Genomic DNA, 56,507 nt, shown 5'->3' with positions numbered 1-56,507 from the left:
CGTCCGGCCGGTCGACATGGCCTGGTTCTGGAGGGGGCACTCGCCGCCCTTGTCGCACATCGGGCAGTCCAGCGGGTGGTTCATGAGCAGCAGCTCCATCACCCCCTCCTGCGCCTTCTTGGCCACCGGCGAGGTCAGCTGGGTCTTGACCACCATGCCCTCGGCCACCGTCTGGGTGCAGGAGGCGACCGGCTTGCGCTGGCCCTCCACGTCGACCAGACACTGCCGACAGGCACCGGCCGGGGCCAGCAGGGGGTGGTCGCAGAACCGGGGGATCGCGATGCCCATCTGCTCGGCGACCCGGATCAGCAGCGCGCCCTTCGGCGCGGTGACCTCGACCCCGTCGATGGTGAGCGTGACGGTCTCGACCTGCTTCGCAACGTCGGTCATCGGGCTGGCCTCCCACTCGCAAGCTCGTTCCTCGCGCTCATCAGTGGGCCCCCACCAGCGCCTTGTCGGACAGCCTCGGCGCGGTCCGGCCCTCGATGTAGTCGAGGTAGTCCTGCTTGAAGTACTTCAACGAGGAGGTCACCGAACTGGTCGCCCCGTCACCGAGACCGCAGAACGAGCGGCCGAGCACGTTGTCGCAGGTGTCCAGCAACGTGTCGAGATCCTCGTGGGTGCCCTGACCGGCGAGGATCCGCCGGAACACCCGGACCATCCAGTAGTTGCCCTCCCGGCACGGGGTGCACTTGCCGCACGACTCGTGGTGGTAGAACTCCAGCCACCGGTACGTCGCGTAGACGGGGCAGTCCTGGTCGGAGAAGATCTGGGTGGCGGTGGTGCCGAGGATCGACCCCGCCGCGGCGACCCCTTCGAAGTCCATCGGCACGTCCAGGTGCTCGGCGGTGAGCAGCGGGGTGGACGAACCGCCGGGGGTCCAGAACCTCAGGTCGTGCCCCGGCTGCATCCCACCGGCCAGCTCGATCAGCTCGCGCAGGGTGATGCCGAGGCCGCACTCGTACTGGCCGGGGTTGGTGATACGACCGGAGAGCGAATAGATCATCGGGCCGGCGGACTTCTCCGTACCCATCGACTTCCACCAGGCGGCACCGCCGAGCACGATCGGCGGGACGCTGGCGATGGTGCCGACGTTGTTGACCACGGTGGGGCTGGCGTACAGACCGTGGGTGGCCGGGAAGGGCGGACGGAGTCGGGGCTGACCCCGGAAGCCCTCCAGCGAGTCCAGCAGGGCGGTCTCCTCGCCGCAGATGTACGCCCCGGCCCCGGAGTGCACCACCAGGTCCAGGTCGAACCCGGAGCGCAGGATGTCCTTGCCGAGGTAGCCCTTGGCGTACGCCTCCTGGACGGCGCTGCGCAGTCGACGGGCGGCGTGCACCGCCTCACCCCGGATGTAGATGTAGGCCCGGCTGGCCCGGATCGCGTACGAGGCGATGATGACCCCTTCGACCAGCGCGTGCGGGTCGTGGGTCATCAGGGGCAGGTCCTTGCAGGTGCCCGGCTCGCCCTCGTCGGCGTTGACCACGAGGTAGTGCGGCTTGCCGTCGTTCTGCGGGATGAAGCCCCACTTCAGACCGGTGGGGAACCCGGCACCGCCCCGGCCGCGCAGGCCCGAGTCCTTGATCAGCTGGATCAGGTCGTCCGGATGGGCCTTGATCGCCTTGCGCAGGGCGGCGTACCCGTCGAGCTTCTCGTAGGTGCCGATCCGCCAGGCGTCCGGTGCGAGCCAGCGCCGGGTCAGCACCGGAGTGAGCTTGGCGAGCGTCTCCGATCGTGGCGAAGTCACTTCTGGGACCCCCTGTCGCTGCTGGTGGCGGTGCCGGTGGTCGACTCCGCCTCCCTGAGGTTGCGGTCCTGGGCGGTGGCCGTGTCACCGGCCGGCTTGCCGTCCCCGGCGGGAGCGTTCGACGCCGCGCCGGCCGCCTCCGCCTTCTGGGCGTCCCGGGGGGTCGGCGCAGCGCCGTCGACCGGAACCGTGGTGCCGGGTGCGTCCGGGACGGCGGTGCCGGCGGTCGGCTGCCGGGTCTCGGCGGCGCGTACCTCCGGCGACTTGTCGTCCGGGGCCTTCACGTCGGGGGCGGTGCTGGCGGTCGCCTCGGCCGACCGGGCGGGCTTGTCGGCCGCTGCCGGGACCGCCTTCGGCTCGGCGGCCGGGGCCGCCTTGGCCTGGTCGGCGGCCTTGGCCTTCGCCGCCGCCGCGTCGGCCTCCGCCTTGCTCGGGATCGGGGCGTCGCGGTCGAATTCGGGGGCGGAGACCCCGTGCTGCTGCGCCAGGTGCAGACCACGCAGGGTCGGTTCCCCCGGTACGCCGTCGGCGACGGCGCCCTCCCGCTCGTCGGCGAACCCGGCGAGCTGGACCGACATCTCCTTCAGCGTGCAGAGCCGGGCACCCCGGCTCGGCTGGGGACGCCCACCGGAGCGCAGCTCCTCGACCACCCCGAGGGCGGCCTGCGGGTCCACCTGGTCGAAGAAGTCGTAGTTGACGGTCATCACCGGGCCGTAGTCGCAGGCCGCCAGGCACTCGGCGTGCTCAAGGGTGATCTTCCCGTCGGCGGTGGTCTCGTCGTGCCCCACCCCGAGGTGCTCGGTCAGGGTGTCGTAGACCTCCTGACCGCCCAGCACGTTGCACATGGTGTTGGTGCAGACGCTGACCAGGTAGTCACCGGTCGGCCGACGCTTGTACATGGTGTAGAAGGTGGCGACCGCGCCCACCTGGGCCTTGTTCAGCCCGAGCACCTCGGCGCAGAACGCGACGCCGGCCGGGGAGACGTAGCCCTCCTCCGACTGCACGAGGTGCAGCAGCGGCAGCAGCGCCGAGCGGGAACGGTCGGCCGGGTAGCGCGCGATGATCTCCCGCGCCCGGACCCGGGTCTCTTCGGTGAAAACACTCATCGGTCACAACCGCCCATCACGGGGTCCAGCGAGGCGCCACCGGCGATCACGTCGGCGATCAGGCCGCCCTCGGCCATCGCCGGGAGGGCCTGGAGGTTGATGAAGCTCGGCTCCCGGTAGTGCACCCGGTACGGCCGGGTGCCACCGTCGGAGACCGCGTGCACGCCCAGCTCGCCCCGGGGGGACTCGATCCCGACGTACGCCTGCCCCGGCGGAACCCGGAACCCCTCGGTGACCAGCTTGAAGTGGTGGATCAGCGACTCCATCGACTGACCCATGATCTTGGCGACGTGCTCCAGCGAGTTGCCCATGCCGTCGACCCCGATGGCCAGCTGCGCCGGCCAGGCGATCTTCTTGTCGGCGACCATCACCGGGCCGGGCTTGAGCCGGTCGACGGCCTGCTCGACGAGCTTGAGCGACTCCCGCATCTCGGCCATCCGGACCAGGTACCGGCCCCAGACGTCGCCGTCGGTGTGGGTCGGCACGTCGAACTCGTAGTTCTCGTAGCCGCAGTACGGCATCGTCTTGCGCAGGTCCCAGGCGAGACCGGCGGAGCGCAGGACCGGGCCGGTGATGCCCAGCGCCAGGCAGCCGGTGGCGTCCAGGACCCCGACGTTCTGGGTCCGTCCCGTCCAGATCGGCTGACCGGAGAGGAGGTCTTCGTACTCCTTGAGGCGCTTGGGCATCATCGTGAGGAACTCACGGATCTTGACGACCGCCTCGTCCGGCACGTCCTGCGCCACACCGCCTGGGCGGACGTACGCGTGGTTCATCCGCAGGCCGGTGATCATCTCGAAGATGTCGAGGATGTACTCCCGCTCGCGGAAGCCGTACAGCATCATCGAGAGGGCGCCGAGCTCCATGCCCGTGGTGGCCAGCCAGATCAGGTGCGAGGAGATCCGGTTGAGCTCCATCATCAGGACCCGGATCGTGGTGGCCCGCTCGGTGATCTGCTCCTCGATGCCGAGCAGCTTCTCCACCGCCAGGCTGTACGCCGTCTCGTTGAAGATCGGCGCGAGGTAGTCCATCCGGGTCACGAAGGTCGAGCCCTGCACCCAGTTGCGGTATTCGAGGTTCTTCTCGATCCCGGTGTGCAGGTAGCCGACGACGGTACGCGCCTCGCGGACCGTCTCGCCCTCCAGCTCAAGGATGATCCGGAGCACACCGTGGGTCGACGGGTGCTGCGGACCCATGTTGATGACGATCCGGCCCTCGGTGATCGGGTCGACGCCGGCGACCACCTCGTCCCAGTCCCCGCCGGTGACGGTGAAGACCCGTCCCTCGGTCGTCTCGCGCTCGGTGGCGTAGCTCATTGGTACGACCTCCTCCGGTCCGGCGGCGGGATCTCGGCGCCCTTGTACTCGACGGGCACGCCGCCGAGCGGGTAGTCCTTGCGCTGCGGGTGCCCCTCCCAGTCGTCCGGCATGAGGATCCGGGTCAGGGCGGGGTGACCGTCGAAGACGACCCCGAACATGTCGTACGCCTCCCGCTCCTGCCAGTCGGCGGTCGGGTAGACGCTGGTGACGCTCGGGACGTGCGGCGCCTCGGCGCTCACCGCGACCTCCAGCCGGACCCGACGGCGGTACGTCATCGAGGTGAGGTGGTAGACCACGTGCAGCCGCCGGTCGTCAGCCCCCAGGTAGTCCACACCGGACACCGACGAGCACAGCTCGAACCGAAGCGCCATGTCGTCGCGCATCACCTGGCAGACCTCGAGGATCCGCTCCGCCCGCACGTGCAGGGTCAGCTCGCCCCGGTCGACGACCACCTTCTCGATCGCGTCGGCGAAGTGCGGGTACGCCTCTTCCAGCGCGTCGCGGACCTCGTCGAAGTAGCCCCCGTACGGGCGGGGGGCGTCCACGATCGGGTTCTGCGGCCGGACCAGACCACCGAAGCCGGAGGTGTCCCCGCTGCCCTGGATGCCGAACATGCCCTGACCAGCCGGGCTGGACGGAGGGTAGTCGGCCGGTGCGGTGCTGCTCGTCCCGGCCGGGGCCACCGGCACGGGCACGTTCGCCGCACCGGGCCTCTTGTCCTCGGATGCGGTCACCGGGTCGGGCTTCCGTTCGCTCGCCATCGGTTCACTTCCCCTGCGGCCGGAGGTGGTTCTGGGCCTTCATCCAGTTCTCGATCCGCAGCTGCTCCTCGCGCCCCTCACGGACCGCCTTGGTCCACTCGGCGCGCCGGGCCTTGTCGCTGCGGTACGACGACGGCATCGAGCCGTACGGCACGACGGGGATGTCGCCGCGGGCCTGCCGGGCCTCCAGCATCTTGCGACCGTTGGGCCCGAGCGGCTCCTGACCGATCTTCTCGCGGAGCTTGAGGATCGCGTCGATCAGCATCTCCGGCCGGGGCGGACAGCCCGGCAGGTACATGTCGACGGGCACGACGTGGTCGACGCCCTGGACGATCGCGTAGTTGTTGAACATGCCGCCGCTGCTGGCGCAGACGCCCATCGAGAGCACCCACCGGGGCTCTGCCATCTGGTCGTAGATCTGGCGCAGGACCGGGGCCATCTTCTGGCTCACCCGGCCGGCGACGATCATCAGGTCGGCCTGCCGGGGCGAGGCCCGGAAGACCTCCATGCCCCACCGGCCGAGGTCGTAGTGCGGGGCACCGGCGGCCATCATCTCGATGGCGCAGCAGGCCAGGCCGAAGGTGGCCCCCCAGACCGACGACTTGCGGGACCAGTTGACGAGCTTCTCCACCGAGGTGAGCAGAACGCCTGCGGGAAGTTTCTCCTCGATACCCATCTGCGTTCCTCCCTCAGTCCCAGTCCAGGCCGCCGCGCCGCCACTCGTAGGCGTACGCGACGAAGATCGCTCCGATGAAGACGAACATGACCATGAACCCGAACATCGGCAGCATGTCGAAGGAGACCGCCCACGGATAGAGGAAGATCATTTCGACGTCGAAGACGATGAAGAGCATCGCGGTCAGGTAGAACTTGATCGGGAACCGGCTACCCCCGACCGGCTGCGGGCTGGGCTCGATGCCGCACTCGTACGCCTCGAGTTTGGCCTTGTTGAGACGCCGGGGTCCGGCGAGTCGGGCGCCGGCCACGGAGAACAGCGCGAACGCTGCGGCGATGGCGAACAGCCCGATGATGGGTACGTAAGGCGAGAGCGACATGATGTTCTCCTGCTCGTCCTTCCCTGCCCTCGGTGGTTGGCGAAATCACACTATTCACGTCCCGACCGGCGTCCGTCGCCGGGGGTCGACCTCTCAGCCCCGTACGGGGCTGACCCGCAGGTCAGGGCCTACACAGCGGGGGCCGCCTTCGTCATCGCGTTGATGACCCGGTCCATCGCGTCCCCGCCCCGCGGGTCGGTCAGGTTGGCCAGCAGCTTGAGAACGAAGCGCATGAGCAGCGGATGTGGCATTCCGTGTTTGGTCGCCAACCGCATGATCTCCGGCTTGCCGATCAGCTTGACAAAGATCCCACCGAGTCGGTAATAGCCCCCGAACCGGTCCTTGAGCACCTGCGGGTACGCCATCAGCGCCCGCTCCCGCTCCGGACCCGCCGATCGGGCCAGCGCCTGGACCGCGACCTCCGCGGCAAGCTCACCGGACTCCATCGCGTACGCGATGCCTTCGCCGTTGAAGGGGTTGACCATGCCACCGGAGTCACCGACGAGCAGCACGCCCCGGGTGTAGTGCGGAACCCGGTTGAAGCCCATCGGCAGTGCGGCACCGAGGATCGGACCCTCGGCGTTGGCCTCGTCGGCCATCCCCCAGTCCGGCGGGGTGTTCGCCAGCCACTCGGTGAGCAGCCGACGGTAGTTCGTCTTGCCGAAGGCGTTCGACGAGTTCAGGATGCCCAGGCCCACGTTGACCCGGCCGTCACCCAGGCCGAAGATCCAGCCGTACCCGGGGAGGAGCTTCTCGCTGCCCTTGGCCCGCAGTTCGAGCCAGGACTCCAGGTAGTCGTCGTCGTGGCGGGCCGGTGAGCGGTAGTACCGCCGGACCGCGACCCCGAGTGGACGGTCCTCCCGCTTGGCCATCCCGAGGGCGAGCGGGAAGCGCCCGGAGACGCCGTCGGCCGCCACCACCAGGGGCGCCCGGAAGGTGGCGGATTCCTTGCCCGGACCGACCTCGGCCTCGACCCCGACGACGTGGTCGTCCGCGTCGAACACCGGCCCGGTCACGTTGACGCCGGTGCGCAGCTCGGCACCGGCCGCCACCGCCTGGCGGGCCAGCAGGTCGTCGAAGTCCAGTCGGGTGCGGACCAGCCCGTAGTTGGGGTAGCTGGCCAGGTCCGGCCAGTCGAGTTCGAGGCGGACGCCGCCACCGATGACCCGCAGGCCCCGGTTCTGCAGCCAGCCCGCCTCGGGGGACGTGTCCACGCCCATCCGGATCAGCTGCCGGACCGCCCGGGGGGTCAGCCCGTCGCCGCAGACCTTCTCCCGGGGGAACTCGGTCTTCTCCAACAGCAGCACTCGTACGCCGTGCCGGGCCAGGTGGTACGCGGTCGCCGAGCCACCGGGTCCGGCGCCGACGACGATCACGTCGGCATCGTGCTCCACCGCGGTCATCCGCGCCTCCTCCCGTTCGCTCGTGAAATGCTTCACAAGCCGGACGGTGAGGAGTCTATGACCGGCGTAACACGCCAGACGGGTTAGGCAAACCTAAGTTTCCGAGGTGACAGCGGGTTACACCTGTTCGTTTTCCGATTTCTCCCTGATTCCGGTCCGGTTTCCGGTACCGATCTCGACCAACAGTGATCATCGACGATGCGGCCCCGTCCGACGCCCCACCCTCAGTGGTGACCCCCGGTGACCGGGTTCGAGTCGACGTCCCGGCGGATCGCCTCCGGTAGATGTTCGCGCAGACTCCCGCCGGCGGCCCGGTCCAACGCCGCCAGCACCTCGGAGACCACCTGACGGGCAGCCACCGGGTCGGCCCCGGCCAACTCCTTGAGCTGGGCCACCAGCTCGGCGGCATCGTCCTCGGTGGCCGGCTCACCGGCCGACGGGTCTGCTCCGGTCATGCGCGCAGCCTACGGGCGAAATCGACAAAACTCCGGGGTTTCACATTTCGTACCGGGACACCGGAAGACGCCTACCCGTCGGCTGCGACGGACACCGCTCACCGACGGGCGGTGTGCGCCGTCGGCACCGGGCGACCGGTCAGGAACGGGTGGCCCGGTGCAGGGCGACGACGCCCCCGGTGAGGTTGCGCCAGGCGACCCGCTGCCACCCGGACCCCGCGATCCGACCGGCCAGACCGGCCTGGTCCGGCCAGGCCCGGATCGACTCGGCCAGATAGACGTACGCCTCGGGGTTGCTGGACACCGTCCGGGCCACGGTCGGCAACGACCGCATCAGGTACGACAGGTAGACGGTCCGGAACGCCGGATTCACCGGGGTGCTGAACTCGCACACCACCAGCCGACCGCCGGGCCGGGTGACCCGGGCGAACTCCCGCAGGGCCGCCTCGGGGTCGGCCACGTTGCGCAGGGCGAAGGAGATCGTCACCGCGTCGAAGCTGGCGTCCGCGAACGGCAACCGCAGTGCGTCCCCCGCCAGCAACGGCAGCGTGGGACGGGTCCGCCGACCGGCGGCCAGCATGCCGAGGGACAGGTCCAGCCCGACCGCGTACGCCCCGGACTGGGTCAACTCCTCGGTGGAGACTCCGGTCCCCGCCCCGACGTCGAGCACCCGCTCGCCGGGGAGCAGGTCGAGGGCGGCCCGGGTGGCCCGTCGCCAGAACCGGTCCTGACCGAAAGAGAGCACGGTGTTGGTCAGGTCGTACCGCGCCGCCACCCCGTCGAACATGGCGGCGACCTCGTGCGGCTGCTTGTCCAGACCGGCGCGCTGACCCTGCGGCATACCACTCACCCCTCCACTCTGCCAGCCTCCCGCCGACGGCAGGGAAGTGCCCCTCCCATCGCTCTCCGATGTGCAGGGGGACCCTTCCGCTCGGCGGGCGGGGAGCGGACACAGTCGGGGCGGAACGGGTGACCCCGTCCCGCCCCGACTGCGGTGCGTTATGTAAACGGCCCGCGCGGGCCGATGGAGGACGAACCTCGTCAGTTGCTCAGTTGTCGGACTTCTCGTCAGCAGGGGCGACCAGGACCACCCGACGCCGCCGGGACACCAGGAACATCGCCCCGCCCGCGAGCAGGACGGCCACCCCGATACCACCGATCAGACCGGCCTGCGGGCCGGTGACCGGGAGGCCGGGCGGCTCCTCGCCACCGCCACCGTCGCCGCCCCGAGCAGCCACGATGACAGCGTAACTGTCGGTGTTGTCAGAGGCGTCGATGTCCTCGACGTCGGTCAGGACGGTGACGTTCTTCGGCAGGGACTTCGGCTTCGCGGTGGCGGTACGCAGCTCACCGGCGAGCGGCTCCACAGTGACCTCACCCCCGGAGAGGCTGCCGGCCTTCACACCCTTGGCGACGGTGAGCAGGTGGAGGAACCCGTACCCCTCGGCGTCGCCCTCGTCGTCGCTGTGGAACGGGGCCAGCGGCAGATTCCGGTGGGTGCAGACGGCCGAGGTGCGGTCCGCGTCGTACTCGCAGTTCTCGTCGGTCTCGGTGAAGGTGACCCCCTTGGGCAGGGTGACCCTGACCCGGAGTCCGGCGGCCGCCTCGTCACCCTGGTTGAGCCCGAAGTACGTCAGGACGCCGGTCTCACCGGCGTGCAGGTCGCCGAGGACCCGGAGTTCGCCGCCCTTGACCTCCACGGACTGCTTGACGTCGTCGGCCAGGACGAAGAGGTCGGGGCCGCTCTTCTTGGTCAGCTCCAGCTTCGCGGTCCGACGGTTGTTCGACGTGTCGGTGTCGTCCGGCGACGAGATGGTCACCGTGACGGGGGCCGAGTACGCCCCCTTACGCTCGCCGAACTTGAACACCACGATCGGGAGGTCCAGGGTCTCCCCCGGGCCGGGCAACTCGTCGGCGGGCACGGCGCAGGTCCACCGGGCCATCCGTTCCTCGCTGCCCTCGATCTCGCAGTCGGTTCCGGCGGGTGCCGCGAGGACGTACCTGATGTCGACCTTCGACACGTCGATGCTCACGGAGAGGGCGGTCGGGGTGTTCTTCCCCCGATTCGTGATCTTGGCGAAGGCCAGTTTCAGCGGTGCCTCATCCGCCAGCCGGGTGCCGACCACGTCCAGCGAGAGGTCGGTCTCGGTGGAGGCGGCGTACGCCGGGGCGCCGAGCCCGGCAACGATGCCGGCGGCGAGCAGTACGGCAGCACCGAACCGGGCCGGCCGCCGACCACGAAAGATCATCAAGGGTTCTCCCGCAGGATGAAGGGGGTATGAGCGGGCACGCTAGCTCCCGCTCGACACCTTCGCCACCCCGTCCCCGGGCCGCCGACGAGCCGTCTCGACCGATCCCCGCATCCAGGCTGTCCGATATTGACGGAGATGCTGCGGGAAGGCCGTGATGGTTTTCCCCCGAACGGCCACCTCGACCGCCATCTTCGACCGGGCAACCCCGGCCGGTACGCCCGATCAACCGGCCGGTCGGCACCCCACGGCAGTACCCGTACCGAGACGCAACCGCAACCGATCCGTGCCCGGCGGCGGTCAGTTCACCGGGGTCAACGGCAGCGACTTCCCGGCCCCGCCGCCCGGCATGGCGATGGAGGAGAAGTGGGACACCACCCGCTCGTCGACCGGGTCGTCGGCCGGGGTGTGGTGCACCGCCAACCGGTTGTAGAGGGTGTCCCGCTGCGCGGGGACCCGACCCGCGGTACGGATCATGCCGATCAGCTCGTGCAGGTTCGACCGGTGACGGGCACCGGCCGAGGAGATGACGTTCTCCTCCAACATGATCGACCCGAGGTCGTCGACGCCCATGTGGAGGCTGAGCTGACCGACGTCCTTGCCGGTGGTCAGCCAGGACGCCTGCAGGTGCGGGACGGTCTCGAAGAAGAGCCGGGCCACCGCGACCAGCCGTAGGTACTCGAGGGTGGTCGCCTGGGTGCGCCCCTTGAGATGGTTGTTCTCCGGCTGGTACGTCCACGGGATGAACGCCCGGAACCCACCCGTACGGTCCTGGACGTCCCGGATCATCCGCAGGTGCTCGATCCGTTCGGCGTTCGTCTCGCCGGTGCCCATCATCATCGTGGCGGTCGACTCCACGCCCTGCCGGTGGGCCAGCTCCATGACCTCCAGCCACCGCTCGCCGGACTCCTTGAGCGGGGCGATCGCCTTACGCGGACGCTCCGGGAGCATCTCCGCCCCGGCCCCGGCGATCGAGTCCAGCCCGGCGGTCTTGATCCGGGCGATCGCCTCGTCCAGGCTCACTCCGGAGACCTTGGCCATGTGCAGGATCTCGCTCGGCCCGATCGAGTGGATGGCCAACTGCGGGTACGCCTGCTTCACCGAGGAGAACAGCTCCTCGTAGTACTCCACCCCGTAGTCCGGATGGTGCCCGCCCTGGAGCATCACCTGGGTGGCCCCCAGTTCGACGGCCTCCCCGCACCGGCGCAGGATCTCCTCGGTGGGGTGGGTCCACCCCTCCTTGTGCTTCGGGGCACGGTAGAACGCGCAGAACTTGCACGCCGTGACGCAGACGTTCGTGTAGTTGATGTTGCGATCGATCAGGTACGTGACGACGTTGTCCGGGTACCGCCGCCGCCGGACCGCGTCGGCCGCCTCCCCCAACGCGTGGAAGGGCGCCTCGGTGTAGAGCGACAGCGCCTCCTCGGGCGTGATCCGCCCGCCGTCCGCGCCGCGCTGCAGGATGTCGTCGATCTCCCGGCTCCTCGTCACACCAGCGAGCGTACGCCGACCCACCTGGCCCCCCTCACCCACCGGCACTCGACCACCCCCCGCAGCCACCCCCCGACCATGATCGTTCACACCCGACCCACCTGCCCCCAGCCCCCGCCCGACGCCAGCCCCCGCAGCCCCCGTTGATCAAGGGATTTGCGTCATCCTCGACCGCCACCGTGACGCAAACCCCTTGATCGACGCTCTGAGCGGGGAGGGGGTCAGGAGAGGGGGGTGTTTTGGTGGGGGGTGTCGGCAATGAAGGCGGTCCACGAAGTCCGGGCGAACACCAGGATCGGCCCGGACGGGTCCTTCGAGTCCCGCACCCCGACCACCCGCACCCCCTCCGTCACCTCCACGCAATCGCTATCCGAGCCACTACGGGTCGACTTGTGCCAGGTCGCTCGGGCCAGGTCAGAGTTGATCATTCAACGGCTCCCTTCTCGCTCATACTCAGCCGCGACCTGCACCACGAAGTCAATTGATTCGACTGAGTTCAATGCCTTCTCGGCCAGGCTGTCCGCCGCCCGCCGGAAGACCGCGACTTGATCCGCCTCCTCCAGGAACGTTCCGGAGATCTTGTGCTCGAGATGCACGACGGACGGGTGGAAAGGGAAGTCGAACAGGACGAACCCCCCGTCCAGCCCGGTGTGCCCACCGAACGCAAGCGGGACCACTTGCAGCCGCAGGTTCGGCCGGTCAGCCAACGAGACCACGTGCCGGAGCTGGCGGGCCATCACCCTCGGACCACCGAGGGGCCGACGTAGCACCACCTCATCGATGATGAAGTGCAGCTCCGGCGGCACGTCGCGAGCAAGCACTGCCTGTCGCCCGAGCCGGGCAGCGACCCGAGCCTCCGCATCCGCTTTGGCAACACCACATGCCCGCATCAGAGCAGTGGTGTACTCCGGCAGCTGAAACAGCCCCGGGATCAGCAGCGGCTGCCAACTCACGATGCGCGTCGCCTCGGCTTCGAACTTGTTGAAAGTACGAGACCAGGCGGTCAGGCCAGCGCTATGGACCTCCCACCAACCCTTGTCACGCGACCGCTCGGCCATCGTCAGTAGTCGCTCACGTTCCTGACCGACGACACCGTAGACGGCCAGCAGCGCTGCGACCTCTTCCACGCGGACGCCTTGCTGACCAGTCTCGATCCGGGAAAGCTTCGATGACTGCCAGCCGAGCTGGGCAGCGACCGCCGAACCAGTAAGCCGCTGACCTCGCCGCAGCTGCCGCAACTCGCTGCTCAGACCGCGACCCACCACCGTCGGCAAGCTCCGCTTCGGCACCAACCCTCCCTGCTGAGCCCTATTGACACGGTCACCCTACGCGACCATCATAGTTGCAAAATTGCGATCCACCCAAGCAATTTTCACACATGAAGGAGTTGACTTGGACACCTCGAACCTCGCCCCTGCCTCGCCAGCATGGTTGCGGCCGTTTGATCCGGCGGACTCGCCCGGCCCCATCCCGTCGGTCGTCGAGCGGTTTCGACGGCGTGGACGAGGCGAGCCGGAGCCGCCCACCGAGGCCGAACGGGAGGCCGCCAGGTACACGGTGGTGCTGGTGTCACCCGACGCTGCGCAGGCCCTGGGCGACGGGCGGAGCGAGGTCGGGCTCCAGATGTTCCGTGACGAGGAGTGGGACGGCTGTCCGGCGCACCTGGACGAGGCGGTCAAGCTGATCGAGGAGGCCTGCGGCGAGCCAGTCACGCTCACCGAACACCACTCCGACCTCACCTACTGGACCGCCCACCCGCGCCCGACCCTGACCCGGTGATCACCCACCCCAGCAGCCGCCGCTCGGCATGATCGTTTGCAGGTGACCGACTCGACATGCCGACGAAAGCGTAGGTGGGCTGCAAACGATCATGGTTGTGCCGCTCAGGGGTGGGCCTCGACGTGGTCAGGCGTCGTAGTCGATGGTGAGGGTGTCTGTGGTGGGGGTGGACTGGCAGGTCAGGACGTATCCGGCGGCCACCTCGTCCGGTTCCAGGGCGAAGTTGCGGGCCATGGTCACCGCCCCGTCGACCACCTTCGCCCGGCAGGTCGAGCAGACCCCGCCCTTGCAGGCGTACGGCAGTTCGGGGCGGACCTTCAGTGCCGCGTCCAGCACCCGCTCTCCCGCGTCCATGGCGAACCGGGACGACCTACCGTCCAGCACGATGGTCACCTCCGCACCGGCGGCCCGGTCCTCGACCCGGCGTACCGGCTCGGGTGGGGCGTCGACGTGGAACAGTTCGGTGTGTACGGCGGTGTCGGGCACCCCCCGCCCGGCCAGCACCGCCCGGGCGTCGGTGACCATGCCGTACGGGCCGCAGAGGAACCACTCCTCGATGGCGTCGGCGGGGACGACGGTGTCCAGCAGTCGGGTCAGCCGTTCGGCGTCGATCCGGCCGGAGAGCAGAGGTGACTCGCCCAGCTCCCGGGACAGGACGTGCACCAGGTGCAGCCGGGTCGGGTAGCGGTCCTTCAGGTCGGCCAGTTCCTCGGCGAACATCACGGAGTTCGCGGTGCGGTTGCCGTACACCAGGGTGAAGGTGCTGGCCTGCTCGACGGCCAGGGCCGTGGCGACCAGGGCGAGGACAGGGGTGATCCCCGAACCGGCGACGACGGCGCCGTAGCGGCGCACCCGCTCCGGCGCGAAGGCCGAGGTGAAGTGGCCCAGGGGCGGCAGGACCTCGACGGTGTCGCCGGTCCGCAGGGCGCGGCAGGCGAACGCGGAGAACGCGCCCCCGGGAACCTCCCGGACCCCGATCCGCAGCCGTCCGTGCCGGGCCAGCTCCTGGGGGGTCGAGCAGATCGAGTACGACCGGCGCACGTCCACGCCACCAGAGTCCACGGCCACGGCAGCGCCGTCGGCGACCACGGCCACGGCAGCGCCGTCGGCGGCGGCAGCGGCATCGGCGGAGGCGGCGGCGGCGGTGTCAGTCGACCGCCGGACCGTCAGGTGCTGTCCGGCGGAGAACCCGAAGACGGCCCGCAACTCCTCGGGTACGGCGAAGGTGACCGCCACGGCGTCGTCGGTGAGCCGGTCGACGGCGGCCACCGGCAGCGGGTGGAAGACCGGACGGCGGCGGACCGGGCGGGTGATGGTGACAGTCACAGTGCCTTCACATGGTCGAAGGGTTCCCGGCAGGAGCGGCACCGCCACAGCGCCTTGCACGCGGTGGAGCCGAAGCGGCTGACCTGCTCGGAATCCGCCGATCCGCACTGCGGGCAGCGGACGGCGAGGGTCAGCGGCACCGCGCCGGAGGCGGCCGGTGCGGGTGGGGCGATCCCGGCGGCGGCGAGCTTCGCCCGGCCGACCTCGGAGATCCAGTCGGTGCTCCACGCCGGACTGTGCACCGTGTGCACCTCGGCCTCCGGGTGGCCGACGGCGGCGAGCGCGCGACGGATGTCGGCGCGGATCACGTCCATGGCGGGACATCCGGTGTACGTCGGGGTGATGGTGACTGTCACCCGGCCGGTGTCCGGATCTTCCTGCACCGACCGGAGGATGCCGAGGTCGTCGATGGTGACCACGCGGATCTCCGGATCCACCACCGCCGCCACCGCCGCCCTGGGAGCCGAAGCCGCCGCCACCCTGTGAGCCGAAGCCGCCGCCACCCTGGGAGCCGAGGCCGCACCCCTGGGCGCTACCACGATGCCCCCGGATGCGCCCGGTGCAGGACCTGGAACTCGGCGAGGAGGAACCCCAGGTGCTCGGTGTGCACCCCGTCCCGACCTCCGGCGGGTCCCCAGTCGTCGGTCGGACGGGTCAGCGTCGCCTCGGTCAGCACCGGCTCCACGGTGCCCAGCCACTCGTCGCGCAGGGTCGTCGGGACGGCCACCACCCCCTGCTCGTCGAGGCGGGCGGTCACCTCGTCGGCGGCGAACAGCTCACCGGTGTACGGCCAGATCTGGTCCACCGCCGCCTGCATCCGCCGGTGCGACTCGTCGGTGCCGTCCCCGAGCCGCTTCACCCACAGCGTCGCGTGGTCGAGGTGGTAGGCCGACTCCTTGCGGGCCTTCGCCGCGATCGCGGCGAGCCGCTCGTCGCGGGAGGTGACCAGGCGGTCGTACTGGATCCGCTGGTGGGCGGCGAGGAAGAGGAGCTTCGCCATGGTCACCGCGAAGTCGCCGTTGGGCAGCTCGACCAGGAGACAGTTGCGGAACTCCCGGTCGTCACGCAGGTACGCCAACGCGTCCTCGTCCCGACCGGCGCCCTCCAGTTCGCCCGCGTACGTCAGCAGCAGCCGCGCCGCCCCGAGCTGGTCGAGGGCGATGTTGGCCAGCGCGATGTCCTCTTCCATCTCGGGTGCCCGGGTGGTCCACTCGGCCAGCCGTTGGGCGGCGACCAGCGCGTCGTCGCCGAGGCGCAGGACGAACTCGAACAGGTCGCTCACAGGTGCGCCACCCCGTCCGGGACCTCGTAGAAGGTGGGATGCCGGTAGACCTTGTCGGCGGCCGGGTCGAAGAACGCGTCCTTCTCGTCAGGGCTCGACGCGGTGATCGCCGCCGCCGGCACCACCCACAGCGACACCCCCTCCTGGCGGCGGGTGTAGAGGTCCCGGGCGTTGCGCAGGGCAAGTTCGGCGTCGGGGGCGTGCAGACTGCCGACGTGGGTGTGGGACAGCCCGCGCCGGGCTCGGACGAACACCTCCCACAGCGGGGACGGGCTGCCCGCCCGGGGCTGGTCGGAATCGCTCATGCCGCCACCGTCTCCTTCTCCTCGGCGCGCTTGGCGGCGTACGCCGTTGCGGCCTCCCGTACCCAGGCGCCGTCGGCGTGGGCCTGTCGGCGGTGTGCCATCCGCTGTCGGTTGCACGGGCCGTTGCCCTTGATCACCCGCATCAGCTCGTCGTAGTCGGGCTGGGTGTAGTCGTACGCCTGACGCTCGGCGTTCCAGCGCAGGTCGGGGTCGGGGATCCGGACCCCGAGGATCTCCGCCTGCTGGACGCACATGTCCACGAAGCGCTGCCGCAGTTCGTCGTTGGAGAACCGCTTGATCTTCCAGGCCATGGACTGCTCCGAGTGGGTGGAGTCGGAGTCCGGCGGGCCGAACATCGCCAGCGACGGGTACCACCACCTGTCGATCGCGTCCTGGGCCATCGCCCGTTGGGCCGGGGTGCCGTGCGACAGGGTGTGCAGGATCTCGTACCCCTGGCGCTGGTGGAACGACTCCTCCTTGCAGACCCGGATCATGGCCCGGGCGTACGGGCCGTAGGAGCACCGGCACAGGGGCACCTGGTTGACGATCGCCGCCCCGTCGACCAGCCAGCCGATCGCTCCGACGTCCGCCCAGGTCAGGGTGGGGTAGTTGAAGATCGAGCTGTACTTCTGCCGGCCGGCGAGCAGGAGGTCGACCAGCTCGTCCCGGGTGATCCCGAGGGTCTCGGCCGCCGCGTACAGGTAGAGGCCGTGTCCGGCCTCGTCCTGGACCTTCGCCAGCAGGATCGCCTTGCGCTTGAGGGAGGGTGCCCGGCTGATCCAGTTCCCCTCCGGCTGCATCCCGATGATCTCGGAGTGGGCGTGCTGGGCGATCTGCCGGATCAGGGTCCGGCGGTACGCCTCGGGCATCCAGTCCCGGGGTTCGATCTTCTGGTCGGCCTCGATCACACCGGTGAAGTACGCCGACAGGTCGGTGCCGGGTTCCCCGGCCGGTTCCTGACGCTGCCGGGCCGCCGCCTCGCGGAGGGCCGCCTCCGCCGCCTCGACCTCACCGAGCAGGCCACCGCCGGGTGTGTCGTCGCCGGCGAAGTCGTTGCCATACATGCCGACAAGTGTTACAGCTAGCCCCTCAGTGCACCAGAGGGTGTAACAGAATTCCGAGTGGCCCTTGCGTCGCCTGTCGGCTCGTCCGGGCCGTTGTCGGACGTGGACTTCGGTGTGAGGTAGGACACGTCCGGAAGATGAACCCGTCCAAGGGACGCATACCGGGCCGATCTTCCGGCATTCGGGCGCGTCGTGGCCTGCTGCACCCTGGCGTCGGCCTGCACCGGACGTAAACTTTGCCGGTCACACCGAGCAGGGCGATCACGGCCGCCAGGGCGACCCCAGCCTTCCCCCAGCCATCGGCGGCAGACCCTCGTTCGGCTCAACAACCCGGTCTCCCCCGGCCCTGACCTCTGGAGTTCGCCCACTCATGCGATCTCGCGTGATCAAGGTGCTCGCCGTCGTGGCGGTCCTGCTCGGCGGTGTCCTGCTGGTGCCGACCGCATACGCCCGACTCACGAACAGCCCGCCCACCGGCGAGGGCACCGCCGTCGCCTGGACCGCGCCGGAGCCCACCGAGCCACCGCCGCCCACGCTCGCCGACGCACCGGTGTCGGTGAACTTCAAGGGCGACTTCTTCTCCTGGGCGCTGCTCGACCACGCCACCGGGGAGCTCTCCGGGGCGAAGAACATGGCGAAGACCAACTCGACCGAATCCATGATCAAGGCTTGGTTCGCCGCAAACTACCTCCGCGAACTCGGGGACGAACCGATCCCGGGCAGGTTCCGCCGGGACATCGTCACGTCCATCCGGGACAGCAACGACGACGCCGCCAACCGGCTGTACTCCGCAGCCGGTGGGCCGGCCTCCATCCGCCAGATGATCATGGTGTGCGACCTGACCGACACCCGCCCCGGCCGGGTCCCCGGCTACCGGGGCTGGTGGTCCTTCACCGAGATGTCCGCCCGGGACGCGGTCCGGCTCGGTCGGTGCATCGCCGACGGCACCGCCGCCGGGCCGACCCACACCCCGTTCCTGCTCGACGAGATGAGCAAGGTCCGGGGCACCACCGACGACGCCGACCAGCAGCGTCGGGAGGGCGGCGGCCGGTGGGGGATCATCGACGGTCTCCCCGAGGCGATCCTCGACCAGGGACCGGTCGCCATCAAGAACGGCTGGACTCCATTGAACTATGACGGCAACTGGCACGTGAACTGTCTTGCCGTCACTGAGAAGTGGAGCCTCGCCGTGCTGCTGCGTTATCCCATCGCGAGCGGTCTCGACTACGGGGCAGACCTCTGCGCCGCGGTCGCCACCCAACTGGTCAGCCCGCAACCCGGTGCCGCCCTCAAGGTGCCGCAGCAACCGGTGGGCAAGCTCTGATGCCCGGTGACCGCCGTAACCGCCGCCGACCCCGGCGGGACGGGACATCCCCGTTACAACTCGTCGCCATCGCGTCGGTGCTGCTCGGGCTGGTTCTGATCTCGCTGCGGCTGCTGCCCGGCTCCCCGCTGGAGTCCATCGCCGCCGCCCGCTGGGGCGACGTGCCCGACACCACCAGCCGGGGCGGTGAGGCGACGAGCACCGACCGCAGTTCCCGGCCGACCCCGTCGCCCAGCCCCTCGCCCGACCCGCTCCCGTTCGACCTGACCAGCACCAGCATCGACGTCGAGATCGACGGCTGGTACGGCTGGAGCGTCATGGACACCCGCAGCGGCGAGATCATCGGCTCGAAGAACATGGACGAGACGAGCACCACCGCTTCGCTGATCAAGGCCTGGATCGTGGCCGACTACCTCCGCCGCGCCGACGAGGCCGGCGACAAGCCCGGTGACGGGAAGCTCAACGACGCCACGTTGATCATCCGCGACAGCGACAACCTCCGGACCGAGCGGCTCTACACCGAGGTCGGCCGGGCCGCCTCGATCAAGCGGATGATCAAGATCTGCGAGATGACGGACAGCAGCGTGGCCGACGACAAGGGGTGGAGCCGGACGAACCTCTCCCCCCGGGACACCACCCGGCTGGGACAGTGCATCGCCGACGGCCGCGCCGCCGGACCGGAGTGGACCGACTGGCTCCTCAAGGAGATGCGCCTGGTCCGGGGCTCGGGTGACTTCGGCATCCGCAAGGCGTTCTCGGCGAAGGTGGGCAAGACCATCGCCATCAAGAACGGCTGGGTCGACCGGATCGACGAGCAGGAGATCCACGTCAACTGCCTCGCCATCGGCGAGGACTGGACGATGGGCGTGATGCTGCGCTACCCCATCAACCGGGGCTACGAGTACGGCATGGACAACTGCGAGAAGGTCACCGACACCCTCCTACGCCGCCCGTAGGGAAAGGGTCGGCCCCGCAGGCGGGCCACCCACTGCGGCGGGTGGCCCGTGATGCAGGTGGGGGTCAGCCGGTGAAGAAGGCCGGGCCGCCCGCAGGAAGCGGCGGGGCGGCCCCGACGGCCGCCGCCCGACCGGCGAACTCCCGTAGCCCGGCCACCTGCCGCTCGCCCAGCGAGAAGTCCAGGACCCGGAAGTACGAGGCGAGCGTCGCCGCGTCGAACGGCTCCCACCGGGCTGCCGCCTCGGCGACCTGGTCCAGCTCGGCCAGGCAGAGGTCACGCGAGCGCAGGAACGCCTCGTGCACCTCCTTGACCATCCCCGGGTGGGCGGCGGCGAAGTCACGGCGTACGGCCCAGACGGCGAAGACCATCGGCAGCCCGGTCCACTCCTGCCAGGCCTGACCGAGGTCGGTGACCTCCAGCCCGCGCCGGGGTGCCTCGTAGAGGGCTCGGAGCGCCACGTCGCCGATGAGGACCCCCGCGTCGGCCTCCAGCAGCATCTGGGTCAGGTCGGGCGGGCACCGGAAGTACTCGGGGCGTACCCCGTACCGCTCGCCGAGCAGCAGCTGGGCCAGGAGGACGCCGGTCCGTGACGTCGAGCCGAGGGCCACCTTCGCGTCGCCGAGGTCGGCCAGCGGACGGGTGGAGACGATGTTCACCGACAGGACCGGGCCGTCGCTGCCGACCGCCAGCCCCGGCAGGAGCAGCAGCTCGTCGGCGTGCCGCAGGTACTCGACGTGCGAGATCGGCCCGATGTCCAGGTCCCCGGCGACGAGGGCGGCACTGAGCCGGTCCGGGGAGTCCTTGTGCAGGTCGACGTCGATGAGCGCCCCTGACCGCATCAGCCCCCAGTAGATCGGCAGGCAGTTCAGGAACTGGATGTGCCCCACTCGTGGTCGGGCGACGTGCTCAGCCATGCCCCGACCGTATCCCCGCCGTTCACGACCGACTCCGCCGGTGCCGCACCCAGTGGCCGACCCCGCATCCACAGGTCACCCCGGGCGCACCGACGCCGTCACGTCCGGCGACCTCCACCCGGCCCGGCGTCGTCGTGCACTGCGAGTCGTCGACCTCCGCCCGGGCCGTGGACCAGCCACGAAACGGGCCCGTCATTCGGCGCTAACAATTGTCACGGCTCGCGGAAATGGCGTACGAACAAATCGGAAACCTGAGGGGCTCCACAGGGTCGGTGGAAATTGCATCTACACCCCGAGTGAGCTAACGCACACAGCCCGCCGAAGGGGCGTCGGGGCTGGTCGAAGAGATATCGACGTTAATCGAGGGACAAAGGTCCCTTGACACCCGGTCGACCGGTCAGCAGGCTTATGCACATCCCGATGGGAGCGCTTCCACGATTTCGAGGGCGACGGTCGGAGACGTACCAAGGAATTGTTGAACAAGGCCGGGGCAACCACCTGGCGCAAGACCGAAGAACTGTCAGGTGTCCGACACTCCCCCAGGTCAGGGGCGAGCGTACGACCCCTCAGACCCGATGACCTCGGTGTGCGGCGTCGCCTCACCCGCCGCTCACCCCTGCCCGGAAAACAGCACGGAAAGGAAAGAGAATTGACTTCCAGTGTGACCGAGGCGCTCTCGTCAGGATTGAGCGGGTACACCGGCGAGGGAATCTATCTGTACGCCGACGGACAGCAGTACATCGATTGCGCGTCCGGGACCTTCAATCTCTCTCTCGGCTATTCGGCGAAACCGGTGGTCGACGCACTGCACGCTCAACTCGACCGCTGCTCACACCTCTCCTCGGACTTCACCAGGGAGAAGTCCCGGCAGATCTTCGACAAGATGCGCGAATTCCTGCCGGCCCACATCGGGGCGTTCTGGTTCCGGGACATCACCGGATCCGGGGCGAACGAGGGTGCCATCCGGATCGCACAGAAGGCCACCGGCAAGACCGACATCTTCTCGCTGTTCCTGTCCCACCACGGGCAGACCGTCGGGTCGACGGGGGTCTCGGGGAACGCCTTCCGGCACCGCAGCTTCACCCTGCCGTTCGCCAACTCCGTCAAGATCCCGGCTCCGGACTGCGCCAACTGCTTCTACTCCCAGCAGCCCGGACGGTGCGGGATGCTCTGCGCCACCCGGCTGGAGGACTTCGTCGAGTACGCCTCCAGCGGCCAGGTCGCGGCGCTGCTCGTCGAACCGGTCCTCGGCAACGGCGGGAACATCGTGCCGCCGGCCGGATACTTCCGGACGCTCCGGGAGACCTGCGACAGGCTGGGCATCCTGATCATCGCCGACGAGGTGCAGACGGGCTTCGGGCGTACCGGATCGTTCTTCGCCTCCACCGGCTTCGCCCGGGAACTCCGGCCGGACGTGATCACCTTCGCCAAGGGCGCCGGCGGGATCGGCGTACCGGTCGCCGGTGTCCTCATGCGCTCCGAGCTCGACGTCCTCGACCCGTGGGAGCACTCCTCCACCTCCGGGGCGAACCCGCTCTCCCTGGTGGCCCTGGAGGAGACCGTCAGGTACCTGCGCGACCACCGGGTGCTGGAGAACGTGGAGACCGTGTCCGGGCCGCTCCGGCAGGGGCTGACCGACCTGGCGCGGCGCTTCCCCGGGATGTCGAACGTACGGGGCGTCGGCCTGATGCTCGCCTTCGACCTCCCCACCAGCCTGGACGTCCAGTCCTTCATCACCACGGCCCGGGAGCACGGGCTGATCGTGCGCGGCAGCCGGTACGGCTTCGGCCGGACCGTCAAGATCCGCCCCCCACTGATCATCACCCCGGACGAGGTACGGGAACTCCTCGTCCGACTCTGCGACGCACTCCGCGCCTACCACCGGGAAGGCGCCTACGACCGGGAGGGTCAGCCGTGAAGGCACTCACCTACCACTCCGCCTGGGACATCGAGCTGCGCGACCTGCCCGACCTGCACGCCGTCGGCGACGACGACGTGGTGGTCGACATCAGGTTCTGCGGCATCTGCGGCACCGACCTCGGCATCGTCTCCGGCGGATACCCGGTGGCGGTCGGCGGGGTGACCCTCGGCCACGAGGCGAGCGGGATCGTCGCCGAGGTCGGCCCGGCGGTCACCGAGGTCGCCGTCGGAGACCGGGTGGTGATCAACCCGACCCCGTTCTGCGGTCGGTGCCGGATGTGCCGGACCCAGCGGATCAACCACTGCGTGAACAAGCACGGGACGGAGAGCGGGGTCAGCTACGACGGGGCCTTCGCCGACAGGTACCGGACCACGTCGGCGTACGTGCACCGGCTCCCGGACCACGTCTCGCTGAAGGCGGCGGCGCTGGTCGAGCCGCTGAGCTGCGTCCTGGCCGGGGTACGCAAGATCCAACCCCCGTCGTCGGCCGCGTACACGTACGTCTTCGGGGCCGGTCCCCTCGGCCTGCTCTACACCTGGGCGCTGTCGCTGAGGGGGCTGACCCCGGTGGTGGTCGAGCACTCCCCGGCTCGGCTCGCCTTCGCCCGGGACCGGCTCCCCGAGGGGGTACGGGCGTACGCCTCCCTCGCCGAGGCCCGTACCGGGTTCTTCGGGGATCCGGCCGCCCCGCTGGACGTGGTGGTGGACACCACCTCGGTCCTGCTGGAGGAGCTGTTCGACCAGTTGGCCTGCGGCGGGACGTACCTGGGGATCGGGTTGAAGCGGCAGGTGGCAGCGATCGACACCATGCTGCTGGCCGACCGGAGCCTGTCGGTGATCGGCTCGATCGACTCGCTGCACGGCTCCTTCGTGGAGGCGTTCCACCTGGTCACCTCGGGTCGGATCCCGACCGAGCGGCTGGTCAGCCACGTGGTGCCGCTCGCCGACTACCGCAAGGGCTTCGCCGCGCTGGGGTGCGACGTGGACGCCCGCCGGTTCGGCCCGACCGACGAGAGCAGCTGCAAGGTCCTGCTGGCCCCGGGCGGCCTCGATGAGTGATCCGAAGATCAGCGTGGTGGTGCCGTACCGGGACCGGTTGGACAACCTGCGGCTCGCCTTCGCCGCCCTGGCCGACCAGACCCTGCCCACCGACGAGTTCGAGGTGGTGGTCGGTGCCCTGGAACTCAGCGACGGCTACCTCGCCCTGTGCCGGGAGTACGCCGACCGGCTGCACGTCGTCTCGGTGGTGGCGGCGGTCCCGTGGCAGGTCGGCCACGCCCGCAACCTCGCCGTCCGGCAGGCCACCGGGGAGGTCCTGGTGCTGATGGACGTGGACATGGCCCTGCCCCCGGACTGCCTGGCCGAGCTCTACGAACGGCACTTCGGGTACGGGCAGCGGGTGTGCCTGGTCGGGCAGATGCTCGACTACGACAACAACACCGGTGACGTGGTCGAGGTCGACCTGCGCCCCTACGAGCACTACCGGAAGGTCCTCGCCGATCTGGCCGTCGACGGTCCCGGCGCCGTCGACCCCCGGGTCACCGCCCGGCACGTCATCCCCTGGTCGTTCGCCTGGACCGCGCTGGTCGCCCTGCCCCGGGCGCTGGTCACCGCGCACGACCTCACCTTCGACAGGAACTTCCACGGGTACGGGGTGGAGGACCTGGAGTGGGCGTACCGGGTGGCCCGGACCGGGACCCCCATCGTGCTGGGCCGGGACTTCTGGGGTCTGCACCTGCCCCACCTGCGCGACGTCGCGGCGAACAGGCGCACCGAGGGCCCCAACTACCGGTACTTCCTGCGCAAGTGGCCGGCGAACGACGTCGAGCTGGCCTGTGCGGTCGGCGACTTCGAGGCCAACGAGGCGTACCCGGACTTCCGGCGGGCGGTCGAGGCCGCCGCCGCGACGCCGGGCGGATCGCTGGCGGTGGTCCGGGACGGTACGTCGTCGCACCTGGTCCTCGGGGTGCCGGTCGACGCCTCCGGTGCGTGGGACACCGCCGCCGTGGCGGACGTGATCGGGGCCGCCCCACCGGCCGAGGTGCTGCCGATCGCCGGGATCGCCCTGCCGTACGACGACGACAGCTTCGCCCGGTGCACGGTCCTCCCGGCGGCCCGTCGGCTGCCTGGGGCGTACCGGGAGCGGGTGCTCGCCGAGGCGCGGCGGGTGGGTGTCGGTCCTGTCGACCTGGTGGGGGACTGACGTGCCCACCCGGACCGGGCCGACGCCCCGCAGCGACACCGCCGCCCCGGTCACCGACGCCGGATCCGCCGAACTCCTCGCCGTCGCCACCGCCGCGGCCCTGGCCGGCGGTGCCGAGCTGCGGCGACGGGCCGGCCGGACCCGCCTGGTCGGGGTCAAGACCACTGGCACCGACCCGGTGACCGAAGCCGACCTGGCCAGCGAGGCGGCGGTGATCGGCCGGATCGCCGAGGACCGGCCCGACGACGGCGTCCTCGGCGAGGAGGGCGCCGACCGGGCCGGTACGACCGGCCTCCGGTGGGTGGTCGACCCCCTCGACGGCACCGTGAACTACCTGTACGGCCTCCCCGACTTCGCGGTCAGCGTCGCCTGCGAACTGTGGGTCGCCACCGACCCCGGCCACCGGCCCGGCACGTCCGGCGGCCGTTGGTCGGGGGTGGTCGGGGTGGTCCACGACCCGGTACGCGGCGAGACCTTCACCGCCGTACGCGGCGGGGGCGCACACCTCGACGGGTCCCCGCTCACCGTCGCCGACCCGGTCGAGACGGCGCACGCGCTGGTCGCCACCGGGTTCGGCTACTGCGCCTCGTCCCGGGTCCGGCAGGCCGACACGGCGAACCGGGTCGTCCCGGCGGTCCGGGACGTCCGCAGCAACGGCAGCGCCGCCCTCAGCCTGTGCTGGGTCGCCGCCGGCCGCTACGACGCCTTCTACGAGGACGAACTGGCCCACTGGGACTGGGCCGCCGGGGCGCTCGTCGCCCGGGAGGCCGGGGCGCTCGTCACCGGTCTCGGCACCGGGGTCCTGGTGGCCGGTCCCACCCTCCACGAGCGGCTCGGCCGACTCGTGTCCCCCCTACCGTCGCGTCAGGAAGCAGAGACGACACCATGACCTCCTACCGACTCCAGCAGACCACCGACCGGGACCCCTGGTACCTGCCCGTCCTCTTCGTCGCCTTCCTCGTCCTGGCCGCCGTCTTCGCCGTGTGGCGGACCGCCGTCGTGAACTGGGACGTCTGGTACGGCCCGCTCGCCTGGGGGGCGGAGCTGTTCGGCCTGGCCACCTCGGTCATGTTCGTGCTCAGCCTCCGCCGTGCCGTCCGGCCGGTGCCCCGGGTGGTCACCGGGACCACCAGGACCGTCGACATCCTGATCCCCACCCTGAACGAACCGATAGCCGTCCTGGAACCCACTGTCATCGGGGCGACCCGGGTCCGGGGCGTACGCGCGGTCCTGGTCCTCGACGACGCCGCCCGCCCGGAGGTCCGCGACCTGGCCGAACGGTACGGTGCCCGGTACCTGGCCCGGACCGAGCGGGTCGGGGCCAAGGCCGGGAACCTCAACTTCGGGCTCACCGACACCGACGCCGAGTTCGTCGTCACCCTCGACGCCGACCACGTGCCGCTGCCGGAGCTGATCGAGCAGACCGTCGGCTACTTCGACGACCCCGAGGTGGCTGTGGTCCAGTCGCCGCAGTCGTTCTACAACACCGAGTCGTTCACCTTCCGCCGTCGGCGGGGCGACGACGCCGGATGGCACGAGCAGGCGATGTTCTACGGCGGCATCCAGCCCACCAAGAACCGCACCAACAGCGCCATCTACACCGGCACCTCGGCGATGCTGCGGCGCAGCGCACTGGAGACCGTCGGCGGGTTCGCCCCGGACACCCCGACCGAGGACATCCACACCTCCCTGCGGCTGCACACCCGGGGCTGGCGGTCGGTGTACCTGCGCACCCCGCTGGCGTACGGGTTGGAGGTGGAGAACCTCCAGGAGTACTACCGGACCCGACGGCGGTGGGCGTCGGGGAGCCTGCGTCTGCTGCTGCGTCACCCGGACTCCCCCCTGTGGGTACGCGGCCTCACCCTCTCGCAGCGACTCAACTACCTGAGCGCGATGGTCACCCACCTGCAGGGACTGAACCGGGTGCTCTACCTGGTCGCCCCGATCGCTGCGGTGGCGACCGGGGTGGCCCCGGTCAGCGGCCCCTACGCCGTGTACGGATTCGCCTTCCTGGCGTTCATGGTCGTGTCCGTCTGCACCGTCGTCCTCTTCGGACGGGGGCACTACCACCTGGTGCACAGTGAGGCGTTCGGGGTGGCCGACACCCTGCCGATGATCGACGCACTCCGGGACCTGCCGGGTGGGGAACGCGGATTCGGGGTCAGCCGCAAGCGGACCGGCCGGGGCGGCGCATCGGGGCTCACCTGGGCGTACCGGGGGTTCGCGGCGGTCAACCTGGGTGGGCTCGGGCTCGCTCTGGCCCGCCTGGTGCAGGGCGAGCACACGGTCATCGCGGCCTGGTCGGCGGCGTTCCTCGCGCTCGGTTCGGCGTACGCCCTCGCCTTCCTGGTCACCATGGAGCGGTACGAGCGGCGGGCCGGGGTGCCGTCGTACCTCGGGCTCACCGCCGAGGAGTTGTACCAGCACGTCGTCGGACTCTCCACCGGGGACGAGGCCGTCGCGGCGCGTCCCGCCGGGCCGCAGCCCGTACCCACCGCCTGACCGATCGCCCCGGAGGGACCCCTTCCACATCGGAATGCGATAGGAAGGGGTCCTTCCCTTCACCAGTCCTGAGGAGGTGGGGACGATGACAGTCCTCGGTGTCGTCCTACTGCCGCAGTCGCCCCCGGAGCGGATGCGGGCCGTGGTCCGCGCCGCCGACGAGGCGGGGCTCGACGAGTTGTGGCTCTGGGAGGACTGCTTCCTCACCAGCGGGATCAGCAGCGCGGCGGCGGCGTTGGCCTGGACCGACCGGCTGCGGGTGGGCGTCGGCCTGCTGCCCGTACCGCTGCGCAACGTGGCGTTGACGGCGATGGAGACGGCCACCCTCCACCGGCTCTTCCCCGGCCGGGTGCACGTCGGGGTGGGCCACGGGGTGCAGGAGTGGATGGGGCAGGTCGGCGCGCGGGTCGACTCCCCCGTCACCCTCCTGCGGGAGTACGTCACCGCGCTGCGGGCGCTGCTCGCCGGTCGCCGGGTCACCTGCGCCGGCCGGTACGTCGACCTCGACGACGTCGCCCTGGACTGGCCGCCCACCACTGCGGCCCCGATCCGGGTCGGCGCCGTCGGTCCCCGCACGCTGCGCCTGTCCGGGGAGATCGCCGACGGGACGATCCTCACCGGCGGTACCACCCCGGACCAGCTCCGCCGGGCCCGGCGGCTCGTCGACGAGGGGCACGCCGCAGCGGGGCGCACCGACCCGCACCCGATCACCGTCTACCTGCACGCCGCGACCGGCCCGGACGCCGCCGCCCGGATGGAACGCGAAGGCGCCCGCTGGGGGTACGACTCGACTGCCGACGTGACCGTCACCGGCGACGCCGAGCAGATCGCCGCCGGGGTGGCCCGGTGGGCCGAGGCCGGAGCGGACACGGTGGTCCTGCAACCCACCCCCGACGATCCCGACCCGGAGGGTTTCGTCCACTTCACCGCCGCCGAGGTCCGCCCCCTGCTGGGGGAATCCGGTGGAGGTCGCTGACGGAAGACGGTAGGGTTCGCAGCCCACCGAAGCCGGAGTGCGTCATGCCCGCAGCCGACCCGACCCGCACCGCGACCGACCCGCTCGCCGCCGAGCAGGCGCACCTGACCCTGTCCCGGGCCGCCCTGCGGCGGATGCGGGAACGGGCCGAGGCGTTGTACGCCACCGGCGACCGGGTTGCCGGGGACGCGTACACCGCCGAGCAGCTCGGCCGGCACCTGTCCCGGCGGGTCACCGAGCTGGCCGACCACCCGGACGCACCGCTGTTCTTCGGCAAGCTCACCTTCGCCCTGACCCATCCGGAGCACGGGGGTCGGGCGTACCACGTCGGGCGGCGACACGTCACCGACGAGACGGGTGAGCCCCTGGTGCTGGACTGGCGGGCACCGCTGTCCCGGCTGTTCTACCGGGCCGGTGCCCGGGACCCCCGTCAGGTGGCGGTCCGCCGCCGGTTCGGGTTCGACAGGGGGACGCTCACCAGCTTCGAGGACGAGCACCTGGAACGGGGTGAGGAGCTGGGTACGGCCAGCCGGATCCTCACCGGCGAGATCGAGCGTCCCCGGTCGGGGCCGATGCGAGACATCGTCGCCACCATCCAACCCGAGCAGGACGAACTGGTCCGGGCCGACCTGGACACCTCGATCTGTGTGCAGGGCGCCCCGGGCACCGGGAAGACAGCGGTCGGGCTGCACCGGGCCGCGTACCTGCTCTACCTGCACCGGGAGCGGCTGCGCCGTTCGGGTGTGCTCGTGGTCGGGCCGAACCGGGCCTTCCTGGCGTACATCGCCGCCGTCCTGCCCGCCCTCGGCGAGGTGGAGGTCGAGCAGACCACAGTGGACGAACTCGTCGGCCGGATTCCGGTACGCGCCGTGGACCCCCCGGAGGTGGCCGCCCTCAAACACGACGTACGGCTGGCCGAGGTGCTCCGCCGGGCCGTCGACGCGTACGTGACCGGGGCGACCGAGCCGATCGTGGTCTCCGACGGCTCGTACCGGTGGCGGATCGGGGTCGACCCGCTGAACCGGATCGTCGCGCAGACCCGTGCGGAGGGGCTGCCGTACGCGGTGGGCCGGGAGCGGGTCCGGGCCCGGGTGGTGGCTCTGCTGCAACGGCAGGCGGAGGAGCGGCGCGCCGAGTCGCCGAGCGACACCTGGCTGCGTCGGATGGGCCGGGTCGGGCCGGTCGTGGCCTTCCTCGACGCGGCCTGGCCGCCGCTGACCCCGGAGGGGGTGCTGCACCTGCTCCGCACCGACGGGCAGCGGCTGGCGGAGGCCGCCGACGGGGTGCTCACCCTGCAGGAGCAGGAGCTGTTCCGGTCGGGCCGGATCGGGCGGACCCCGAAGGCGACCCGCTGGACCGCCGCCGACGCGGTCCTCGTCGACGAGGTCGCCGGGTTGTTGGAGCGTCCGCCCGGGTTCGGGCACGTCGTGGTCGACGAGGCGCAGGACCTCTCCCCGATGCAGTGCCGGGTGCTCGCCCGGCGCAGCGAGCACGGGTCGGTGACCCTCCTCGGTGACCTGGCCCAGGGGACCGCCCCGTGGGCGGCCACCGACTGGCGGGAGTCCCTGGTCCACCTGGGCAAACCGGACGCGGCGGTGGTGCCGTTGACTGTCGGGTTCCGGGTGCCCGCCGTCGTCGTGGAGTTGGCCAACCGGCTGTTGGCGACGCTCGCCGTCGACGTCCCCCCGGCGGAGTCGTTACGCCGGGACGGGGCGTTGGAGGTGCGTACCGTGGCGGATCCGGTGGCGGCGACGGTGGCGGAGGTCCGGGCGGCGCTGGCGCACGACGGGTCGGTGGGGGTGATAGCCGCGGACGCGACAGTGGACCGGCTCCGGACGGCGTTGGCCGACGCCGGGATCCCCGCCGCGACCGCCGACGAGGTCACCGCCGACTCGCGGGTCACCGTCGTCGGCGCGACAGCCGTCAAGGGCCTGGAGTACGACCACGTGGTGGCAGTGGAACCGGCGGCGATCGTGGCGGCCGAGCCACGCGGGTCGAACCGCCTGTACGTGGTCCTGACCCGGGCGGTCTCCCGACTCACAGTCCTGCACGCCGAGCCGCTGCCCGTCGCCCTGACCGGTGACGGGTGAGCCGTCGGGGTCCGTCGCCCTGACCGGTGACGGGTGAGTCGTCGGTCCGTCACGCGGGGGACCGGTCGGTGCCGTCGGTCCTCCCCGGGAACCATTCCGATGTCGGCATCCAGCGGGATTCGTCACTGGATTCGGGGCCACAGGATGAAGGTGTCTTGTTTCGTCCCCGAGGGAGGGCACATGAACAGATCACGTCGCCGCCTGCTGTCGGCCGCCTGCGGGGCGGTGGTGGCATCGGCCGTCCTGGTCGGCGGAAGTACCCCCGCGCTCGCCGAAGGGCGGCCGGGTCGTCCCCCGGGGATGCCCGCCGACGTCCTCGCCGCCGACCTGGCGAAGGTCACCGAGGCGGGCATGCCGGGGGTGCTGGCCCAGGCCCGGGACGGCCGGGGTGCCTGGAACGGTGCCAGCGGGGTGGCCGACGTGGACACCGGTCGGCCGATGCAGCCGCACATGCGGCACCGGGTCGGCAGCGTCACCAAGACCTTCATGGCGGCCACCGTCCTGCAACTGGTCGGGGAGCGTCGGGTGGCGTTGGACGCGCCGGTCGCCCGGTACCTGCCGGACCTCGCCCCGAGCGGGGTCACCGTACGGATGCTGCTCAACCACACCAGCGGCATCGGCACGTACGACGCTGTCCTCTTCTCGACCCCCGAGGGCGTCGAGGAGCACCGGGACAGCACGTTCAGCCCGCGTCAGCTGGCCCGGATCGGGCTGGACATGCCGCGTACCGGAGCGCCCGGGGAGGGGTTCTCCTACTCCAACACCAACTACGTCCTGGCCGGACTGGTGGTGGAGAAGGTGACCGGCCGGTCCGCCACCGAGGAGATCACCCGGCGGATCATCAAGCCGCTCGGGCTGCGGCACACCGTCTTCCCCGGCACGAAGCCACGGATCACCGGGCCGCACAGTAAGGGCTACCTGCCGTGGCACGAGAGTGTGCTGCGCGACTTCAGCGTCTACAACATGAGTTGGGCGTGGACTGCCGGTGAGCTGGTCTCCACCACCGACGACCTGAACCGGTTCTACCGGGCGCTGCTGTCCGGGAAGGTGCTGGGCGCCAAGGAGCTGCGGGAGATGCAGCGGACCGTGTCGGTCGGTCCGGACCAGATCGTGGACGGGTACGGCCTGGGCATCTACCGGATCAACCTGCCCTGCGGGCCGGCGTGGGGGCACGACGGTGTCGTCTTCGGTTACAGCACAATGTCGTTGCACTCGCCGGACGGGACCCGGCAGGTGACGATCGCCGACAACGTGACCCACTACGGGGTGCCGGGTCAGCCCGACCCGATCCTGGAGGCGAAGCTCGGGTTCGTCGTCACCGCCCTCTGCGGTCCGGCCGCCTCGTCCGGTTCCGCCGAGAAGCTGCGTTCCGCCGCCGCCCCGCTGACGCTGCCCGTCACCGCCCCCGGCACCACCGACCTGATCCGTCCTCTCCCGCCCCGCTGACCTGGCATCGAGTGGGGGGCGGCGTCGACACCCGACGTCGCCCCCCGCTCGTCGTCGACTGGCCCCGCCTCGACTTTGTGGTTTAAAGTAGTTTGCGTGAACACCGACGAGGACCTGCCGCCGAAGGACCCCGCCGACGCCCTGCGCCTCATCGACGAGCAGCGGACCACCGCCGCCCGCCGTCTCGAACCGAATCCCCTGGTCTACTACGTACCCTGGGGTTCGGCCTGGCTGATCGGCTTCGGGCTGCTCTTCCTCCGGTTCCCTCCCACCGACGAGCCCCTCGTCGACATGCCGGGCTGGCTGCCCCTGGCCACGTTGTTCACCCTGCTCGGCACGGCCGGGGTGATCACCGCAGTGGCCGGGATCAGGTCCCAGGGCCACGTCGCCGGATCCTCCGCCCGCCGGGGCGCCTGGTACGGCTGGTCCTGGCCGCTGGCGTTCCTGACCCTGTTCGCGGCCGCCTCCCAGGTCTCCGACACACTCCCGCCGGACCTGACCGGGCTGCTCTGGTCGGCGCTCTCGGTGGGGATCTCCGGAATCCTGCTCATGGCAGGCGGAGCCGTCTTCCTGGACCGGGGGCTCTTCCTCCTCGGTGTCGCAGTCATCGTCGTCAACCTGGTCGGCACCTTCGCCGGCCCCGGCTGGCACTCCCTCGTCGTCGCCGTCGCCGGTGGAGGCGGGATGCTCCTCACCGGGCTGGTGACCTGGCCACGCTGCCGACCCCGGAGCCAGGGCCGGGGCCGGAGGTGACCGAACTCGACCCGGTGATCCACGCCCAGGCCCGCCTCCGGGTGGTCGCCTCCCTCTCCGCCCTCGGCGAGGGCGACCAGGCCGCCTTCCCCTGGCTCCAGGAGATCCTCGGCATGACCGCCGGGAACCTCTCGGTCCACCTGCGCAAGCTGGAGGACGCCGGTTACGTCGCGGTCACCAAGACCCACCGGGGGCGGACCCCCACCACCCTGATCGCCCTCACCCGACGGGGGCAGCTGGCCTTCGAGGAGTACACGGCCGCCATCCACGCCCTGCTCACCCCCACCGACAAGAAGGAGCCGACATGATCCTCGCCCGTGCCGAGCAGGCCACCCGGCGGTACGGCGACGTCCTCGCCCTCGACCGGGTCGACCTCGACGTCCGCGCCGGTGAACTGGTCGGGCTGCTCGGTCCCAACGGGGCGGGCAAGTCGACGCTGCTCAACCTGCTCGTCGGGCTACGCCGACCCAGCTCCGGACGGGTGGAGCTGTTCGGCGGGGACCCGCGTGACCCGGCGTACCGGCGGTCTGTCGGTGCCACCCCGCAGGAGACCGGGCTGCCCGGCACCCTGCGGGTCGGGGAGGTCGTCGAGTTCGTCAGCCGGCACTACCCCGACCCGGTCCCCCGTGACGAACTGCTCGACCGGTTCGGCCTCACCGACCTGGTACGCCGACAGACCGGCGGGCTCTCCGGCGGGCAGCGACGGCGGCTCGCCGTGGCGCTGGCCTTCGTCGGCCGCCCCCGACTGGTCCTGCTCGACGAGCCGACCACCGGACTGGACGTCGAGGCCCGGCACGTCCTGTGGGAGGCCGTCCGGGCCTTCCACGCCGACGGCGGAACGGTGCTGCTCACCAGCCACTACCTGGAGGAGATCGAGGCCCTGGCGCAACGGGTGGTGGTGATCGGGCAGGGCCGGGTGCTCGCCGACGACACCGTCTCGGCCGTCCGGGGCGTGGTGGGCCTGCGCCGGGTCAGCCTCACCGCCGACCGGCTCCCGGAGCTGCCCGGGGTGGCCCGGGTCGAACACGCGCAGGGGCGGGTCCACCTGCTCACCGCCGACGCCGACCAACTGGTCCGCGACCTCGTCACCGCCCACGTCGACTTCCGGGACCTGGAGGTACGCCCCACCTCGCTGGAAGAGGCGTTCCTCGCCATCACCACCGACGGCCGGACCGACACCGACACGCCGACCACCGGGAACCGGACCGACGCCGTGCCCCTCCCCGGGAACCGGACCGACGCCGACGTGCCGACCACCGCCTGAGGAGACAGCCGTGCGACTCGCCCTGGCCCACGCCCGCTACCAGCTCCTGGAACTGTTCCGGACCCCGATCGCCGTGGTGGGCAGCGCCTTCTTCCCCGCCGCCGCGATGATCTTCTTCGTCGTACCGGCCGTCGGCGACGAGCAGGTCGCCGCCACGTACGCCACCGCCGCGATGGTCACCTTCGCCGTGATGAGCGCCAACATCTTCCAGTACGGCATCGGGGTGGCCGAGGACCGCGCCCTGCCCTGGGACCCGTACCTGCGGACCCTGCCCGCCGGATCGGCCCCCCGGTTCGCCGGTCGGGTGCTGGCCGGGCTGGCCATGACCTACCTGTCCCTGATCCCCGTGGTGGTGATCGCGGCGACCCTCACCGAGGCCCGGACGGGCGCGGCCCGACTCGCCCTCGCCGCCGCCGTCGTCGGCCTGGTCTCGGTGCCGTTCACGCTGATGGGGCTGGCCATCGGATACTCGTTGCCGGCCAAGGCGGCGATCGTCGTGGCGCAGGTCGTCTTCTTCCCGCTGGCCTTCGGCGGAGGGCTGCTCTCCGGCCCCGGTCAGGCCCCCGGATTCATCGAGGCGATCGCGCCGTACCTGCCGACCCGGGGGGCCGTCGAACTGATGTGGGCGGCGGTCGGCGACTTCCGACCCGAACCACTCTCGCTGGTCATGCTCGGGGTGTGGATCGTCGCCCTCGGCTCCCTCGCCGGGTGGGCCTACCGACGGGACGAGGGACGCCGGTTCAGCTGAACCGTACGCCCGCCCCCATCTGACCGGTTCGGCTGCGCCGGTCGACGCGACGGTGCCACGATTCGGACAGGGGCGCCCCGTCCGGCGTCACCGAACCGGTACGGCGGAGGGGGCGGGCGTGGCGAACGTACCACCGGGTGTGCCCTGCTGGGCCGACCTGGCCACCGCCGACCTGGCCGCGGCGAAGCGGTTCTACACCGAGCTCTTCGGGTGGACCGGTCGGGTCACCCCCCAGCCGGAGGCGGGCGGGTACACCACCTTCCTCCTGGACGGGCTGGCCGCCGCCGGGGTCGGCCCCCCGGCCACCCCGGAACAGGTGCCGATCTGGTCCACCTACGTCGCCACCGACGACCCGGAGCTGGTCGCCACCCGAGTCGAGGCGGCCGGCGGACAGGTGGTGGTCCCCCCGTTGCAGATCTTCGACCAGGGACGGATGGCGGTCTTCGCCGACCCCGCCGGTGCCACGTTCAGCGTCTGGCAGCCGATGGAGATGCGTGGTGCCGAGGTGTTCAACGCCCCCGGCGCGATGAGCTGGACCGAACTGGTCACCCCCGACCCGGAGGGCGCGAAGACCTTCTACGAGCTGGTCTTCGGCTGGCAGCCGGAGGACCACTCCACCGACCCGGTCACCTACACCGGCTGGCGGTGCGGGGACCAGGTGGTCGCCGGGATGATGCCGCCGATCGGGGACGGGTTCTCCGCCGGACTGCCCGCGTACTGGTCGGTGTACTTCGCGGTGGCCGACGCCGACGCGGCGGCGGTCCGCGCCACCGAACTGGGCGGTGACGTGCTGGTCCCGCCGATGGACGCCCCCGCCGGTCGGACGGCCGCACTCCGCGACCCCCAGGGCGCCCTCTTCTGGATAGTCACCCTCCGCCCCGAAGGAAGGGCCCCTTACTGACGCATACGGTCGAGAGGGGTCCCCTTCTCGCAGTCGAGCCCCGGGGAGGCAGGGGTGCGGCTCGGGTCACTGGTGTCGGCTGTGGCGGCGGCGGACGGGAACGACGACGGGGCCGTGCTCGCCCTGGATCACCCGTACGGTGGCCCGGTAGTGCTCGGTCAGCAGTTCCTCGGTGAGCACCTCCCGGGGTGGGCCGACCGCCACCACCCGCCCCTGCGCCAACAGCACCAGCCGGTCGGCGTACTCACCGGCGAGGGAGAGGTCGTGCATCGTGGCCAGTACGGTGAGCCCGTGCTCGCGCCGGAGCCTGTCGACCAGCTCCAGCACCTCCTGCTGGTGGCCGATGTCCAGGGCGCTCGTCGGCTCGTCGAGCAGCAGGAGGGTGGCGCCCTGGGCCAACGCCCGGGCCAGGAAGACCCGCTGTCGTTCCCCGCCCGAGAGGGTGTCCAACTCCCGGCGCGCGAAGTCGAGCAGGTCGAGTTGGGCGAGGACGTCCCAGGTCGCGGCGAGGTCGGCGGCCGACTCCCGGCCGAGGGCCGGAATGTGCGGGGTCCGGCCGAGCAGGACGTAGTCCAGCACCGCCATGCCGGGGGGTACGGCCGGGGACTGCGCGACGGTGGCCACCGTCCTGGCCCGGTCCCGACGCCGCAACGCCGCGCTGGGCGTACCGAAGAGGGTGACGGTGTCCGCCACGGGCAGGAGGCCGCCGACGGCACGCAACAGGGTGGACTTCCCGGCGCCGTTCGGTCCGATCACGGCGACCCACTCACCGGCCGTCACGGTGAGGTCGACCCCGGACAGGACCGGCACCCCGCCCAGGTCGACCCGCAGGTCCCGGACCTGGACGGCCGGTCCTGCCGGGGTGGGGAGATGTCCGGTGCTCATACCGTCAGCCGCCGACTGGTCCGCAGGACCAGGACGAAGAACGGGCCACCGAGCAGGGCGGTGACCACCCCGATCGGGATCTCCCCGGGCGCGGCGACGGTCCGGGCGACGACGTCGGTCAGGGTGAGGAAGGCCCCGCCGAAGAGCAGCGAGAGTGGGAGGATCACCCGGTAGCTGGATCCGGCGAGCAGCCGGAGGGCGTGCGGGACGATGATCCCGACGAAGCCGATCAGCCCGGCGGCGGCCACCGCCGCGGCGGTGCCGAGGGAGGCGGCGGCGATCAGCAGGTACCGGGACCGCTGCGGGTGCAGCCCGAGGCTGGTCGCCTCGTCGTCGCCGAGGGACAGGACGTCGATCTCCCGCCGGTGCAGGAGCACCACCGCCACGGTGATCACGAAGTACGGCAGGACCATCCGGACGTCGCCCCACCCGGCGGTGGCCAGCCGGCCCAGCAGCCACGAGTAGACCTGCTGGATGCTGTCGGCGTTGCGTTGCAGCAGGTAGGTCTGGCCGGCGGAGAGGAACGCGGAGACCGCCACCCCGGCCAGGATCAGTGTCACCGGTGACCGGTGGCGGCCCTGTGCCGAACCGAGCAGGTACGTCATCAGGACCGCACCGAGCGCCCCGCCGAACGCGGCCAGGGGGACGGTCACCGGCATCGCGCCGATGGCCGCGCCCCCGAGGGCGATGACCGTGGTGACCGCGAGTCCCGCCCCGGCGGCCACCCCCAGCAGGTACGGGTCGGCCAACGGGTTGCGGAACACCCCCTGGTAGCAGCCACCGGCCAGGGCGAGCAGCCCGCCGACGAGCAGACCGAGCACCGCCCGGGGGAGCCGCAGCTCGGTGACGATGGCGATCTCCCGTTCGGAGAGGCCGCTGTCGAGGCGTACTCCGGGGATCAGGTTGAGCAGTTCCGCCGCGACGCTCAGCGGAGGAAGGCTGACCGGGCCGAGGGACACCCCGACGACGAGCGCCACGGCGACGGCCACCAGGCCGGCGACCAGCCAGCCCGGCCGCAACCCGGCCGGCGCGCCGCCGGGTCGGGCGGGCACGCCGGACCGGGTCGTCGCGCCGGGCCGGTGGGTCATGTCGGATCGACTGTCGGGTGAGGCCGGTCGGCCATGTCGGGGCCGAGGGCTGCCGCGTCGGGCCGGTGGGTCATGTCGGGGTCGAGGGTCAGGCCGGGACCTTGGCGACCGCGTCCACGATCGCCCGCAGCAGGTCGACCACGCGCGGACCCCAGCGCGAGGCGACGTCGTCGTCGAGGGCCACGATCTGGTTGTTCTTCACGGCGGTCAGCCCGGACCAGCCGCTACGCTCCTTGACCGTCTCCGCCGACTGCTGGCAGCACTTGGTGTCGGCCAGGAAGATGAAGTCCGGGTCGGCCTGGACGATGACCTCCTGGGACAGCTGCGGGTAGCCGCCCTGCTTGCCGTCCGGGTCCGCGGCGTCGGCGATGTTCTCCAGACCCACCTGGCTGTAGAGCGAGCCGATGAAGGTCTTGCTGGTGGCGGAGTAGAGCTCCGGTCCCAGCTCGTGGAAGTAGGTCAGCTTCTCGGCACGCTGCGGCAGGTCGGCGACCAGCTTGGCGATGTCGTCGCGCATCCGCTTGGTGACGTCGGCGGCGCCGTCGGCGTTGCCGGTGAGGGTCCCGAGGTCGGTGATCTGCTGGTACGAGTCGTCCAGAGTGGTCGCCGCCGGGGCCAGGAAGACCGGGATCTTCAGCGTGGTCAGCTGATCCACGATCTTGTTCATGTCGTTGGAGAGGACCACCAGGTCCGGGTTCTTCCCGGCGATCGCCTCGGCGTTCGGCTGGAAGCCGGACAGGTCGGTCTTCGGTGCCTCGGCCGGGTGGTTCGACTGGTCGTCGACGGCGGTGACCTGGTCACCGGCCCCGATGGCGAAGAGCATCTCGGTGGCGGTCGCGGAGAGCGAGACGATCCGTTCGGGCCGCGCGTCGAGGGTCAGCTCCCCGACGGTCACCGGGTAGGCGGACCCGTTGCCGGGGCTGGGCGCGGTGGTGGGCTCGTCGGAGTTCTGCGCGCAGCCGGCGAGGGCGAGCGCGACGGCCGCGGTCACCGCCGCGAAGATCCGAGGGGTACGTCTGGACATCGGTGGTGCCTCCTGTCGGCCGAGGAGTCTGGTGCTTCGCCGACAGGGCAGAGGGTGGCCGCCGTCCGCGAGGCGCCCTTCCTCGAGAGCGCGGGTCGCGACCGTGCCGTAGGCGACCTGGCTCGTCCCCGCACGCGGTGCGGACGGGGCATCACAGTTGCGGGACAGCTCCGGTTTCGCACCGGCTTCGCTGCGGGACGGTCGCTAGCACCGTAGCGCACCTCCGGCCGACTTCGTTACCGCAGGTGGCACCGGGTGACGTGCGCTGCACCACCCCGAAAGGGTCGGGAGGGGTCCCTCCGATGACGAGGGACCCCTCCTCACTCGGTCAGCAGTACTGGGCCTGCTTGCCGATGGCCCGATACGGGCAGTCGGCGTACTCGCTGATCAACAGGACCGCGGTCCGGTTACGCGAGGTCTGGGCCGGGATCACCTCGTCGGGCGGGTAGAAGCCCCCGCCCCCGGAGCGTCCGGGGTACATCTCGAAGGTGTACGCCCAGATCCCGTGCTGCCCCCACATCCAGTCGATGCTGTCGCCGTCGGTGACGTACAGGTCGCTGGACTGCTGCGGGGTGTACCCGTTCGTGGCGGCCATCTGCTGGCCCAGTGTGGCGAAGGTGTTGTACTGGTCGGCCGTCATCCCGGTGGGGGTGTTCGCGGTCGTCCAGCCGAACGGCCAGAGCACCAGCTCGGAGTAGGTGTGGAAGTCGATGTTGGCCTTGATCTGCTGGACCCCACCGACGACCCGGCTGTTGACGAAGTTGCGCAGCGCTGCGGTCTCCGGCGCGGAGAAGGCCGACGGACCCCGGTAGGTGTCCGAGGCGGGGGAGCCGGACGATCCGCCACAGCAGCCCCACCGGTACGACCAGTTCCGGTTGAGGTCGGTGCCGACGAAGGCCGAGCCACTGTTGGGCTGCCGGTTCTTCCGCCAGGACCGGTACGACCCGGTGGCGATGTCGTACTCGCTGCCGTCGGGGTTGACGGTCGGGACGATCCAGATCTCCCGGGTGTTGACGATGTTGGTGACCCGGGTGTCCGAACCGTACGAGTCCGTGAAGAGGTTCAGCAGGTAGATCGCCATCTCCACGGTGAGGTGCTCGCGGGCGTGCTGCTGCGAGTTGAACAGGATCTCCGGCTCGTTCTCGTCGGTGGCGACGTTGTCGGAGATCTTCACCGCCATCAGGTCACGACCCTGGTACGACGAGCCGATGCTGATCTTGCGGGCGATGGTCGGGTGGTCGGCGACCACCTTGTTCACCACCGCCGTCAACTCCGCGTAGTCGTGGTAGTTGCTGTCGGCCGCCGGGAAGCCCATCGTGCTGAAGTCGTCGCCGTGGTCGTGGCCGTGCTCGTCGGCGGCGGGGACCGCCTCCAACCGGAAGCCCAGCCGGGTGATCTGGGCCGCCTCCGCTCGGGTGGCCGAGACGTGCAGCACCCCGTGCTCGACGAAGTCGATGGCGGCTCCGGTCCCGGCGACGGAGTTGCGGTCGGCGATCGTACGGGGTCCGAGCACCCGGTACTCGACGGTGGCCGATCCGGTGTCGCGGTCGGGGGAGGGCCGGGCGGAGACCGGCGCGGTGGCGGCGGCCACCAGCGACATGCCGACGACCATGGCGAACGCCAGGTGTCGACGGAGGGGGATACGGATCATGCGAGCCTCCTCGGGCGCGCCTGCCGCGTTCTGCGTCAGGCTCTCCACGCCCACTCACATGGTCATATCAACATGTGTCGCTGAGGCAATCATCCCGACCGGATCCTCATACCGGCAACGAGCTTCACCCTTGACGCAGTGGATGAAAACCGGCGCCACCCGCCACCGGTCGGAGCACCCCGGTCAGCGGGCGTCTTCCGGCCCGTCCGCCGAACGCCCGGTCGAGGTCCCAGAGCCGGTCGAGGTCCCGGAGCCGGTGGAAGTATCGGAGCCGGTCGAGGTCCCGGAGCCGGTGGAAGTATCGGAGCCGGTGGAGGTGTCGGGGTCGGCCTGCTGGTCCTCCCCGGCCAGGGCGGAACGCAGCCGCTCCTTCTCGACCCGGCGGCGCTCCGCCGCACCGGCCATCTCCTCGCCCATCTGATCCCGAAGCCCCCGCAGCAGCAGGAACGACAGGGCGGCGGAGAAGACCAGCGCCAGCAGCAACTTCAGGAACAGGCTCATCTGGACGAACCAGAGCGCCGCGAGCACCGCGACGAACAGCCCGACCCGGCCCAGCGTGTACTTGACCGCCGCGCTCACCCTGTCACTCCTCCTCCACGTCGCCGCAGGACCCGCGCCCCCGGCGTACCGGTCAACCCGTCCGGCGGGCCAGCCATCGCACGCCGGGGAACCAGACCACCGCGTACGTCACCGTCCAGGCCGCGGCACCCAGGGCACCCGAGGCCAGCGACGGCAGACCCGCCACCAACCCGGCGGTCACCAGTCCGACGACCACCCCGACCACTACCGCCACCAGCGCCGAGACCACCCGGGCGGCACCGAACTCCCAGGAGCGGAAGTCGTCCCAGAACAGCCACGCCGGGAGGATGACCGCGAGCCAACCGTTCGCCTGGCCGAACTCGCCGGCACCGAACCAGGCGAACGCCAGGTCGAACAGGACCAGCGCCAACGCCCCGATGACCACCCCGGCGAGCGCCACCCCGAGCAGGTCGCCAAGGGTCAGGATGCGCCCTTCGGCGTCCCGTCGGGGGAAACCACTCTGCTCACTCATGCCGGGGCCAGGGTACGCGGTGACTCAGGCCCAGACCTGCTGCGGCTCGGCGCGCCGCTGCGCCAGGGGCGGGGCGGGATCGTACTCCCGGACCACCTCGTAGCGGGTGTTGCGCTCGACCGGCTGGAAACCGGCGTCCCAGATCAGGTGGAGGAGGTCGTCGCGGTGCATCGTGTTGGGGGTGCCGTAGGAGTCCGCGTCGTGAGTGATCTTGTATTCGACGACCGAGCCGTCCAGGTCGTCGACGCCGAAGTTGAGCGACAGCTGGGCCACCGAGAGCCCGTGCATCACCCAGAAACACTTGACGTGGGGCACGTTGTCGAAGAGCAGCCGGGACACGGCGAAGGTCTTCAGCGACTCGGCCGGTGCCGCCATCGTCGTCCGGGCCTGGATCCGGTTACGGATCTTGCCGTCGGCGGAGTCGACGAAGTCGTGCTGGTAGCGCAGCGGGATGAAGACCGCGAAACCGCCGGTCTCGTCCTGGAGCTCCCGGAGCCGGAGGACGTGGTCCACCCGGTGCCGAGGCTCCTCGATGTGTCCGTAGAGCATGGTCGCGGGCGTCTTCATGCCCTTGTGGTGCGCCAGCCGGTGGATCCGCGACCAGTCCTCCCAGTGGCAGGCGTGGTCCACGATGTGCTGTCGGACCTCCCAGTCGAAGATCTCCGCACCACCACCGGTGAGCGACTCCAGACCGGCGTCCATCAGCTCGTCGAGGATCGCGTCGGCGGTGAGGCCGCTGATCTTCTCGAACCACTGCACCTCGGTGGCGGTGAACGCCTTGAGCTTGATCTTCGGCAGGGCGGCCTTCAGCTCGCGCAGCACCTTCGGGTAGTACCGCCAGGGCAGCGTCGGGTGCAGGCCGTTGACGATGTGCAACTCGGTGAGCTGCTCGTCCTCCATCTCCTTGGCCTTGCGGACCGCCTCGTCGATCCGCATCGTGTACGCGTCCTTCTCGCCCGGCTTGCGCTGGAACGAGCAGTACGCACAGGACGCCGAGCAAACGTTGGTCAGGTTGAGGTGCCGGTTGACGTTGAACATCACCCGGTCCCCGTTGAGTTCGGTGCGCCGGTGGTGTGCCAGCCGACCGAGCCAGGCCAGGTCGTCGCTGTCGTACAGGGCGACGCCGTCCTCCCGGGTCAGCCGCTCCCCGGCGTACACCTTCGCTTCCAGCTCACGCTTGAGTCCGGCGTCCATCGAAAGCCTCGTCCCTTCCACCTGCGATACGCGTCGAGCCTACGTCGGACGCCCGAGAGCGTCTCGGTACGGTCGGGCACGTCACCGTGCTCTCAGGTTCCTGTGACCCGTTCGCGTATCGACATCGTGGACCCGGTGCGGTAGGACAGGTAAGGGACGCCACACCAGTAGCGGACCCGACCCGTCGCGCCCACCAGGCGCGACCTGCGGGACGAGGAGCGGGATGGTCGACAGCGGGTACGGGCGGCGACGGACACGGAGGCGCCCGGTGATCTCGCCGGTGCTGCGCCCGAGGCTCTGGGCCGCGCTGCTCGGTGCGGTCGCCTCGGCGATCCTCTCCGCACCCGCGTACGCGGACCCACCGCTGCCCTCCACCGTGCCCGACAGCGGTTCCCGGCCGATCGCCGCAGGTGGCCTGCAACTTCCCGGGTCCCCCGCGCAGCCCGGTGTCCCCACCCTGCCGGGCGGCGGTGCGCCGACCACGGTGCCGACGAACCTCACCGCCGGCCCCCTGGGCACCCAGATCGCCCTCGCCGAGACGCAGCTCGGGCTGGTCAGCGACCAGGTGCTGGGGCTGGGACAGAAACGGACCGAGGCCGAGGCCCGGCTGGCCACCGCCAAGCAGAACCTGGAACTCGCCAGGCAGGCGCTGACCACCGCGCAGCTGAAGGCCGACCAGGCCGCGGCGGACACCCTCAAGGCCGCCGCCGCGCTGCCCCCCGGCGAGTTCGGCCAGGACCTGCACCACCTCAGCCAGCTCCAGCGGATCTCCCGAGGTGACAAGGCCCCCGGCGCCACCACCTCCACCGGTGGCGAACTGACCCGGGCCCGCGCCGCCGAGCAGGCCGCCGTCCAGGAGCTGAACGCCGCCGAGCTGGCGGCGCTCAACGCCCGGGGCGAGTACACGGTCCTCGACAAGACCCGCCGCGACCAGGAGACCAAGCTCCTCAAGCTGCGCCGGGACAACTCCGAGCAGCTGGTCCGGATCGAGCGGCAGCGCGACGCCGCCGAGGAGCAGCTCGGCGCGGGGTACGTCAACGGGGGCAGCTCCCAGGGGCTGACCGCCCACCCGCGTGCGCTGGCAGCCGTCCGGTACGCCATGGCCCAGCGTGGTGACCCGTACGAGTGGGCGAAGGAGGGACCCGACTCGTTCGACTGCTCCGGCCTGGTCTGGGCCGCGTACCGGTCGAAGGGAGCGGACTACTTCGGCCTGCCCCGGGTCGCCCGGGACCAGTACCGCCACACCAGCGGCCGTACCGTCCCCCGCACCGCCCTCCTCCCCGGCGACCTGGTCTTCTTCGCCAACGGGAGCAGCTGGCAGTCGATCCACCACATGGGCATGTACATCGGCGACGGCAAGATGGTCCACGCCCCCACCACCGGCGACGTGGTCAAGGTCTCCCCCGTCGGATGGTCCCGGTTGTACGCGGCGACCCGGGTGGTCGGCGCGGTCCCAGAGACGAAGCCGCCGGCCACCACCCCGCCCACGGCGAAGCCGACGCCGACGCCGTCGCCGACGCCGTCGGCCACTCCGAAGCCGACGCCGAAGCCCTCCACCTCGCCGAAGCCGCTGCCGACCAACCCGACCCCGGGCCCGACCAACCCGACGCCGGGCCCGACCAACCCCACCCCCGGGCCGACCACCCCCACTCCGGGGCCGACCACCCCGAAGCCGACCCCGTCGCCGACCACGCCGCCGCCACCACCGTCGCCGACCACCGAGCCGCCCGCGTCGGAGAACCCCGAGCCCACCCCGTCGGGCAGCCCTTCACCGTCGGCCGGGACGAGCAGCGCCGCCGGCGGTACGCCGAGGCCGAGCGACAGCGCCCACCCGGTCGACTGAGCCGGACACCGGACCGGGGGCGGCGTCCACCCGGCCACCGGTGATCGCGGGGAGTAACCGGGTGCTCCGGCTGTGCTGCGGGGCCGGAATGTGGCACCGTGACACCCAGGCATTACCGGCTCCCCTTCCGGGGCCGGATGCGGGGCGTTGGTGCGGAGGGCGAGCATGGGCGAAGAGCAGGTTCCGGTAACGGCTGTCGATCCGGGATCCGCGCCCGAACAGGCCGACCGGGTGCCGGGACCGGCACCGACCGGCCGAGCCAGCGTGCCGAGCTCCCCCCTTGCGCAGGCGGGCGGCGACCGCCCCGGTGCCACCCCGGCGACCGGTACGGCGCGGGTCGGTGTCACGGGCCGGGCCACGCCCCCGCAGGAGACCGCGAAGGGCCGGGCTCCCTCGGGTACCACCTACCGGGCGAAGTCGTCGACGCAGGAACGCCGGTCGAGGGCCTCCGCCGCCCCGTTCGCGGGTGGCGACACCCCGTCGGGCGGCCCCGCCCTACCCGGGCAGCGGGCCGGTCACCCGCCGACCGCCCCGGCGCGGGCCAGCGCCGCAGTTCCCGGCCTGAGCCCGGTCTCGGCCACCGAGGCCGCCGCCGCGACCGGAACCTCCACGAGCCGGGCGAACGTGTACGGCTCCACTCCCACCCCGGCCGCCCCCGCCGAACCGGACCGGCCCGAGCCCACACCGCCACAGGAGCCCGCCCCGGTGCCGGAGCCGACCCCACGGCCGACCGAGCCGCCGAAGCCGCCCGTGCCGGACCCGGAGCCGACCCCGGCTCCCGTGCCGGTCCCCGTACCGCCCCGGCCCCAGCCACCGGCCCCCACCCCGCCGGGGCCGGTCCCCCCGGTGCCCGGTCCCCCGGTGCCGCCGCCGGGTCCGGCGATTCCGCCACCACCGTCCCCGCCCGGTCCGATGCCGGCCCCGCCCTTCCCGCCGCCGCCGGTCAGCTCCGGTGCCGTGGCACCGCCGACCTCCGCCCCGCCGGTCGCCGCGCCTGCCTCACCCGCGCGGCCCGCCTCCGGGCCGCCGGCCACTCCGTGGGGCAACCCGCCGTCCTCCCCGCCTCCGCCCGCCACCGCGCCCACCCCGGGACCGAACGCCGGGTGGGGCGGACCGCCCGCGCCCGCCACCGCCGCCCTACCGACGACCGCACCGGCCGAGTCGGCCTGGCGCCCCCCGGCGGAGGCCGGGAGCAAGGCGTACGACGGTGGCCCGGACCTGGCCACCGCGGCGTACGGCGGCAGCACCACCGACGGTCCCGGCTTCAACACGGTGTCGTTCCCGTCCGGCAATCCGGCGGTGGAGAACTCCGGCTCGCTGACCGGGCACATCCTGGCGCAGGGTTGGGCGGAACCGGCCAACCAGAAGTCCAGCAACACCCGGGTGGTGATCGTCCTGGCCGTGGCGTTGACCCTGCTCGTCGCGATCAGTGTGCTCGTCGTCCTGCTGGCCGGGGACCTGATGGACGGGCTGTTCGGCGGCCTGGCCTGACCCTCACCGGGGGCTTGCCCCAACCCAACCAGCCTGACCTGGGAAGACGTCTCTCGTGCGGAGTGCGGCGGGTGAGCCCGCCCACTACCCGCGGACAGTGTCGTGGAGAGCCGGGAGCGACGCAGTACACTTGCACTGATCACTGACCTGGCGCGCTTCCGGCGCGCCCTTGGGCGATCTTGCGGGCGATCCGGCGGCGTTACCTGTCGTGGCGGGCCATCGCGAAGATGCGCCCCGCTCGAGAGGTTTTTCTTGACGACCACCGCTGTCAGCACGCCCCTGTCCGCCCTCGACACGCCGCAGGACGCCACGTCGGCGCAGGCCCTCGGCGATCTCGTTCCCGCCACCGGCGCCGGGGACATCGACCAGACCGCCCCCACGGGCGACACCGCAGCCGCCGAGGCCACCCCGGCGACGGACGCCACCGCCCGACCCGAAGAGACCGGCGCGGACGCCACTGCCGGACCGGACGGGACCGTCCTGGACTTCGGCGCGCTGGGTCTGCCCCGGCCGCTGGTCCAGGCTCTGTCCCGGCAGGGCATCACCAGCCCGTTCGAGATCCAGCGGGCCACGGTGCCGGACGCGCTCGCCGGTCGGGACGTACTCGGCCGGGGACAGACCGGCTCCGGGAAGACCCTGGCCTTCGGCCTGCCGGTGCTCGCCCGGGTCTCCACCGGCCCGCGGGCCCGGCCGCAGCACCCCCGGGCTCTGATCCTGGTGCCGACCCGGGAACTCGCCATGCAGGTGAACGACGCCCTGATGCCGCTCGGCAAGTCGGTCGGGGTGTTCCTCAAGACCGCCGTGGGCGGCGTCCCGTACGACAGGCAGATCGACGCCCTGCGCCGAGGCGTGGAGATCGTGGTGGCCACCCCGGGGCGGCTCGCCGACCTGATCGCGCGCGGGGTCTGCCGGTTGGACGACGTCGAGGTGACCGTCCTCGACGAGGCCGACCAGATGGCCGACATGGGCTTCCTGCCGGAGGTCACCGAACTGCTGGCCCGGACTCCGGCCGACGCCCAGCGGCTGCTCTTCTCCGCCACTCTGGACGGAGACGTGGACGCCCTGGTCAAGCGGTTCATGACGGATCCGGTGACGCACTCCACCGCGCCGCCGACGGCGGCGGTGACCACGATGGATCACCACATGCTGCTGATCCCGCCGCACGACAAGTTCGCCGTGACGGCGTCGATCGCCGCCCGGGACGGCCGGACCATGTTGTTCGCCCGTACCCAGCTCGGTGTGGACCGGCTGGTCGAGCAGCTCGCGGCGGTCGGCGTACGCGCCGGTGGCCTGCACGGCGGCAAGACCCAGCGGATGCGGACGCGGACCCTCGCCGAGTTCCGGGAGGGTCGGACGAACGTGCTGGTCGCCACCGACGTGGCGGCCCGGGGGATCCACGTGGACGGTGTGACGCTGGTGCTGCACATCGATCCGCCGAAGGACCCGAAGGACTATCTGCACCGGGCCGGGCGGACCGCCCGGGCGGGTGAGTCGGGGGCGGTGGCCACCCTGGTCCTGCCCAAGCAGCGTCGGACCACCCTCGCCATGATGGAGCGGGCCGGTGTGGCACCGGAGCAGACCCGGGTCCGGGTCGGTGACCAGGCCCTCGCGGATCTGGTCGGGGCCCGTGAGCCCAGTGGGGTGCCGGTGCGTGAGGAGCCTGCGGCTCCGCGTCGCTCGGGTGGTGGCCCGCGCCGGTTCGGCGACCGGGACTCCCGGGGTGGGTACGGCGACCGGGGTGGGTCCCGCTACGACGACCGTCGCCAGGGTGGTCGGGACGACCGCCCCGGCCGCGAGCACCGGTTCGGCGACCGGCCGGCCCGACGCTTCGACGACCGGGCCGGTGGCGACCGATCGTGGGGCGAGCGCGCCTCCGGCGGACGGTCGTTCGGCGACCGCCCCCAGGGCGAGCGACGCTTCGACGACCGCCCGCAAGGCGAGCGACGCTTCGACGACCGCCCCCAGGGCGAGCGACGGTTCAGCGACCGTCCCCAGGGCGAGCGACGGTTCAGCGACCGTCCCCAGGGTGAGCGCCGGTTCGGCGACCGGGGCGAGCGCGCCGGTGAGTCGTTCGGGGACCGCCGGGGCGGGTTCCGGTCCGACGGTCACGGCCGCGACGACAGGTACCAGCGCGACGACCGCCGGGGCTTCGGCGGGCGTCCGCCGGCGCGTACCAGCTGAGTTCTCGCTTCTCGACCGGCCGTCGTCGCCTGTCGCCCTCCCGGCGACCGGTGGCGGCGGCCGGTTCGTGTGCAGAGGGCGGCGCACCCGTCCTGCGTGACCTTCCCGCATCGGCTGCCGCGACCCATCGGGTGCCGTAGCCTCCGGAACCATGGTGAAGTCGCTCTTCTGGAGCCGGACGGACATCCCGGGAGCCGACCACGCCCTCGTCGCCGACGATCAGGGGCTGGCCGCGCGGGGCACCCTGATGGCGGTCGACCCGGTGCCCTACACCTGCCGGTACACGGTGACCACGGGGTCCGACTGGGCCACCGAACGGTTGGACGTCCAGACGGAGGGGGCGGGCTGGGCGCGCAGCGTACGGCTGGAGCAGACCAGCAGCGGCTGGCGGGTGACCACGAACGAGGAGGGTGACCTGGACGGGGTGTTGGCCGCCGCCGGACATCCGACGGCCGGCCTGCCCGGCACCGACGACCCGGACCGACTGGCGGACGCCGTCGACGTCGACCTCACCGGGTCGGTGCTGTTCAACACCCTGCCGGTACGACGTCTGGGGCTCACCGACGCCCCCGAGGGCACCGAACACCGGATCACAGTGGCGTGGGTCCTGCTGCCCGGCCTGGTGGTGGTGCCCAGCGACCAGGTCTACACCGCCTCCGGTGCGGGGCGGGTCGGTTTCGCCAGCGGCACCTTCACCGCCGACCTGACCCTCGACCCCGACGGCTACGTCCGCCACTATCCGGGGCTGGCGGAACGGGTCGCCCCCCGCTGAGGCGGTGCTACCCCTGCGGCCAGGCCCCGGTGGTGAGGAACCTGAGGCCGTTCTACCCCTGCGGCCAGGTGCCGGTGGTGAGGAACCTGTCGATGGTGGCCAGGTGGGGGGCGAGGTCGTAGCCCTGTTCGGCCACCCAGTCGTCGGCGTAGTAGGTGTCGGCGTACCGGTCCCCGGCGTCGCAGATCAGGGTCACCACCGAGCCGGTACGGCCGTCGGCGAGCATCTCGGCGATCAGCCCGAACGCGCCCCACAGGTTGGTGCCGGTGGAGCCGCCGACCCGTCGACCGAGGACCACCGATCCGGCCCGCATCGCCGCCAGGGAGGCAGGGTCGGGCACCTGGACCATCCGGTCCACCACCGAGGGGAGGAACGACGGCTCCACGCAGGGTCGGCCGATCCCCTCGATCCGCGATCCCCTGTCGATCCGCAGCGACCAGTCACCGCTCTGCCAGGCCGGGTAGAAGGCCGAGTTCTCCGGGTCGACCACGCAGAGGCGGGTGGGCAGCCGGCGCAGCCGGGCGTACCGGCCGATCGTGGCGCTGGTCCCGCCGGTGCCGGCGCCCATCACCACCCACTCCGGTACGGGGTGCCGTTCCAGCGCCAGCTGGGCGTAGATCGACTCGGCGATGTTGTTGTTGCCCCGCCAGTCGGTGGCCCGCTCGGCGTAGGTGAACTGGTCCATGAAGTGGCCGCCGGAGTCCTCGGCCAGCCACCGGGCCTCCACCACCACCTTCCCCGGGTCCTGCACCAGGTGACACCGGCCGCCCTGGAACTCGATCTGGCTGATCTTCTCGGGCGAGGTGGAGGCCGGCATCACCGCGATGAACGGCAGGTCCAGCATCCGGGCGAAGTACGCCTCGGAGACCGCCGTCGAGCCTGAGGACGCCTCGATGACAGTGGTCTCGGGTCCGATCCAGCCGTTGCAGAGCCCGTACAGGAACAGGGAGCGGGCCAGCCGGTGCTTCAGTGAGCCGGTGGGGTGCACCGACTCATCCTTGAGGTAGAGGTCGATCCCCCACGCGCGGGGCAGCGGGAAGGGCAGCAGGTGGGTGTCGGCCGAGCGGTTGGCGTCGGCCTCGACCGTGGCGATCGCCTCGGTGACCCACGCTCGTCGGGCCGCCTCGCCCCGGTCCAGATGTGTCACCCCGGAACGGTAACAGCGAAACATTCTCAGGTACGGCTGGGACGGTCCGGGCGGCTGGTACGGCTGGGACGGGGCGGGCGGGTGGGACGGGGCGGGCGGCTCACTCGGCCGACGGCGGGGGGACCGGCTGGGGGCGGTTCTCCCATTTGGTGGAGAGGGCGATGGTGGTACGGGTGGAAGCCACCCCCGACGTCCGGTTCAGCCGTACGATCAACTGTTCCAACTCGGCGATGGTCCCGACCCGGGCCTTGAGCAGGAAGGACTCCACCCCGGCCATGAAGTAGCAGGACTCGATCTCGGCGATCCCGCGAAACGCCTCCAGCATGTCGTCGGTGTCGCCGCCGGAGTCCTCGACGATCCCGATCAGGGCGGTCACGCCCAGCCCGATCGCCTCCGGCGCCACCTCGGCCCGATAGGCCCGGACCACCCCGCTGGACTCCAGCTTGCCGACCCGCTCGTGCACGGCGGGGGCGGAGAGGCCGACCTGACGGGCCAGCTCGGCGTAGGACAGGCGGGCGTTTCCGCGCAGCAGCTCCAACAGGCTCAGGTCGATGGCGTCCACGGCCTACAGACCCTACCAACAGCCCACTCCGTGCATTTTTCACGTTTGCCGGACAGCCCTGGTCGCCGGTGCTGTAATTGCCATACGTCCCTCATGACGGCTCTGGGCTCGCACCAGCCGGGGGCAGTGTGGTTCAGCCGAGGGCTTCGTCGACGCGAGGAGGGGGCTGTGGACACTGGAGATCGCCTGCTGACACCAGGTGAGGTGGCCGCGCTGTTTCGGGTGGACCCGAAAACTGTGACGAGATGGGCGGCAGCCGGCCGGATCGGCAGTATCCGGACTCCAGGTGGGCATCGTCGGTTTCGGGAATCCGAAGTACGAGCCCTGCTGGAAGGCGAGGGCATGCTGGAGGAGGGGGAGGACGTCGACAGGCCGCGCAACGCGGGTCCGACGGCCACCACCGGTCCCGGCCCGGCGAACGCCGGCATGTACTGACGCCACCGTGGTCGTACGGGTCGGGCCTCGTGCCCGGCCCGCGACCGTTTCCCGACCGGTTCCGCCGGACTCAGGTACGGTCCGCGTTCAACTCGCCCGACCAGCGCCGGAAGAGCGTGTGCGGTACGCCCAGGGCGTCCAGCACCTTCCCGGCCACGAAGTCGACGAGCTGGGCGGCGGACGCCGACGCTCCGGCGCCGTAGAACCCGGGGCTGGCCGGCAGCACCACCGCCCCGGCGTCGTGCAACGCGATGAGGTGCTCCAGGTGACTCCGGGTGACCGGGGTCTCCCGGGGTACCACCACCACCGGGCGGCGTTCCTTGAGGTTCACCTCGGCGGCCCGCTGCAACAGGTCCTTGGACAGGCCGATGGCGATGCCCGCACAGGCTGCCGTGCTGGCGGGGACCACCGCCATGCCGCGTACCCGGTAGGAACCGCTGCTCGGTCCGGCCGCGATGTCACCGGCGGGCCAGTACCGCACGTCGGCGTCGTCCACCGGCCGACCGAGCCAGGCCGAGAGGTCGTCGGCCCAGTGCGCGTCCCGGAACGACAGGCCGGTCTCGTCGAGGATCGTCAGCCGGGCCGCCCGCGAGACGACCAGGTCCACCGCCTCCCCGGCGTCGAGGAGCCCACCGACCACCGCTGCGGCGTAGGGGGTTCCGGACGCGCCCGACACCCCGACCACCCATGGTTCACGCATACCCCCAAGCGTGCCTGGTCGCGCCGACCTCCCCCGCACCGACCCTCGACCGCCCCTCGACCGGCGTTCAACCGGCGCTCCACCCGGGCGCTCGGCCGGGCTTTCGGCCGAAGCCGCTGGTCACCCTGGGTGAAGTACGCCCGGATGTCCGGGTGCCCCGGACGCCTGGCATGCTGCGGGCACCATCGTGCCCGTCCGGGGAGGGACGTCAGTGGTCGAGGAGACCCTGCGGGAGCTCGCTTCGGCCTGTCCGGTGCCGTCCCGGTGCTCCCCGCACGTCGACGAGGTGCAGGACTGGCTGGGCGACGAGTTGGCCGACCTCGGGATCGTCCCCGACGAGGCGACAGGCGACCACCTGCGCCAGGCCCGGTTCGCCGCGTACGTCGGACGGCTCTATCCCGACGCGGACCCCGACGACCTCCGGGTGATCAGCACGCTCTACACCTGGTTCTTCCTGGTGGACGACGCCTGCGACGGGCCGACGGCGTTGCCGCCGGAGCAGATCCGTGCCCTGCGCGGGGCAGTGCTGAGCCTCCTGCGCCACGGCACCCGGTTCGGTCCCAGCGGGTTCACCGGCCCGCTCCGCCGGTTGCTGGCCCACGCCTGGCAGGAGCCCCGCCGCCGGATGCCGCACCCCTGGCGGACCCGGTTCGCCGACGCGGTCGCCGACCACCTCGACGGCGTCTGGCGGGAACGGACCAACAGGGTGCAGGGCCGCAGGCCCGGTGTCGAGGAGTACGTCCGGTTACGGCGGGCCACGTCGGCGGCGTACGTGTCGTACCCGATGATCGAGTTCGTCCACGGTCGTCCGCTACCCGAGGCGGTCTGGCGGCACCCGGCGGTACGCCGGATCGGCGAACTCGGCAACGACCTGCTCTCCTGGTACAACGACCTGGCCTCGCTGGATCGGGACCGGGCCACCGGTGGCGGACACAACCTGGTGTTGGCCGTGGCCGCCGAACGGGACGTACCCGTCGACACCGCAGTGGCCCTCGTCACCCAGCGCTGGCGGGCGGCGATGGACAGCTTCGTGGCCCTGCGCGCCCGGCTCCCGTCGTTCGGGTCGGCGCTCGACGAGTCGGTCACCACCCACCTCGACGGGGTCGGACAGGCGGTCCGGGGCACCATCGACTGGACCCTCGAAAGCGCCCGCTACCGGCGGTGAGCCAGGGCGTCAGGCGGTGAGCCAGGGCGTCAGGGCGTGCGGACGGGCGTCAGGGGCGCAGGTCGAGGCGGAGGACCAGGTCGAGCAGGGCGAAGGCGAACAGGGCGATCCCGACGAAGCCGTTGGCGGTGAAGAAGGCCCTGTTGACCCGGCTCAGGTCGGTCGGGGTGACGACCACGTGCTGGTAGCCGAAGGCGAGCGCGGTCAGGACCAGCCCGACCCACCAGGGCCAGCCGAACCCGACGAGGGCACCGAACCAGACGAAGAGGCCGAACGTCACCACGTGCGACACGGTGGAGGCGTGCAGGGCGAACCGCAGCCCGTACCGGGCGGGGACGCTGCGGACCCCGATCTCCCGGTCCACCTCGGCGTCCTGGCAGGCGTAGATCAGGTCGAACCCGCCGATCCAGAGTCCGACCGCCGCGCCGAGCAGCCACGCCGGCCAGGACCCGGCGAAGGTGCCGGTGACCGCCAGCCACGCGCCGACCGGGCCGACAGCCTGGGCGATCGCCAGGACCGCGTGCGGCCAGTCGGTGAACCGCTTGGCGTACGGGTAGACCACCAGGGGGACGACGGCCAGCGGGGCGAGGACCAGGCAGAGCGGGTTGAGCAGGGCGGCGGCGGCGAGGAAGACCACCAGGGCGACGGCCGCGCCGGTCCAGGCCGTCCGGACGCTCACCGCCCCGGTGACCAGTTCCCGGTTCGCGGTACGCGGGTTCCGGGCGTCGATCCGCCGGTCGAGGATCCGGTTGGCGGCCATCGCGAAGGTCCGCGCCCCGACCATCGCCACGGTGATCAGCAGCAGGTCCAGCCAGCGGACCCGCCCCCCGTTGACCTGCATGGCGGTCAACGCGGACAGGTAGGCGAACGGCAGGGCGAAGACCGAGTGCTCGATCGCCACCAGGTTGAGGAATGCCCGTACCCGCCCGGGGGTCTCGGCGGTGGCGGACATCAGATGCCGTATTCCTTCCAGCGCTTGTCGACGAGCGAGACCACCTCGGGGGCCATGGTCATCTCTTCCGGCCAACCCCGGTGGTAGCCCTCCTCGGGGAGCTTGCGGGTCGCGTCCACGCCCGCCTTCCCACCCCAGAACTGCTGGTACGAGGCATGGTCCAGGTGGTCGACCGGCCCCTCGGTGAGCAGGAGGTCCCGGGCGTAGTCCACGTTGCCGAAGGCCCGGAAGGCGACCTCGTTGTAGTCGTGGACGTCGCAGTCCTCGTCGACGATCACGATCAGCTTGGTCAGGGACATCATGTGCGCGCCCCAGATCGCGTTCATCACCTTCTGGGCGTGCTTCGGGTACCGCTTGCGGATCGAGACGATCGCGCAGTTGTGGAAGACCCCGGCGGCCGGGAGGTCGTAGTCGACGATGTCCGGGATGAGGAACCGCAGGAGCGGGGCGAAGATCCGCTCGGTGGCCTTGCCGAGTCCGTGGTCCTCCTGCGGCGGCTGGGAGGTGACGATCGTGTGGTACACCGGGTCCCGCTGCATGGTCACGCACTCCACGTGCATCACCGGGAAGGGCTCGACCGGGGTGTAGAAGCCGGTGTGGTCGCCGAAGGGTCCCTCCGGGAGCCGCTCCCCCGGCTCCAGGTATCCCTCCAGGACGATCTGGGCGTGCGCCGGGACCTGCAACGGGACGGTCAGGCAGTCGACCATCTCCACCCGCTCGCCGCGCAGATATCCGGCGAACAGGTACTCGTCGATGTCGGCCGGCAGCGGCGCGCTCGCCGAGTACGCGGTCACCGGGTCGCACCCGATCGCGATCGCCACCGGCAGCCGCTGGCCCAACCGCTCGGCGACGGCGTGGTGGGCGGTGGAGTTCTTGTGGATCTGCCAGTGCATCCCGATCGTGTTCCGGGAGTGCTGCTGCAACCGGTAGAGCCCCAGGTTCCGCTTGCCGGACTCGGGGTGCTTGGTGTGGGTCAGCCCGAAGTTGTGGAAGACCCCGCCGTCACCCGGCCACACCTTCAGCCCCGGCAGCCGGTCCAGGTCGACGTCGTCACCCCGGTAGACCACCTGCTGGCAGGGGCCGGACCTGACCTTCTTCGGCGGCATCGAGGTGAGCTGCCGTACCTTGCCGAGGCCGTCCATCATCCCGGAGAGCCCCACCGGCAGTTCCGGCTTGAGCATCTCCCCGATCCGGGCGCCGATCTCGTCGAGGTTCTCGACGCCGAGCGCCATCGCCATCCGCTTCTCGGTGCCGAACAGGTTCACCGCGACCGGCATCTCGCCCCGGGTGGGGTGCTCGAAGAGCAACGCCGGCCCGTCCGCCCGTACCGTCCGGGTGACGATCTCGCTGATCTCCAGGGTCGGGTCGACGGGGGCCTTGACCCGGCGTAGCTCCCCCGCCTTCTCCAACGCCGCGAGGAAGTCCTTCAGATCCTGGTACGGAAACCCACGAGCCGCCATACCCCCAAGTCTCCCGCACCGCCCGACCACCCCCGACCACCGGGTGCCCAGGTGGAGGTCAGGCCTCCTGCGACACCAGCCGAAGCCCGGCCCACCGAACGAAGATCCTCCGCCGAGCGACAGCTTCGCCCTTCCGGTTCAACTCGTAACCTTCCAGCCAGACCCACCCGGCGTAGGTGAGCCACTCGGCCTTGACCCGGATCAGCCGGAACATGATGGGCCGCCGAACGAACTGGACACTCGCGGCCCGGGTGACGTGCAGGACGTCTCCCGCCCTGACCTCTCCGGCGACCACCGGCCGCACCGCCGGCGCGGTCACCAGCTGCCCCGGCGGTTGCCCGCGCCGCCCCGGTTCGATCCGAACCGCAGCCAGGCCCGGATACGCCGACGCGCCAGCTCCACGCGCGGACAACACCCGTCGGGGCGGCACGTCCAGCAGGCCCGCCGCCGGTGGTAGGCCAGGACGAACCAGGACAACCTGATCAGTACGGGTTCCTTGCCGACCATGGCGTGCCTGCCTCCCGGGCTGGGCTGGATCATCGCGGCACCCCGGCCCGCCGGGACTCAGCCTCCACCGAACCGGGGGCACCGCGTCACCAATCCCACACCCTCAGCCACCCCCGTGTCAATGTTGACACGTTTAGCTCATCGCGCCCGTATTGACACGATGCTGAGCACGCGACCTCCTTAGCGTGCTTTAGTTAACGTGTCAACCGAGACGCGAAAGCGCTGTTCTACCTTGCTGGCTATGACCGATGAGGTTCCAGGTCCACTCGTCGCCGCTGGCGAGATCTTGAAGATGCTGGGCGTCGGCCGGTCACGATTCCGGGCCATCGCGATGCATCCAAATTTTCCGCGACCGTTCCAAACGCTGTCGGTCGGTTCGGTGTGGCTGCGGTCGGACGTGGAGGCGTACATCGCCACGTACCGCCAGCCCCGGCCACCGGCAGACGAGGACGAACCAGGCTGACGGGGCAGCCAGGCCGCATCTTCCGACTGCTGGCCGACCGGCCCGAGATCGCCCATCAGGTCACCCGCCAGGTCGAGCAACTGCTCACCAAGCGATAGTGGATCTTGCCTGCCCGACGTCGGCCGATCACCACATCCGAAAGCGCTCGGCGGTCCGCCCGCCTCGTCAGCTGCCGGCTCGTGCCGCCGGGGGAAAGAAGGAGGGGGCGCGGCGCTGACGGCCGCGTGTCGTGGCGTTTCGCACCTTTCGGTGTCAGTCGCCCTCGTACAGGCGTCGCGGGTCGACGAGAACCAGGTCGCCGCGGTTGGCTGCGGTCGCGCGTAGGTCGTCGGTGAAGCCCTCGGCGCTGGCCAGCAACAGCCGGGTGCCGGCGGCGTCGATGCCGGGTCGACCCCGCAGCACATTCCGTACGCGCTCCAGCCGTTCCAGCTCCGCCCTGCCGATCAGCCGGCCCCACTTCGCCTCGCCGATGGCGAGCAGTGGGCGCGGGCCGTCGCCGAGGGGTGGCTCACCGAAGGCGACCAGGTCGAGCTCATGGCTGGTCCGGGTGGCCGGATCGGTCAGGGTGGCAGCGGTCGCCTCCGCGACGACGCCACCG

At 71.2% G+C, this 56,507-nt stretch carries 55 protein-coding genes, 2 pseudogenes and 1 riboswitch (2 of these 58 running past the window's edge); of the genes and pseudogenes, 22 read left to right on the top strand and 35 right to left on the bottom strand.

Features of this window, described 5'->3' with window-relative positions; all coding sequences use genetic code 11:
* From WHN02_RS06655 to WHN02_RS06590, 14 genes are all read right to left on the bottom strand, one after another.
* On the bottom strand, positions 1 to 390 hold the 5' end (the start) of the coding sequence (locus tag WHN02_RS06655; RefSeq protein ID WP_434742536.1) for an NADH-quinone oxidoreductase subunit G. It extends 2,052 nt beyond the left edge of the window; only the first 390 of its 2,442 coding nucleotides appear in the window; the start codon lies at positions 388 to 390; its stop codon lies beyond the left edge, outside the window.
* Between the two features lie 40 nt (positions 391 to 430).
* The gene (gene nuoF / locus WHN02_RS06650; protein WP_434742535.1) at positions 431 to 1,747 is read right to left on the bottom strand and encodes an NADH-quinone oxidoreductase subunit NuoF; all 1,317 of its coding nucleotides are present in this window, start codon (positions 1,745 to 1,747) and stop codon (positions 431 to 433) included.
* Positions 1,744 to 2,853 (bottom strand): NADH-quinone oxidoreductase subunit NuoE, encoded by a 1,110-nt coding sequence (gene nuoE, locus WHN02_RS06645; RefSeq protein WP_434742534.1) that lies wholly within the window; start codon positions 2,851 to 2,853, stop codon positions 1,744 to 1,746. Before nuoE ends, nuoF begins: the two co-directional genes overlap by 4 nt.
* A complete protein-coding gene (locus WHN02_RS06640) occupies positions 2,850 to 4,166 on the bottom strand; it encodes an NADH-quinone oxidoreductase subunit D (protein ID WP_434742533.1) in 1,317 nt (438 codons plus the stop codon). Before WHN02_RS06640 ends, nuoE begins: the two co-directional genes overlap by 4 nt.
* Positions 4,163 to 4,930, bottom strand: a complete 768-nt coding sequence (locus WHN02_RS06635; protein WP_434742532.1) for an NADH-quinone oxidoreductase subunit C — start codon at positions 4,928 to 4,930, stop codon at positions 4,163 to 4,165. The genes WHN02_RS06640 and WHN02_RS06635 overlap by 4 nt, the downstream gene beginning before the upstream one ends.
* A 4-nt stretch (positions 4,931 to 4,934) precedes the next feature.
* A complete protein-coding gene (locus tag WHN02_RS06630) occupies positions 4,935 to 5,606 on the bottom strand; it encodes a NuoB/complex I 20 kDa subunit family protein (RefSeq protein WP_350894350.1) in 672 nt (223 codons plus the stop codon).
* A gap of 13 nt (positions 5,607 to 5,619) precedes the next feature.
* Positions 5,620 to 5,985: an NADH-quinone oxidoreductase subunit A gene (locus tag WHN02_RS06625; protein WP_434742531.1), complete on the bottom strand. Its 366-nt coding sequence runs from the start codon at positions 5,983 to 5,985 to the stop codon at positions 5,620 to 5,622.
* Between the two features lie 128 nt (positions 5,986 to 6,113).
* On the bottom strand, positions 6,114 to 7,388 hold the full coding sequence (locus WHN02_RS06620; RefSeq protein WP_434743843.1) for a geranylgeranyl reductase family protein: 1,275 nt from the start codon (positions 7,386 to 7,388) through the stop codon (positions 6,114 to 6,116).
* Between the two features lie 224 nt (positions 7,389 to 7,612).
* The gene (locus WHN02_RS06615; protein ID WP_350894352.1) at positions 7,613 to 7,843 is read right to left on the bottom strand and encodes a hypothetical protein; all 231 of its coding nucleotides are present in this window, start codon (positions 7,841 to 7,843) and stop codon (positions 7,613 to 7,615) included.
* A 139-nt stretch (positions 7,844 to 7,982) separates the two neighbouring features.
* Complete coding sequence (locus tag WHN02_RS06610) at positions 7,983 to 8,684, bottom strand: demethylmenaquinone methyltransferase (RefSeq protein ID WP_434742530.1); 702 nt, start codon at positions 8,682 to 8,684, stop codon at positions 7,983 to 7,985.
* A 208-nt stretch (positions 8,685 to 8,892) separates the two neighbouring features.
* A complete protein-coding gene (locus WHN02_RS06605; protein WP_434742529.1) occupies positions 8,893 to 10,092 on the bottom strand; it encodes a hypothetical protein in 1,200 nt (399 codons plus the stop codon).
* Positions 10,093 to 10,392: 300 nt separating this feature from the next.
* Positions 10,393 to 11,583 (bottom strand): cyclic dehypoxanthinyl futalosine synthase, encoded by a 1,191-nt coding sequence (mqnC, locus tag WHN02_RS06600; protein ID WP_434742528.1) that lies wholly within the window; start codon positions 11,581 to 11,583, stop codon positions 10,393 to 10,395.
* A 221-nt stretch (positions 11,584 to 11,804) separates the two neighbouring features.
* Positions 11,805 to 12,011, bottom strand: coding sequence for a DUF397 domain-containing protein (locus WHN02_RS06595; RefSeq protein ID WP_434742527.1), 207 nt, complete (start codon positions 12,009 to 12,011; stop codon positions 11,805 to 11,807).
* A complete protein-coding gene (locus WHN02_RS06590) occupies positions 12,012 to 12,872 on the bottom strand; it encodes a helix-turn-helix domain-containing protein (RefSeq protein ID WP_434742526.1) in 861 nt (286 codons plus the stop codon).
* A gap of 103 nt (positions 12,873 to 12,975) precedes the next feature.
* On the opposite strand from WHN02_RS06590, the gene WHN02_RS06585 reads away from it, so the two are divergent.
* The gene (locus tag WHN02_RS06585) at positions 12,976 to 13,362 is read left to right on the top strand and encodes a hypothetical protein (protein ID WP_434742525.1); all 387 of its coding nucleotides are present in this window, start codon (positions 12,976 to 12,978) and stop codon (positions 13,360 to 13,362) included.
* A 126-nt stretch (positions 13,363 to 13,488) separates the two neighbouring features.
* Here WHN02_RS06585 and WHN02_RS06580 read toward each other — a convergent pair whose 3' ends face one another.
* Genes WHN02_RS06580 through paaA form a run of 5 tightly spaced genes read right to left on the bottom strand, consistent with a single transcriptional unit; the run spans position 13,489 to position 17,339 of the window.
* On the bottom strand, positions 13,489 to 14,688 hold the full coding sequence (locus tag WHN02_RS06580; protein WP_434742524.1) for a 2Fe-2S iron-sulfur cluster-binding protein: 1,200 nt from the start codon (positions 14,686 to 14,688) through the stop codon (positions 13,489 to 13,491).
* Entirely contained in the window at positions 14,685 to 15,167 is a 483-nt protein-coding gene (gene paaD, locus WHN02_RS06575) for a 1,2-phenylacetyl-CoA epoxidase subunit PaaD (RefSeq protein ID WP_434742523.1), read from the bottom strand. Before paaD ends, WHN02_RS06580 begins: the two co-directional genes overlap by 4 nt.
* A 53-nt stretch (positions 15,168 to 15,220) precedes the next feature.
* Entirely contained in the window at positions 15,221 to 15,970 is a 750-nt protein-coding gene (paaC, locus tag WHN02_RS06570; RefSeq protein ID WP_434742522.1) for a 1,2-phenylacetyl-CoA epoxidase subunit PaaC, read from the bottom strand.
* Positions 15,967 to 16,275 (bottom strand): 1,2-phenylacetyl-CoA epoxidase subunit PaaB, encoded by a 309-nt coding sequence (paaB, locus tag WHN02_RS06565; RefSeq protein WP_434742521.1) that lies wholly within the window; start codon positions 16,273 to 16,275, stop codon positions 15,967 to 15,969. The genes paaC and paaB overlap by 4 nt, the downstream gene beginning before the upstream one ends.
* Positions 16,272 to 17,339, bottom strand: coding sequence for a 1,2-phenylacetyl-CoA epoxidase subunit PaaA (gene paaA / locus WHN02_RS06560; RefSeq protein WP_434742520.1), 1,068 nt, complete (start codon positions 17,337 to 17,339; stop codon positions 16,272 to 16,274). Before paaA ends, paaB begins: the two co-directional genes overlap by 4 nt.
* Positions 17,340 to 17,709: 370 nt before the next feature.
* Here paaA and WHN02_RS06555 point away from each other — a divergent pair, with 370 nt between their 5' ends.
* Together WHN02_RS06555 and WHN02_RS06550 are read left to right on the top strand one after the other, a co-directional pair.
* Positions 17,710 to 18,663 (top strand): hypothetical protein, encoded by a 954-nt coding sequence (locus WHN02_RS06555; RefSeq protein WP_434742519.1) that lies wholly within the window; start codon positions 17,710 to 17,712, stop codon positions 18,661 to 18,663.
* Complete coding sequence (locus tag WHN02_RS06550; RefSeq protein ID WP_434742518.1) at positions 18,663 to 19,619, top strand: hypothetical protein; 957 nt, start codon at positions 18,663 to 18,665, stop codon at positions 19,617 to 19,619. The genes WHN02_RS06555 and WHN02_RS06550 overlap by 1 nt, the downstream gene beginning before the upstream one ends.
* Before the next feature lie 64 nt (positions 19,620 to 19,683).
* On the opposite strand, the gene WHN02_RS06545 is transcribed toward WHN02_RS06550, so the two are convergent.
* On the bottom strand, positions 19,684 to 20,535 hold the full coding sequence (locus WHN02_RS06545; protein WP_434742517.1) for a menaquinone biosynthetic enzyme MqnA/MqnD family protein: 852 nt from the start codon (positions 20,533 to 20,535) through the stop codon (positions 19,684 to 19,686).
* A 649-nt stretch (positions 20,536 to 21,184) separates the two neighbouring features.
* Here WHN02_RS06545 and WHN02_RS06540 point away from each other — a divergent pair.
* The 13 genes from WHN02_RS06540 to WHN02_RS06480 all read left to right on the top strand — a co-directional run bounded on the left by WHN02_RS06540 (position 21,185) and on the right by WHN02_RS06480 (position 35,338).
* Positions 21,185 to 22,453: an aspartate aminotransferase family protein gene (locus WHN02_RS06540; RefSeq protein WP_434742516.1), complete on the top strand. Its 1,269-nt coding sequence runs from the start codon at positions 21,185 to 21,187 to the stop codon at positions 22,451 to 22,453.
* A complete protein-coding gene (locus WHN02_RS06535; protein WP_434742515.1) occupies positions 22,450 to 23,514 on the top strand; it encodes a zinc-dependent alcohol dehydrogenase in 1,065 nt (354 codons plus the stop codon). Before WHN02_RS06540 ends, WHN02_RS06535 begins: the two co-directional genes overlap by 4 nt.
* Positions 23,507 to 24,658, top strand: a complete 1,152-nt coding sequence (locus tag WHN02_RS06530) for a glycosyltransferase (protein WP_434742514.1) — start codon at positions 23,507 to 23,509, stop codon at positions 24,656 to 24,658. The genes WHN02_RS06535 and WHN02_RS06530 overlap by 8 nt, the downstream gene beginning before the upstream one ends.
* A 1-nt stretch (position 24,659) precedes the next feature.
* Positions 24,660 to 25,547, top strand: a complete 888-nt coding sequence (locus WHN02_RS06525) for an inositol monophosphatase family protein (RefSeq protein ID WP_434742513.1) — start codon at positions 24,660 to 24,662, stop codon at positions 25,545 to 25,547.
* Positions 25,544 to 27,160 carry a glycosyltransferase family 2 protein gene (locus tag WHN02_RS06520; RefSeq protein ID WP_434742512.1) on the top strand — a complete coding sequence of 539 codons (1,617 nt, stop codon included), beginning with the start codon at positions 25,544 to 25,546 and terminating at the stop codon, positions 27,158 to 27,160. Before WHN02_RS06525 ends, WHN02_RS06520 begins: the two co-directional genes overlap by 4 nt.
* Before the next feature lie 85 nt (positions 27,161 to 27,245).
* Positions 27,246 to 28,136, top strand: a complete 891-nt coding sequence (locus WHN02_RS06515; protein ID WP_434742511.1) for an LLM class flavin-dependent oxidoreductase — start codon at positions 27,246 to 27,248, stop codon at positions 28,134 to 28,136.
* Positions 28,137 to 28,180: 44 nt separating this feature from the next.
* Entirely contained in the window at positions 28,181 to 30,226 is a 2,046-nt protein-coding gene (locus tag WHN02_RS06510) for a HelD family protein (RefSeq protein WP_434742510.1), read from the top strand.
* 180 nt (positions 30,227 to 30,406) lie between these two features.
* Positions 30,407 to 31,672 (top strand): serine hydrolase domain-containing protein, encoded by a 1,266-nt coding sequence (locus WHN02_RS06505; protein WP_434742509.1) that lies wholly within the window; start codon positions 30,407 to 30,409, stop codon positions 31,670 to 31,672.
* Positions 31,673 to 31,768: 96 nt separating this feature from the next.
* Positions 31,769 to 32,425, top strand: a complete 657-nt coding sequence (locus WHN02_RS06500; protein WP_434742508.1) for a transporter — start codon at positions 31,769 to 31,771, stop codon at positions 32,423 to 32,425.
* A complete protein-coding gene (locus WHN02_RS06495; protein ID WP_434742507.1) occupies positions 32,422 to 32,733 on the top strand; it encodes a transcriptional regulator in 312 nt (103 codons plus the stop codon). The genes WHN02_RS06500 and WHN02_RS06495 overlap by 4 nt, the downstream gene beginning before the upstream one ends.
* Entirely contained in the window at positions 32,730 to 33,689 is a 960-nt protein-coding gene (locus WHN02_RS06490) for an ABC transporter ATP-binding protein (RefSeq protein WP_434742506.1), read from the top strand. Before WHN02_RS06495 ends, WHN02_RS06490 begins: the two co-directional genes overlap by 4 nt.
* Before the next feature lie 10 nt (positions 33,690 to 33,699).
* A complete protein-coding gene (locus WHN02_RS06485; RefSeq protein ID WP_434742505.1) occupies positions 33,700 to 34,437 on the top strand; it encodes an ABC transporter permease in 738 nt (245 codons plus the stop codon).
* A gap of 118 nt (positions 34,438 to 34,555) precedes the next feature.
* Positions 34,556 to 35,338, top strand: coding sequence for a VOC family protein (locus tag WHN02_RS06480; RefSeq protein WP_434742504.1), 783 nt, complete (start codon positions 34,556 to 34,558; stop codon positions 35,336 to 35,338).
* 66 nt (positions 35,339 to 35,404) lie between these two features.
* On the opposite strand, the gene WHN02_RS06475 is transcribed toward WHN02_RS06480, so the two are convergent.
* From WHN02_RS06475 to mqnE, 7 genes and pseudogenes are all read right to left on the bottom strand, one after another.
* Positions 35,405 to 36,223 carry an ABC transporter ATP-binding protein gene (locus WHN02_RS06475; protein WP_434742503.1) on the bottom strand — a complete coding sequence of 273 codons (819 nt, stop codon included), beginning with the start codon at positions 36,221 to 36,223 and terminating at the stop codon, positions 35,405 to 35,407.
* Positions 36,220 to 37,311 (bottom strand): FecCD family ABC transporter permease, encoded by a 1,092-nt coding sequence (locus WHN02_RS06470; RefSeq protein WP_434742502.1) that lies wholly within the window; start codon positions 37,309 to 37,311, stop codon positions 36,220 to 36,222. Before WHN02_RS06470 ends, WHN02_RS06475 begins: the two co-directional genes overlap by 4 nt.
* An 88-nt stretch (positions 37,312 to 37,399) precedes the next feature.
* The gene (locus tag WHN02_RS06465; RefSeq protein WP_350894371.1) at positions 37,400 to 38,335 is read right to left on the bottom strand and encodes an ABC transporter substrate-binding protein; all 936 of its coding nucleotides are present in this window, start codon (positions 38,333 to 38,335) and stop codon (positions 37,400 to 37,402) included.
* 94 nt (positions 38,336 to 38,429) lie between these two features.
* Positions 38,430 to 38,575: riboswitch (cobalamin riboswitch) on the bottom strand.
* Between the two features lie 91 nt (positions 38,576 to 38,666).
* Positions 38,667 to 39,986: pseudogene (locus WHN02_RS06460) on the bottom strand (M14 family metallopeptidase); the annotation flags it as partial.
* Positions 39,987 to 40,286: 300 nt separating this feature from the next.
* Positions 40,287 to 40,565, bottom strand: a pseudogene (locus WHN02_RS06455) (DUF4229 domain-containing protein); the annotation flags it as partial.
* A gap of 52 nt (positions 40,566 to 40,617) precedes the next feature.
* Entirely contained in the window at positions 40,618 to 41,037 is a 420-nt protein-coding gene (locus WHN02_RS06450) for a hypothetical protein (protein WP_350894373.1), read from the bottom strand.
* A gap of 24 nt (positions 41,038 to 41,061) precedes the next feature.
* On the bottom strand, positions 41,062 to 42,231 hold the full coding sequence (gene mqnE, locus WHN02_RS06445) for an aminofutalosine synthase MqnE (protein WP_350894374.1): 1,170 nt from the start codon (positions 42,229 to 42,231) through the stop codon (positions 41,062 to 41,064).
* Between the two features lie 223 nt (positions 42,232 to 42,454).
* Between mqnE and WHN02_RS06440 the strand changes: the two genes are divergently transcribed.
* From WHN02_RS06440 to WHN02_RS06425, 4 genes are all read left to right on the top strand, one after another.
* Positions 42,455 to 44,074, top strand: a complete 1,620-nt coding sequence (locus WHN02_RS06440) for an NlpC/P60 family protein (RefSeq protein ID WP_434742501.1) — start codon at positions 42,455 to 42,457, stop codon at positions 44,072 to 44,074.
* A 264-nt stretch (positions 44,075 to 44,338) separates the two neighbouring features.
* Entirely contained in the window at positions 44,339 to 45,565 is a 1,227-nt protein-coding gene (locus tag WHN02_RS06435) for a hypothetical protein (protein ID WP_434742500.1), read from the top strand.
* Between the two features lie 480 nt (positions 45,566 to 46,045).
* Positions 46,046 to 47,746: a DEAD/DEAH box helicase gene (locus WHN02_RS06430; RefSeq protein ID WP_434743842.1), complete on the top strand. Its 1,701-nt coding sequence runs from the start codon at positions 46,046 to 46,048 to the stop codon at positions 47,744 to 47,746.
* Between the two features lie 151 nt (positions 47,747 to 47,897).
* Complete coding sequence (locus tag WHN02_RS06425) at positions 47,898 to 48,518, top strand: putative glycolipid-binding domain-containing protein (RefSeq protein WP_434742499.1); 621 nt, start codon at positions 47,898 to 47,900, stop codon at positions 48,516 to 48,518.
* A gap of 52 nt (positions 48,519 to 48,570) precedes the next feature.
* Here WHN02_RS06425 and WHN02_RS06420 read toward each other — a convergent pair whose 3' ends face one another.
* A complete protein-coding gene (locus WHN02_RS06420; protein WP_434742498.1) occupies positions 48,571 to 49,665 on the bottom strand; it encodes a PLP-dependent cysteine synthase family protein in 1,095 nt (364 codons plus the stop codon).
* A 100-nt stretch (positions 49,666 to 49,765) separates the two neighbouring features.
* A complete protein-coding gene (locus tag WHN02_RS06415) occupies positions 49,766 to 50,227 on the bottom strand; it encodes an Lrp/AsnC family transcriptional regulator (protein ID WP_434742497.1) in 462 nt (153 codons plus the stop codon).
* A gap of 168 nt (positions 50,228 to 50,395) precedes the next feature.
* On the opposite strand from WHN02_RS06415, the gene WHN02_RS06410 reads away from it, so the two are divergent.
* The gene (locus WHN02_RS06410) at positions 50,396 to 50,662 is read left to right on the top strand and encodes a BldC family transcriptional regulator (RefSeq protein ID WP_434742496.1); all 267 of its coding nucleotides are present in this window, start codon (positions 50,396 to 50,398) and stop codon (positions 50,660 to 50,662) included.
* A 70-nt stretch (positions 50,663 to 50,732) separates the two neighbouring features.
* Here WHN02_RS06410 and WHN02_RS06405 read toward each other — a convergent pair whose 3' ends face one another.
* Positions 50,733 to 51,362: a UbiX family flavin prenyltransferase gene (locus WHN02_RS06405; protein WP_434742495.1), complete on the bottom strand. Its 630-nt coding sequence runs from the start codon at positions 51,360 to 51,362 to the stop codon at positions 50,733 to 50,735.
* A gap of 211 nt (positions 51,363 to 51,573) precedes the next feature.
* On the opposite strand from WHN02_RS06405, the gene WHN02_RS06400 reads away from it, so the two are divergent.
* The gene (locus WHN02_RS06400) at positions 51,574 to 52,527 is read left to right on the top strand and encodes a terpene synthase family protein (RefSeq protein WP_434742494.1); all 954 of its coding nucleotides are present in this window, start codon (positions 51,574 to 51,576) and stop codon (positions 52,525 to 52,527) included.
* 49 nt (positions 52,528 to 52,576) lie between these two features.
* Here WHN02_RS06400 and mqnP read toward each other — a convergent pair whose 3' ends face one another.
* The 5 genes from mqnP to WHN02_RS06375 form a co-directional block, all read right to left on the bottom strand.
* The gene (gene mqnP, locus WHN02_RS06395; RefSeq protein ID WP_434742493.1) at positions 52,577 to 53,479 is read right to left on the bottom strand and encodes a menaquinone biosynthesis prenyltransferase MqnP; all 903 of its coding nucleotides are present in this window, start codon (positions 53,477 to 53,479) and stop codon (positions 52,577 to 52,579) included.
* On the bottom strand, positions 53,479 to 54,939 hold the full coding sequence (locus tag WHN02_RS06390; RefSeq protein WP_434742492.1) for a menaquinone biosynthesis decarboxylase: 1,461 nt from the start codon (positions 54,937 to 54,939) through the stop codon (positions 53,479 to 53,481). The genes mqnP and WHN02_RS06390 overlap by 1 nt, the downstream gene beginning before the upstream one ends.
* A 58-nt stretch (positions 54,940 to 54,997) precedes the next feature.
* Complete coding sequence (locus tag WHN02_RS06385) at positions 54,998 to 55,234, bottom strand: hypothetical protein (RefSeq protein ID WP_434743841.1); 237 nt, start codon at positions 55,232 to 55,234, stop codon at positions 54,998 to 55,000.
* A 20-nt stretch (positions 55,235 to 55,254) separates the two neighbouring features.
* On the bottom strand, positions 55,255 to 55,479 hold the full coding sequence (locus tag WHN02_RS06380; protein WP_434742491.1) for a hypothetical protein: 225 nt from the start codon (positions 55,477 to 55,479) through the stop codon (positions 55,255 to 55,257).
* 682 nt (positions 55,480 to 56,161) lie between these two features.
* On the bottom strand, positions 56,162 to 56,507 hold the end of the coding sequence (locus tag WHN02_RS06375) for an AAA family ATPase (RefSeq protein ID WP_434742490.1). 1,136 nt of this gene lie beyond the right edge of the window; the window shows 346 of its 1,482 coding nt (coding positions 1,137-1,482); the start codon falls outside the window, past its right edge — the gene reads right to left on this strand; its stop codon occupies positions 56,162 to 56,164.

This window comes from Micromonospora sp. SH-82 (assembly GCF_051132485.1).
Taxonomy (GTDB): Bacteria; Actinomycetota; Actinomycetes; order Mycobacteriales; family Micromonosporaceae; genus Micromonospora.
The sequence above is the reverse complement of the archived record's forward strand: the minus strand, read 5'-3'. Positions and strand labels throughout refer to the sequence as shown.

Excerpts from the sequence above, each read along its gene's own strand:
- nuoE (WP_434742534.1), bottom strand. The coding sequence starts at position 2,853 with ATGAGTGTTTTCACCGAAGAGACCCGGGTCCGGGCGCGGGAGATCATC.
- WHN02_RS06640 (WP_434742533.1), bottom strand. The coding sequence starts at position 4,166 with ATGAGCTACGCCACCGAGCGCGAGACGACCGAGGGACGGGTCTTCACC.
- WHN02_RS06635 (WP_434742532.1), bottom strand. The coding sequence starts at position 4,930 with ATGGCGAGCGAACGGAAGCCCGACCCGGTGACCGCATCCGAGGACAAG.
- WHN02_RS06630 (WP_350894350.1), bottom strand. The coding sequence starts at position 5,606 with ATGGGTATCGAGGAGAAACTTCCCGCAGGCGTTCTGCTCACCTCGGTG.
- WHN02_RS06625 (WP_434742531.1), bottom strand. The coding sequence starts at position 5,985 with ATGTCGCTCTCGCCTTACGTACCCATCATCGGGCTGTTCGCCATCGCC.
- WHN02_RS06620 (WP_434743843.1), bottom strand. The coding sequence starts at position 7,388 with ATGACCGCGGTGGAGCACGATGCCGACGTGATCGTCGTCGGCGCCGGA.
- WHN02_RS06615 (WP_350894352.1), bottom strand. The coding sequence starts at position 7,843 with ATGACCGGAGCAGACCCGTCGGCCGGTGAGCCGGCCACCGAGGACGAT.
- WHN02_RS06610 (WP_434742530.1), bottom strand. The coding sequence starts at position 8,684 with ATGCCGCAGGGTCAGCGCGCCGGTCTGGACAAGCAGCCGCACGAGGTC.
- WHN02_RS06605 (WP_434742529.1), bottom strand. The coding sequence starts at position 10,092 with ATGATCTTTCGTGGTCGGCGGCCGGCCCGGTTCGGTGCTGCCGTACTG.
- WHN02_RS06595 (WP_434742527.1), bottom strand. The coding sequence starts at position 12,011 with ATGATCAACTCTGACCTGGCCCGAGCGACCTGGCACAAGTCGACCCGT.
- paaB (WP_434742521.1), bottom strand. The coding sequence starts at position 16,275 with ATGAGCGATTCCGACCAGCCCCGGGCGGGCAGCCCGTCCCCGCTGTGG.
- paaA (WP_434742520.1), bottom strand. The coding sequence starts at position 17,339 with ATGTATGGCAACGACTTCGCCGGCGACGACACACCCGGCGGTGGCCTG.
- WHN02_RS06555 (WP_434742519.1), top strand. The coding sequence starts at position 17,710 with ATGCGATCTCGCGTGATCAAGGTGCTCGCCGTCGTGGCGGTCCTGCTC.
- WHN02_RS06550 (WP_434742518.1), top strand. The coding sequence starts at position 18,663 with ATGCCCGGTGACCGCCGTAACCGCCGCCGACCCCGGCGGGACGGGACA.
- WHN02_RS06545 (WP_434742517.1), bottom strand. The coding sequence starts at position 20,535 with ATGGCTGAGCACGTCGCCCGACCACGAGTGGGGCACATCCAGTTCCTG.
- WHN02_RS06530 (WP_434742514.1), top strand. The coding sequence starts at position 23,507 with ATGAGTGATCCGAAGATCAGCGTGGTGGTGCCGTACCGGGACCGGTTG.
- WHN02_RS06520 (WP_434742512.1), top strand. The coding sequence starts at position 25,544 with ATGACCTCCTACCGACTCCAGCAGACCACCGACCGGGACCCCTGGTAC.
- WHN02_RS06515 (WP_434742511.1), top strand. The coding sequence starts at position 27,246 with ATGACAGTCCTCGGTGTCGTCCTACTGCCGCAGTCGCCCCCGGAGCGG.
- WHN02_RS06510 (WP_434742510.1), top strand. The coding sequence starts at position 28,181 with ATGCCCGCAGCCGACCCGACCCGCACCGCGACCGACCCGCTCGCCGCC.
- WHN02_RS06505 (WP_434742509.1), top strand. The coding sequence starts at position 30,407 with ATGAACAGATCACGTCGCCGCCTGCTGTCGGCCGCCTGCGGGGCGGTG.
- WHN02_RS06490 (WP_434742506.1), top strand. The coding sequence starts at position 32,730 with ATGATCCTCGCCCGTGCCGAGCAGGCCACCCGGCGGTACGGCGACGTC.
- WHN02_RS06475 (WP_434742503.1), bottom strand. The coding sequence starts at position 36,223 with ATGAGCACCGGACATCTCCCCACCCCGGCAGGACCGGCCGTCCAGGTC.
- WHN02_RS06470 (WP_434742502.1), bottom strand. The coding sequence starts at position 37,311 with ATGACCCACCGGCCCGGCGCGACGACCCGGTCCGGCGTGCCCGCCCGA.
- WHN02_RS06465 (WP_350894371.1), bottom strand. The coding sequence starts at position 38,335 with ATGTCCAGACGTACCCCTCGGATCTTCGCGGCGGTGACCGCGGCCGTC.
- WHN02_RS06450 (WP_350894373.1), bottom strand. The coding sequence starts at position 41,037 with ATGAGTGAGCAGAGTGGTTTCCCCCGACGGGACGCCGAAGGGCGCATC.
- mqnE (WP_350894374.1), bottom strand. The coding sequence starts at position 42,231 with ATGGACGCCGGACTCAAGCGTGAGCTGGAAGCGAAGGTGTACGCCGGG.
- WHN02_RS06440 (WP_434742501.1), top strand. The coding sequence starts at position 42,455 with ATGGTCGACAGCGGGTACGGGCGGCGACGGACACGGAGGCGCCCGGTG.
- WHN02_RS06425 (WP_434742499.1), top strand. The coding sequence starts at position 47,898 with ATGGTGAAGTCGCTCTTCTGGAGCCGGACGGACATCCCGGGAGCCGAC.
- WHN02_RS06405 (WP_434742495.1), bottom strand. The coding sequence starts at position 51,362 with ATGCGTGAACCATGGGTGGTCGGGGTGTCGGGCGCGTCCGGAACCCCC.
- mqnP (WP_434742493.1), bottom strand. The coding sequence starts at position 53,479 with ATGTCCGCCACCGCCGAGACCCCCGGGCGGGTACGGGCATTCCTCAAC.
- WHN02_RS06390 (WP_434742492.1), bottom strand. The coding sequence starts at position 54,939 with ATGGCGGCTCGTGGGTTTCCGTACCAGGATCTGAAGGACTTCCTCGCG.
- WHN02_RS06380 (WP_434742491.1), bottom strand. The coding sequence starts at position 55,479 with ATGATCCAGCCCAGCCCGGGAGGCAGGCACGCCATGGTCGGCAAGGAA.